General features: G+C 43.7%; 41 protein-coding genes, 3 tRNA genes and 2 pseudogenes (1 of these 46 running past the window's edge). 38 read left to right on the plus strand and 8 right to left on the minus strand.

Annotated elements, in window-relative coordinates:
- On the minus strand, nucleotides 1-2041 hold the 5' portion of the coding sequence (locus tag HPS57_RS02200; protein ID WP_172179743.1) for a glutamine synthetase III family protein. 149 nt of this gene lie to the left of the window's left edge; only the first 2041 of its 2190 coding nucleotides appear in the window; its start codon is at nucleotides 2039-2041; its stop codon lies off the left edge, out of view.
- Nucleotides 2042-2239: 198 nt separating this feature from the next.
- On the opposite strand from HPS57_RS02200, the gene HPS57_RS02205 reads away from it, so the two are divergent.
- The 3 genes from HPS57_RS02205 to HPS57_RS02215 all read left to right on the plus strand — a co-directional run bounded on the left by HPS57_RS02205 (nucleotide 2240) and on the right by HPS57_RS02215 (nucleotide 2517).
- A tRNA-Asp gene (locus tag HPS57_RS02205) sits at nucleotides 2240-2313 on the plus strand.
- 28 nt (nucleotides 2314-2341) lie between these two features.
- Nucleotides 2342-2415: transfer RNA gene (locus HPS57_RS02210), tRNA-Asp, on the plus strand.
- Between the two features lie 28 nt (nucleotides 2416-2443).
- Nucleotides 2444-2517 (plus strand) — tRNA-Asp (locus tag HPS57_RS02215).
- A 171-nt stretch (nucleotides 2518-2688) separates the two neighbouring features.
- On the opposite strand, the gene HPS57_RS02220 is transcribed toward HPS57_RS02215, so the two are convergent.
- Both HPS57_RS02220 and htpG read right to left on the minus strand, forming a co-directional pair.
- The gene (locus HPS57_RS02220) at nucleotides 2689-3753 is read right to left on the minus strand and encodes a glycoside hydrolase family 53 protein (protein WP_253946432.1); all 1065 of its coding nucleotides are present in this window, start codon (nucleotides 3751-3753) and stop codon (nucleotides 2689-2691) included.
- Between the two features lie 195 nt (nucleotides 3754-3948).
- Entirely contained in the window at nucleotides 3949-6009 is a 2061-nt protein-coding gene (htpG, locus tag HPS57_RS02225) for a molecular chaperone HtpG (protein WP_172179747.1), read from the minus strand.
- A gap of 509 nt (nucleotides 6010-6518) precedes the next feature.
- Between htpG and HPS57_RS02230 the strand changes: the two genes are divergently transcribed.
- The 13 genes from HPS57_RS02230 (at nucleotide 6519) to HPS57_RS02290 (ending at nucleotide 22807) form a co-directional block, all read left to right on the plus strand.
- On the plus strand, nucleotides 6519-6962 hold the full coding sequence (locus HPS57_RS02230) for a T9SS type A sorting domain-containing protein (protein WP_172179749.1): 444 nt from the start codon (nucleotides 6519-6521) through the stop codon (nucleotides 6960-6962).
- A 5-nt stretch (nucleotides 6963-6967) separates the two neighbouring features.
- The gene (locus HPS57_RS02235; protein ID WP_172179751.1) at nucleotides 6968-13309 is read left to right on the plus strand and encodes an RHS repeat-associated core domain-containing protein; all 6342 of its coding nucleotides are present in this window, start codon (nucleotides 6968-6970) and stop codon (nucleotides 13307-13309) included.
- A gap of 11 nt (nucleotides 13310-13320) precedes the next feature.
- A complete protein-coding gene (locus HPS57_RS02240; RefSeq protein ID WP_172179753.1) occupies nucleotides 13321-13809 on the plus strand; it encodes a hypothetical protein in 489 nt (162 codons plus the stop codon).
- A 2-nt stretch (nucleotides 13810-13811) separates the two neighbouring features.
- The gene (locus HPS57_RS02245) at nucleotides 13812-14300 is read left to right on the plus strand and encodes an Imm26 family immunity protein (protein WP_216653359.1); all 489 of its coding nucleotides are present in this window, start codon (nucleotides 13812-13814) and stop codon (nucleotides 14298-14300) included.
- 199 nt (nucleotides 14301-14499) lie between these two features.
- Nucleotides 14500-15663 (plus strand): RHS repeat-associated core domain-containing protein, encoded by a 1164-nt coding sequence (locus tag HPS57_RS02250; RefSeq protein ID WP_369811423.1) that lies wholly within the window; start codon nucleotides 14500-14502, stop codon nucleotides 15661-15663.
- A 568-nt stretch (nucleotides 15664-16231) separates the two neighbouring features.
- The gene (locus HPS57_RS02255; RefSeq protein ID WP_172179755.1) at nucleotides 16232-16471 is read left to right on the plus strand and encodes a hypothetical protein; all 240 of its coding nucleotides are present in this window, start codon (nucleotides 16232-16234) and stop codon (nucleotides 16469-16471) included.
- A 92-nt stretch (nucleotides 16472-16563) separates the two neighbouring features.
- Nucleotides 16564-16815, plus strand: a complete 252-nt coding sequence (locus tag HPS57_RS02260) for a hypothetical protein (protein ID WP_172179757.1) — start codon at nucleotides 16564-16566, stop codon at nucleotides 16813-16815.
- The gene (locus tag HPS57_RS02265; protein WP_172179759.1) at nucleotides 16808-17278 is read left to right on the plus strand and encodes a macro domain-containing protein; all 471 of its coding nucleotides are present in this window, start codon (nucleotides 16808-16810) and stop codon (nucleotides 17276-17278) included. The genes HPS57_RS02260 and HPS57_RS02265 overlap by 8 nt, the downstream gene beginning before the upstream one ends.
- Before the next feature lie 126 nt (nucleotides 17279-17404).
- Nucleotides 17405-18490: an RHS repeat-associated core domain-containing protein gene (locus HPS57_RS02270; RefSeq protein ID WP_369811424.1), complete on the plus strand. Its 1086-nt coding sequence runs from the start codon at nucleotides 17405-17407 to the stop codon at nucleotides 18488-18490.
- A gap of 73 nt (nucleotides 18491-18563) precedes the next feature.
- Complete coding sequence (locus HPS57_RS02275) at nucleotides 18564-19145, plus strand: hypothetical protein (protein WP_172179761.1); 582 nt, start codon at nucleotides 18564-18566, stop codon at nucleotides 19143-19145.
- A 281-nt stretch (nucleotides 19146-19426) separates the two neighbouring features.
- Nucleotides 19427-20068: a hypothetical protein gene (locus HPS57_RS02280; protein ID WP_172179763.1), complete on the plus strand. Its 642-nt coding sequence runs from the start codon at nucleotides 19427-19429 to the stop codon at nucleotides 20066-20068.
- A gap of 11 nt (nucleotides 20069-20079) precedes the next feature.
- Nucleotides 20080-20718: a hypothetical protein gene (locus HPS57_RS02285; RefSeq protein ID WP_172179765.1), complete on the plus strand. Its 639-nt coding sequence runs from the start codon at nucleotides 20080-20082 to the stop codon at nucleotides 20716-20718.
- A gap of 1720 nt (nucleotides 20719-22438) precedes the next feature.
- A complete protein-coding gene (locus tag HPS57_RS02290; RefSeq protein ID WP_172179767.1) occupies nucleotides 22439-22807 on the plus strand; it encodes a hypothetical protein in 369 nt (122 codons plus the stop codon).
- Nucleotides 22808-23039: 232 nt separating this feature from the next.
- Here HPS57_RS02290 and eno read toward each other — a convergent pair whose 3' ends face one another.
- The 4 genes and pseudogenes from eno to HPS57_RS02305 form a co-directional block, all read right to left on the minus strand.
- The gene (gene eno, locus HPS57_RS02295) at nucleotides 23040-24347 is read right to left on the minus strand and encodes a phosphopyruvate hydratase (RefSeq protein ID WP_172179769.1); all 1308 of its coding nucleotides are present in this window, start codon (nucleotides 24345-24347) and stop codon (nucleotides 23040-23042) included.
- A 104-nt stretch (nucleotides 24348-24451) separates the two neighbouring features.
- Nucleotides 24452-25264 (minus strand): TrmH family RNA methyltransferase, encoded by an 813-nt coding sequence (locus HPS57_RS02300; protein ID WP_172179771.1) that lies wholly within the window; start codon nucleotides 25262-25264, stop codon nucleotides 24452-24454.
- 32 nt (nucleotides 25265-25296) lie between these two features.
- A pseudogene (locus HPS57_RS14595) lies at nucleotides 25297-25388 on the minus strand (transporter); the annotation flags it as partial.
- Nucleotides 25389-25446: 58 nt separating this feature from the next.
- The gene (locus HPS57_RS02305; RefSeq protein WP_172179773.1) at nucleotides 25447-25833 is read right to left on the minus strand and encodes a DUF3127 domain-containing protein; all 387 of its coding nucleotides are present in this window, start codon (nucleotides 25831-25833) and stop codon (nucleotides 25447-25449) included.
- 193 nt (nucleotides 25834-26026) lie between these two features.
- On the opposite strand from HPS57_RS02305, the gene dnaN reads away from it, so the two are divergent.
- The 9 genes from dnaN (at nucleotide 26027) to HPS57_RS02350 (ending at nucleotide 38373) form a co-directional block, all read left to right on the plus strand.
- Nucleotides 26027-27151 (plus strand): DNA polymerase III subunit beta, encoded by a 1125-nt coding sequence (dnaN, locus tag HPS57_RS02310; RefSeq protein ID WP_172179775.1) that lies wholly within the window; start codon nucleotides 26027-26029, stop codon nucleotides 27149-27151.
- Between the two features lie 77 nt (nucleotides 27152-27228).
- Entirely contained in the window at nucleotides 27229-28065 is an 837-nt protein-coding gene (locus HPS57_RS02315; RefSeq protein ID WP_172179777.1) for a 3'-5' exonuclease, read from the plus strand.
- Nucleotides 28062-28976 (plus strand): type IX secretion system protein PorD, encoded by a 915-nt coding sequence (porD, locus tag HPS57_RS02320; RefSeq protein ID WP_172179779.1) that lies wholly within the window; start codon nucleotides 28062-28064, stop codon nucleotides 28974-28976. The genes HPS57_RS02315 and porD overlap by 4 nt, the downstream gene beginning before the upstream one ends.
- 31 nt (nucleotides 28977-29007) lie before the next feature.
- Entirely contained in the window at nucleotides 29008-30666 is a 1659-nt protein-coding gene (gene recN, locus HPS57_RS02325) for a DNA repair protein RecN (protein ID WP_172179781.1), read from the plus strand.
- Nucleotides 30667-30704: 38 nt separating this feature from the next.
- Nucleotides 30705-32405 carry a tetratricopeptide repeat protein gene (locus tag HPS57_RS02330; RefSeq protein ID WP_172179783.1) on the plus strand — a complete coding sequence of 567 codons (1701 nt, stop codon included), beginning with the start codon at nucleotides 30705-30707 and terminating at the stop codon, nucleotides 32403-32405.
- Between the two features lie 35 nt (nucleotides 32406-32440).
- Complete coding sequence (locus HPS57_RS02335; RefSeq protein WP_172179785.1) at nucleotides 32441-33010, plus strand: YdeI/OmpD-associated family protein; 570 nt, start codon at nucleotides 32441-32443, stop codon at nucleotides 33008-33010.
- 793 nt (nucleotides 33011-33803) lie between these two features.
- Nucleotides 33804-35663, plus strand: a complete 1860-nt coding sequence (locus tag HPS57_RS02340; RefSeq protein WP_172179787.1) for a DNA adenine methylase — start codon at nucleotides 33804-33806, stop codon at nucleotides 35661-35663.
- 1 nt (nucleotide 35664) lies between these two features.
- On the plus strand, nucleotides 35665-36843 hold the full coding sequence (locus HPS57_RS02345; protein WP_172179789.1) for an HNH endonuclease signature motif containing protein: 1179 nt from the start codon (nucleotides 35665-35667) through the stop codon (nucleotides 36841-36843).
- A gap of 33 nt (nucleotides 36844-36876) precedes the next feature.
- Nucleotides 36877-38373 (plus strand): hypothetical protein, encoded by a 1497-nt coding sequence (locus HPS57_RS02350; protein ID WP_172179791.1) that lies wholly within the window; start codon nucleotides 36877-36879, stop codon nucleotides 38371-38373.
- A 545-nt stretch (nucleotides 38374-38918) separates the two neighbouring features.
- Here HPS57_RS02350 and rlmD read toward each other — a convergent pair.
- Nucleotides 38919-40376: a 23S rRNA (uracil(1939)-C(5))-methyltransferase RlmD gene (gene rlmD / locus HPS57_RS02360; protein ID WP_172179793.1), complete on the minus strand. Its 1458-nt coding sequence runs from the start codon at nucleotides 40374-40376 to the stop codon at nucleotides 38919-38921.
- A gap of 261 nt (nucleotides 40377-40637) precedes the next feature.
- Between rlmD and ppdK the strand changes: the two genes are divergently transcribed.
- The 13 genes and pseudogenes from ppdK to HPS57_RS02425 form a co-directional block, all read left to right on the plus strand.
- Complete coding sequence (gene ppdK, locus HPS57_RS02365) at nucleotides 40638-43358, plus strand: pyruvate, phosphate dikinase (protein WP_172179795.1); 2721 nt, start codon at nucleotides 40638-40640, stop codon at nucleotides 43356-43358.
- Between the two features lie 212 nt (nucleotides 43359-43570).
- Nucleotides 43571-45067, plus strand: a complete 1497-nt coding sequence (locus HPS57_RS02370) for a tyrosine-type recombinase/integrase (protein ID WP_172179797.1) — start codon at nucleotides 43571-43573, stop codon at nucleotides 45065-45067.
- Between the two features lie 1111 nt (nucleotides 45068-46178).
- On the plus strand, nucleotides 46179-46565 hold the full coding sequence (locus tag HPS57_RS02375; RefSeq protein ID WP_172179799.1) for a plasmid mobilization protein: 387 nt from the start codon (nucleotides 46179-46181) through the stop codon (nucleotides 46563-46565).
- 33 nt (nucleotides 46566-46598) lie between these two features.
- Complete coding sequence (locus tag HPS57_RS02380; RefSeq protein WP_172179801.1) at nucleotides 46599-48158, plus strand: relaxase/mobilization nuclease domain-containing protein; 1560 nt, start codon at nucleotides 46599-46601, stop codon at nucleotides 48156-48158.
- Between the two features lie 223 nt (nucleotides 48159-48381).
- Complete coding sequence (locus HPS57_RS02385; RefSeq protein WP_172179803.1) at nucleotides 48382-49197, plus strand: ParA family protein; 816 nt, start codon at nucleotides 48382-48384, stop codon at nucleotides 49195-49197.
- Between the two features lie 9 nt (nucleotides 49198-49206).
- Complete coding sequence (locus HPS57_RS02390; RefSeq protein ID WP_172179805.1) at nucleotides 49207-49584, plus strand: hypothetical protein; 378 nt, start codon at nucleotides 49207-49209, stop codon at nucleotides 49582-49584.
- Nucleotides 49585-49687: 103 nt separating this feature from the next.
- A complete protein-coding gene (locus tag HPS57_RS02395) occupies nucleotides 49688-50176 on the plus strand; it encodes a MarR family transcriptional regulator (protein ID WP_253946433.1) in 489 nt (162 codons plus the stop codon).
- 8 nt (nucleotides 50177-50184) lie between these two features.
- Nucleotides 50185-50583, plus strand: a complete 399-nt coding sequence (locus HPS57_RS02400) for a hypothetical protein (protein ID WP_172179809.1) — start codon at nucleotides 50185-50187, stop codon at nucleotides 50581-50583.
- 107 nt (nucleotides 50584-50690) lie between these two features.
- Complete coding sequence (locus tag HPS57_RS02405) at nucleotides 50691-51047, plus strand: DUF4134 domain-containing protein (RefSeq protein WP_172179811.1); 357 nt, start codon at nucleotides 50691-50693, stop codon at nucleotides 51045-51047.
- A 34-nt stretch (nucleotides 51048-51081) separates the two neighbouring features.
- On the plus strand, nucleotides 51082-51372 hold the full coding sequence (locus tag HPS57_RS02410) for a DUF4133 domain-containing protein (protein ID WP_172179813.1): 291 nt from the start codon (nucleotides 51082-51084) through the stop codon (nucleotides 51370-51372).
- Between the two features lie 18 nt (nucleotides 51373-51390).
- Nucleotides 51391-52683 (plus strand): annotated as a pseudogene (locus HPS57_RS02415) (putative type IV secretion/conjugal transfer ATPase); the annotation flags it as partial.
- A gap of 227 nt (nucleotides 52684-52910) precedes the next feature.
- Nucleotides 52911-53747, plus strand: a complete 837-nt coding sequence (locus HPS57_RS02420) for a helix-turn-helix domain-containing protein (protein ID WP_172179815.1) — start codon at nucleotides 52911-52913, stop codon at nucleotides 53745-53747.
- 14 nt (nucleotides 53748-53761) lie between these two features.
- Nucleotides 53762-54617, plus strand: an 856-nt coding sequence (locus tag HPS57_RS02425; protein ID WP_172179817.1) for a site-specific integrase, incomplete at its 3' end; no start/stop codon positions are given.

A 54617-nucleotide genomic window follows, 5' to 3' on the forward strand; every position in this document is an offset into this window, starting at 1 on the left:
GAAGCCTGTTTGCAACTTTCCTGTTGCCTACAAGCGTTGTCACTCCGGCCTCTATGCGCTCTATGCGCTCTGCAATCTCACGTATAATCTCCTTGTTGCGGTGAGTGAGTTTCTTGCATTCGTCTGCATCGAAAATCTTGTACATGTTTTCCACAAGTTCCACGAGTTCAGACTGATACTTTGTCGCTGTCGGGATGATATGGTTGAGCGAGAGATCGCCAAGGACTCTCGCCTCAATCTGAATCTTCTTTGTGTAGGTTTCCCATTTAACCTCGTTTCTTGCCTCAAGCTCACACTTTCTCATGACGTTCATAGACTCGAACATCCGGACACTGTCATCATCAAGGTATCTGTCGAAGACCACAGGGCATGAGTTCTCTGTATCCAGACCTCTTCTTTCTGCCTCCTGACGCCATTCTTCCGAATAGCCATTGCCGTCAAAGTGTATTGGCTTGCACGCCACAATGTCTTCACGCAAGACTTTCACCACAGCCTCATACTTCTCCTCGCCTGCTTCAACAAGTGCATCCACTCTGCGACGGAAGTCTGTCAGAGCCTCAGCAACAGCAGTGTTGAGCACTATCATTGAACTTGCACAGTTGGCCTCCGAGCCCACTGCACGGAACTCAAACCTGTTGCCGGTGAAAGCGAACGGTGATGTCCTGTTCCTGTCAGTGTTATCCATAAGGAGTTCCGGAATCACAGGAATATCAAGTTTCACCGCTTTTTTGCCTGCAAGGTTGAAGACATCTTTACTGTCAGACTTCTCAAGTGCTCCAAGGAGTTCGGAAAGCTGACGACCAAGGAATGACGACACAATGGCTGGTGGAGCCTCATTTGCACCAAGTCTGTGAGAATTGGATGCAGACATTATCGAAGCCTTCAGCAGTCCGTTGTGTTTGTACACACCCATAAGTGTCTCCACAATGAACACCGTGAATCTCAGGTTATCCATTGGAGTTTTGCCAGGTGCATGGAGCAATATTCCCGTATCAGTTGTCAGCGACCAGTTGTTATGCTTTCCGGAGCCATTGATTCCTGCAAACGGCTTTTCATGGAGCAGACATCTGAATCCATGCTTCCTTGCTATCCTCTTCATGATAGACATGAGGAGCATGTTATGGTCTATGGCGAGGTTCATTTCCTCAAAGATAGGCGCAATCTCAAACTGGTTTGGGGCAACCTCATTATGTCTTGTCTTGCATGGGATGCCAAGTTCCAAAGCCTTTATCTGAAGCTCTTTCATGAACTGTGCCACTCTCTCCGGAATTGTACCGAAATAGTGGTCGTCCATCTGCTGGTTCTTCGCCGAATCATGCCCCATCAGCGTCCTGCCTGTCATCACAAGGTCAGGCCTTGCTGCATAGAGATCCTCATCCACAAGGAAATATTCCTGCTCCCAACCAAGGTTTGCGGAGACTTTCTTTACATCAGGATAGAAAATCTTGCAAACTTCAGTCGCAGACTTGTCCACGGCAGCCAGTGCTCTGAGCAAAGGTGCTTTATAGTCAAGAGCTTCGCCTGTATATGATATGAAGATAGTCGGGATACATAATGTGTCATCCATGATAAACACAGGCGATGTGGGATCCCATGCAGAATACCCTCGCGCCTCGAATGTAGCCCTGATACCTCCGGAAGGGAATGAGGAAGCGTCCGGCTCCTGCTGTACAAGGAGCTTGCCCTCAAACTCCTCTATCATTCCGCCATTGCTGTCCAGCTCTACAAAAGAGTCATGCTTCTCCGCCGTACCCTCAGTAAGAGGCTGAAACCAGTGTGTATAGTGAGTCACTCCATTTTCCACAGCCCACTGCCTCATGCCCCTTGCCACAGCATCCGCTATGGAACGGTCAAAAGGTGCGCCATTGTCCATGACATCAACCATCTGTTCATAGACTTTGCTCGGAAGGTAGCGGTACATCTTTGCACGAGTGAAGACATACTTGCCAAAATAATCAGAAGGGCGTTCCTTTGGCTCTTCAACTATTATAGGCTTCTTTTTTGATGCAGTAATGACTGCGTGGAATCGTAAATTTGCCATTTGCTGTAATGTGATTTTACTTTTTATATCCGAAAACGTTGCAAAGTTAGATAATATTATTTAAATTAAGGTGTAGTGCAAGTTCCTTTTATGTTTTTTTACGATAATCGAATATTTTTGAAAAAAAAACACCGAAAAGTTTTATCAATTCAGAAAAAAGCAGTACCTTTGCACTCGCTAAGAACAAATGACGGTTTTGGTGCGTTAGTTCAGTTGGTTAGAATGCCAGCCTGTCACGCTGGAGGTCACGGGTTCGAGTCCCGTACGCACCGCCTAATTTTTCAAAACAGCACACACATTGGTGCGTTAGTTCAGTTGGTTAGAATGCCAGCCTGTCACGCTGGAGGTCACGGGTTCGAGTCCCGTACGCACCGCCTAATTTTTCAAAGCAGCACACACATTGGTGCGTTAGTTCAGTTGGTTAGAATGCCAGCCTGTCACGCTGGAGGTCACGGGTTCGAGTCCCGTACGCACCGCAAAGGAGATAAACTTTTGTTTGTCTCCTTTTTTTATGCAACACGCTCCATGATACTATGCGTTACCTACCAAACACTGCCACAATAGGAACACAAATACGGAACAATATAATTGTGAAACATTTGTTCAGACATTGTCCTCAAATGTTTCACAATCTACAGCATAACGAACTATTTGCAGCCATCCACAAAAGGAGACAACGCAACTGTTGGCGCACCATTCTCAAAACACCCCATAGTATAACCGCCATTGTACCCTGCCGGTGCCTGTGGCTCCCAATAGAAAACGCCTTCCACATCAGCCTTCATCATTCGCGCAATAAGCCGCTTGCATGTCTCAGCCTCATTGTATGGCATTCCTATTTCACAAATCATGACAGGTTTTCTGAACTTTGATTTCAAATAAGCTATGTTGGCTTCAACATCAGCAGCAACTTTCTCCCAGCCGCCGGCCTCGCCACTCTGCGCTGCCCAATATGGATAGACTGACATACCAATCATGTCATATCTCCCTCCATGGGCTTCCAAAGCGTCAAACATACGGTCATAGCGTCCCTGATCGTTACCATTATCCAAATGGACAATGCACTTTACTTTTGGAAACACACTCTTCGCAGCATCATAACCGGCATTGTTAAGCGCAGCATACTGCGCCGGATTCTTCTCTATATCCCCTACCGGCAACATCATTCCGGGAGTTGTCTCATTGCCAATCTGCACCCACTCCGGCATAACACCGGCAGCCTTGAGCGCACCCAATGTCTCCTTCACATGAGCAGCCACCGCGGCTTTCAGCTCCTCAAAAGGGAGTTTCTCCCAAGCGGCAGGCATCCTCTGCTTGCCGGGATCTGCCCAAGAGTCCGAGAAATGGAAGTCTATCATCGTGCGAAGCCCCAAACGTTCTGCACGCCGAGCCTTTACAACAACATCTTCTATGCCGTTCCAACGCTCTGCAGGGTTAACCCACACACGAAGACGGATAGAGTTTACACCGCAACATTCCTTCAACAATTGCATGCACTCCATCTTCTTCCGACCTTCTCCCGGAGCGTAAAAAGCCATACCTTTGTTCTCCATTTCTGTCACCCAACTGACATCTGCTCCACGAGCAAACCCCTTTTCCTTCTTGTCCACAACTGCCTCATTTCGTTTTTGCTCATCCGCAAAACACTCGCTCTTGCATTCCGAGCAGACAGACACAGCTACCATTGCAACACAGATTGCCAAGTTTCTCATTCGCATAATATTCTTTTAGATTTTAGTAAATCAACTATTCCTCTGCAAAAATAATACATTTTTTTCATAAACAGCAACAATTCACAAGAAAAAAAGCACGCCTCACCCTTACACACAAGCAAAAGAAAGCGGGACATCAGGCAGCACCAATGTGCTGTCCGGTGTCCCGCTATACGTTATCGCTGAAAAAACCAATTACTTAATCATGCTTATGCTGCGAGAGAGGAAGCTGTCGAGAGCCGCTCCGCGAAGCATACCGTTCTGAAGGAGTGCGAGGTCGATGAGCTGATGCACGACATCGTTCTTCTGCGCATAGTCAGCAAGCACTTTCTTGCGCGCATCTTTCTGAGCCTCTATGTCCTTATTTGTCTTTGCAAGGTCGTCCTTCTCATCCTGCGGAATCTCCTCATCCTTCTTGCCTGCCTTGCTCTGCTCAAGCACTGCCTTGCGAGCTTCAAGCCCCTTGATCTCACTGTCGATAGGCTTCAATTGGTCGGCACAAGCGGCATCAGTGTCGCTGAGAACCTTCGCGATAAGCGGATGGTCGGAGTTAAGCACCATACCGAAAGAGTCTGGCATCTCGCCATAGAACGACATTCCTGCCTGCAGATGAGACATTTCCTTCATACGGCGCATCCATTCGTTCTGAGTTATCACGACAGGCTTCTGCTCCGCACCAAGTCCCTCAACCTCAATGTTGAACTGCGCCTTCTCAATCTTAGGCAGCTGGCTCTGGAATACGGCTGACAAGTTGTCAGTCTCCGCTGCTGACAGTTCGGTCTTCTTGCGGTCTTCCTTAACGATAAGACGCTCAACGATGTCAGAATCAACACGTGTGAAGCGTGATTTCTCGAAATGCTGCTCAAACACCTGCACAGCCGGAACATCAAGCTCACCGTCGAACATCAGCACGGAATAGCCCTTGTCCTGAGCCGCCTTGATGTAGGAATACTGAGACTCCTTGTCGGTGGCATAGAGATAAATGAGGTTGCCGTCCTTGTCTGTCTGCGCCTCCTTGATAAGTTCCTTGTACTCGTCGTAAGTGAAGAACTTGCCTTCAATGTCTTTCAGCAGAGCAAACTCCTTGGCTCTGTCGTAGAAATCCATCTGAGAAAGCATACCATAGTTGATGAACAGCTTCAGAGAATCCCACTTCTCCTCGTACTCCTTGCGGTTCTCGTTGAAGATAGACTTCAGGCGGTCAGCAACTTTCTTTGTGATGTAAGTGCTGATTTTCTTCACGTTAGCGTCACTCTGAAGGTAAGAGCGGGAGACATTCAGCGGAATGTCCGGGGAATCAATCACACCATGGAGCAAGGTGAGGAACTCAGGAACGATGCCCTCCACCTGGTCTGTCACAAACACCTGGTTGCAGTAAAGCTGAATCTTGTTGCGTGTCAGTTCAAGGTTGGACTTCACCTTAGGGAAATAAAGTATACCTGTCAGGTTGAACGGATAGTCGACATTGAGGTGAATCCAGAACAGAGGCTCGTCGGACATAGGATAGAGCGTGCGGTAGAAGTTCTTGTAGTCCTCATCGGTCAGTGACGACGGAGTCTTCACCCACATAGGCTCAACACTGTTGATGATGTTGTCCTCGGCGGTGTCCACCATCTTCTTCTCCTCGGAACTCCACTCCTGCTTCTTGCCGAAAGCCACAGGGACGGACATGAACTTGCAGTATTTGTTCAGCAAATCCTGAATCTTCTGCTGCTCAAGGAATTCCTTGCAGTCCTCAGAGATGTGGAGGATAATGTCTGTACCGTGCTCCGCCTTCTCAGCGTCGGTAATCTCGTACTCAGGAGAGCCGTCGCAAGTCCATTTCACTGCCTTTGCACCGTCCTTGTATGACAATGTGACAATGTCCACCTTGTCAGAGACCATGAACGAAGAGTAGAAGCCGAGACCGAAATGACCTATTATCTGATTAGCGTCATCCTTGAACTTCTCGAGGAAATCCGTGACACCCGAGAATGCAATCTGATTGATGTAGCGGTCGATTTCCTCCTCGGTCATACCGATACCGTTGTCGCTGATTGTCAGTGTCTTTGCCTCTTTGTCCAAAGAAACTGTCACTTTCAGATTGTCAACACTGCCGCCGAACTCGCCTTTCTGTGCGAGAGTCTTCAACTTCTGTGATGCATCGACAGCGTTGGAAACCATCTCGCGAAGAAAGATTTCCTGATCACTGTACAAGAATTTCTTGATGACAGGGAAGATGTTCTCTGTCGTAACTCCAATATTTCCTTTTGCCATAATTGTATGTTTTTGTTTGTTATTATCGTTCTGCCATAGTCTTTACAAAATCCATGCCAAAACGACAGCATGGCAGTCGCAGCACATTCAGTCCGACAAACATCCACAATGTCAGAGACGAAAAACAGGCATGGATTTTCCCATTGCCAATAGGTGGCATAATGGTAGGTAACCTTTTGCATTGTAAAAGGTTACGATTGGCAAGGTGAAAGATTACCTTTCGCAGAGTAAAGTGTTACCTTTCGCCACGACAACTATTATTTAACGTTTGTTTGATTTTTAGTTTATCAAAAACAAACAAACACTTTACATTTTGCTACATGTCGCACCATTTTGCTTGCATATTAACAAAGGAGAGGTGATTTCTTGCAATCCATTCCTCATTTTTTCCTCTTTTTTCAAAGCGAAGCGAAAAAAAGCACCGGTTTATGCTTTATTTACAAAAACAAATGTTATCTTTGTACCCGAAATACCTATGTGACCTGAAACCTTTATATCATCTGCCATTTATGAGGAACACCACACGCACAGCATTGGCATTCTGCCTTACTTTTCTTTCCACAAACATGCTCTATGCCAGAGACATAGGGCAGAATGAGGATGAAGCCATTAAAACCATAGTCTTCCGATACGATGCTGCAGGCAACAGGATTGCACGCAGCACCGGCAGCAATGCCAAGCAGGGCAGCCGTGCAAAAAGCAGAGCCTTTTCCGGTGCGGACATCACGAAGAATGCCGATAAGGAAGACAGCTACACAATCAGGATAGAGACATCGGCAGTTCTGCATGACTGCACTTTGAACATCTATGACCATTCCGGCAGACTGCTTGCCGACAAGGTGCTCAAAGAGCCGGCAAGCGAACTGTCAATGGAGGGATTCCGTCCGGGCGTGTATATCATAGAGGTCATAACCGATAAGGGTACGTATTCAACAAAAATCATCAAAAGATAGCAGCCATGAAGAGAAGAGATACAAAATACAACTTATTCATACTATTATTGTTGGTATGCACCACCGTTTTTGCCAATAATGCAATGGCATCTTCCGTACGAAACGTTGTGTCTTCAAGCGATGACAATGATTTCGGGTACACGAAACAGCCTGTAATCTCCACGTCCGAGGACTCCCCTGTCCTACCCTCAAACGGCGTGTTTGATGTATCACAGGCGGGTGCTGCAACATATTCCTATGCCATCAATTCCCCACAAGGCGTTGGCGGCATGAACCCGAACATTGCCATAACCTACAACAGCCAAAGCGGAAACGGCATCGTTGGGTGGGGATGCAGCATCAGTGGCATCTCCGCAATCACACGCGGGATGCAAACAATCTTTCATGATGGCGTAGCAGTTGGCATAAAACATACAAACGATGATATCTATTATGTTGACGGAGTAAGACTGAGATTTGTTCCTGGAACAAAAACCGGTCCTGGTGCTACATATATTCCGGAAAACGCACCTTACATCAAATATGCCTGCAACACAACAAACGGCAACTTGTCATTTAGTGTAACCGCAGAGAATGGGCTGACATATGAATATGGCGCAACCTCGGATTCAAGGCAGATTTACACAGCCCCCAACAGCTATAACACAGTATATACCTGGTATATTAGCAAAGCAACAGACCATAATGGAAACTATATCACTTACAAATATACAACAGACAACGGTACAGTCTATCCGAAAGAAATAATCTACGGAACAAACACCAAGCAAGATACACATACCTATAATTACATACGCTTCAACTACGAGCAACGCCCTGATGTGCAAGAGTATCTCTTATGGAAACATAAGATGGAGATGTCACAGCGTCTCAGCAGCATTGAGGTTGGGACAAACACTAATACATACAGGACTTATACATTCCAATACAACACAAAGGACTTGTCAGGCAAGACTTTCTCACGCCTGCACACCATTACGGAACAGAATGCAACAGGAGAGTCGCGCCCTCCAGTGACATTCCAATGGGACAATCTTCCGGCATTCTCACAGAAGGTGCTCACTCCGGAAATCCACCTTCCAAAAGGGTCGTACACAAACACTGGCACTTGTACTTATGAAATCAAGATAGAGAACGAGACCTTCTTCGCTTGCGACATGACCGGTGATGGACTTGCTGACATTGTAGAATTTGCATCTTATTCAGAGATAGATGAATGTGGAGGACACACTAGTACCATAGACAACACACATCTTTATGTATATCAAGCAATCAATTATAATGGTGTGTTAAGATATATCCTTGCCAACACATTCAAGCTGGGATTCAGTGGATCATTTGAAGGTTTTGAGAATAACAAACTTTCATCATATCAATTGGACTTTGACGGTGACGGACTTGCAGATATTTGCATACCACAATATATAACAGGAGGAGGCTACAATGGCAGAGACATTGTCTTTGCCATTGCCCGAGGTAAGGATGTTATATCCAGAAACTCCATACCCAAAGGTTTTTCTCATAAAATGAAAAGCAATGACAATAGTCCGCTTTTCACCGCTACAGACATTGACAATGATGGACGAACAGAGGTCATTGTACTCGAAAAAGAACTATATGAAGGAAGCTATATCTGTGAAATCATAGGATATAAAGACGAAAGCAGTACAAGACATCGTGAATACAAGCTGACATTGCCAGAAGCACCAAAGAATATCTATACAAGTGACTTCAACAATGATGGAATTCCAGACCTCATGATTATCTACGAACATGGATATAAGATTTATTTCAACAATGTTGGCTATTTTCAGGGAGGAGGTACGTTTAATGAATACAACTACATTTCAGGCAATTCTTTGACATACGCAGACAGGATTTTCCAAGGGGATTTCAATGGTGATGGGCTCACTGATTTCCTGACAAACTGCACAAACAATTCAAACTGGTATTTTTACTTTAATTGCGGCAACGGCACTTTCAATAAGGAACACGCATGCACATCCGGGCTTTACAAACATTCCAATGGAAAGGATGATGACAAGATGCAGTGCATGGTGTTTGACTTTGACAATGACGGCAAGTCGGATGTCGTGATGACAAATTATGTAGGCACTTATTTTCCGTCAAAGACTGTCTGGATGCGTTCAACAGGGTCGTCTCTCGTTCCTGTAAAGGAGTCTGTCTCCCAAAACGAGCAGACTTCACTCGCCTCACGGTTTGCAGTAGGATGCTTTACCGGCAGTGGACAAATGGAGCTTATGAACTATGGCTCTGATTGTTACAACTCAGATAATAGTGAGTCAAGAATACATATATACACAAATGAAAGCTTAACTCCGTCAAGCGGAAAAGTCACATCCATAACGGATGAGACAGGGCATTCTGTTAACATTTCATATTCTTCCCTGACCGACACAAATGTCTATTCCCAAGGTAACGCATGTACCTATCCCGTTGTAAGCACTACCGTTCCAATGCATGTCGTAAGTGCTGTGAATACAGACAATGGCGCTGCAGGGAATGCAGAGACAACATATAAGTACACCGGCATGCAAACCCATGTGGCGGGGCGCGGCTTCCTTGGATTCGCAACTATTGCTGCAAAAAACGAAACCACAGGTGACAAGGTTGAGACACGAATCACTAACCGGGATGAAATAAACTTTTTCCCGACAAAAACTATTGTCAGGAAAAGTACGGGTTGGGATTCAGAAACCACAACAATTACAAATACATACGAAAATTTTACAAACAGGACATTCACACTAAAAGAATCAGTCTCAAAGATTGTTGACCCTGATAATTTTTACAACACCTCGTATAAGGTTTATGATACTCAGTACGGTTATCTGCTATCGGAAAAAGAGGAAGGTGACATCACCTCCAACTACCATGAGACTGTTTACAGTGATTACAAAAAGTATGGCTCCAAATGGTTGCCATCGACAATCACATATATTGACAGCAATGAAGATGCTGATGACCCGGTGGAAAGGGAGACACACATCACCTATAACGAAAATGGGCAGAAAGTATCAGAGTGCGTAAACTATGGCACGAGTCTGCCAATAACCCATGAATACCAATACGACAGTTTCGGCAACGTAACTTCCTTATCAACAAGCGGAAACGGTGTCGAAAAGATAGATGACTTAACAGAGTACGACAGTTCAGGGCGGTTTGTTGTAAAGAAACAGACATCTCCTGCGTCAACTATACTCACCTACAATCATGACATGTGGGGAAATCTTTTGTCGGAGACAGATGCGACAAATCCGGCGAAACCTCTCACCACTACCTACACGTACAACTCGTGGGGACAGGCGGAGTCTGCCACATCCCCGACAGGAGCGCGGGCTAAGACAATAAGGGGCTGGAACAATGATACTGCCAAACGGTATTATGTGCTGGAACTTGCTGACGGACAGCCATGGACAAAGACATGGTTTGACAGCATGGGACGTGAAGTGCTGAAGGAAAGTGTAGGGTTGAAAGACATCGAACTGTCAACCAAGACGGAGTATAACAAGCGCGGACTACCGACACAAGTGACGTCACAGACCGGAGACATCTCTGTCACAAAGACATTGCAATATGACAGCCGTAGACGCGTCACAAGCGAGACAAGCAGCAATGCAGGAACAATAACCTACTCCTACAATGGCAGAGATGTCACCATTGACGACAACGGACGCAAGTCAACAAAGGTCTATGGTGACGGAGGACTTGTAAGATCTGCAACTGACACGTCGGGAGAAATATGTTACACATATAATGCTTTCGGCAAGCCTGCTGAAGTATCTGTGATTTCGTTCGCAAACCCTGTCACCATGGAGTATGATGATGTCGGCAACAGGATTGCATTGAACGACCCTGATGCCGGACGCACGACATACAACTATGATGCTCTCGGACGGTTGAGGACACGGACGGACGCAAGAGGACGCAAAACCTCCTACAACTTTGACGCATTAGGGCGAAAAACAGAAGTTCTTGGCAACGATGCTGTCTTCGCCACATTCAAATATGGCGAGAGTGGCAATGATGCCCAAAAACTAATCGAAGAAAGGAGCGGTAATTTATATACGACATATTCGTATGATGAATACGGACGTTTGTCATCCAAAACACGCCATATAGACGGCGAGGAACTTTCATATTCATATACATACAACTCGCTTGGGCAGGTCACACGCATTGTTTATCCAGGTGGAGTGACTGCTGATTATGGCTACGACTGCTATGGGAACAACACCTCTATTTCTGTAGAAAATAAGGTAGTTTGGAGTGTTGGCACGTATACAGGAAAGTCTCTGTCGACAGAATTATTCAGAGGAACTTTTGGTGAAGATGCATACTATGATGACAGCGGAAGAACAATGTCAAATATATTAGTTAAGTATGGTGATGCCAACAAACCCAACAGTATTTACGCCACCTCTTATTCGTACGACAAAACCACTGGCAACTTAAAAAGTCGGAGTATAGACAGAACCGGTATCAGAGCCTCGCAATATGAGACTTTGGACACACTTGTTTCCAAAAGGCTTGACACAGGCGGCATAAGCCTGATGTCCACAAATGATTTCATCGCGAATCTTGACCATGTGCAGCATGAGGCTTTTTGGCTTTTCAGAACAGAGAAATTCACATACGATGATGCTGACAGGCTAATACAAGTTGACAGGAACAACAGACCATTACAGACCATAGAATATGCCGACAACGGCAACATTCTGTCCAAGACAGACATCGGAACATACAACTACGACAGCCACAAGGAGCATGCTGTGTCAAGCATAGACGCCACAGGCACTAAGTACCGGCCAAACGACCAAGAAGTATCCTACAATTTCTTCGGCAAGGCAGAGACTGTTTCTGAATGGGATGATGAGAATCCTAAAGAACTGAACATCACCTATGGTCCTGACACGGAACGCTGGAAGAGTGCTCTTTACATCGATGATGAAGAAAAACGCACAATAATTTATGCTGATGACTATGAGCAGATAACTGAAAATGGCATTACACGGCAGTTCTACTACCTTGGCAATAATGTTATCCTCCTTAGAGAAACAGATAAAGCAGACCGTATCTGTTTTGCCACAACCGACAACCTTGGGAGCATCCTACGCATCACAGACGAAAACGGGGAGAAACTGTTCGAAGCAGTGTATGACGCTTGGGGAAAACAGGATGTGCTAAAGAATGATATAGGCTTTGTGCGCGGTTACACAGGTCATGAGATGCTGCCGGAGTTCGGACTCATCAACATGAACGGCAGAATCTACGATCCTGCCCTCGGACGCTTCCTCAGCCCGGACAACTATGTGCAGATGCCTGACAACACGCAGAGCTTCAACCGATACACGTACTGCATAAACAATCCGCTGAAATATACAGACCCGGATGGGCAATGGTTTGGCATTGACGACCTGTTTGCTTGCGTTATTGGCGGCACAATCAATTTAGCTGTCAATTTATTTGAGGGAAATGTCAAGAACATCTGGCATGGTGCGACTTTGTTTGCGGCTGGTGCAGCTGCAGGAGAATGTGCACTATATGGACAAGTGGGAGTCAGTGCCATAGCAATTGGTGCAGGCAATAGCATTATAAACCAAGGATTCACAAATGGTTGGAACAATATAGACTGGGGGCAAGTCGGCATTTCAGGAACCATGTCGCTGATGACATCTGTTATTGGAGGACAGATCGGAGGGTATTTGGCGAAACCATTAGGAACTCTTACATCGAACATCTCAAACACCGTCCTAAGGAATATTGCATATTATTCATTATGCAATTCTTCTGCCGGATTTATATTAGGAACAGGTTTCAGTCTTATTAATGGAAATGAAGGTGGAATTGGCGCAGCCTTGAAATCCGGTCTGGAAAGTGCAGGGATAGGACTTGTAACCGGTGCAATAAATGGGTTTGGTTCAGGAATACAAGAACAGAGATTACAAAAGACATTAAGCATTAGGTATGACATCCAACCAGAAGAAATAGTCAGACAAACATTAGCATCACCAGAAACACCAACAGGTACTGGTACGAATAGTGTGTATTTGGGAAGAGATGAGAATGGTGATGTTAGATATGTAGGAATAACAAATCGCGATCCACAACTAAGGTTTAACGAACATTTAAATTCTGGAACAGGAAAAGCCACTTTACATTATGACGTGTTAGAGGGAACAGGAACTTTGAGTCGTATCCAAGCACGAATAATTGAGCAACGTCTAATTAATGCTTATGGTATTGGAAAACATGGTTCCCCACTTTATAATAAAATTAATTCTATCCGTCCCAGTGATTGGAAAAAATATGGAATAATTCATTAATATATAATTATATGCAAAAACGAATAGTAACAAAGATTGGCAACATCTTTTGTGTTGAAATTGATGACAAGAGCAAGAGATTCTTTCAGTATATTGCAAATGATCTTACTCAACTTAACAGTTCTGTTATAAGGGTATTTAAGCGAAATTATCCGTTGGATTCAGCTCCAAGTATGGATGAAATCATAGACGATGAAGTGGATTTCTATGCACATACAGTGTTAAGTGTAGGAATACGTACAAGCACATGGTATAAAGTAGGGAACCATAAAGAACTTGGCAACATAGACAATATTATGTTTAAAAAATTCAGCGAGTTAAGCTACAGCCATATGACAAAGTCAAATAATTGGTATATATGGAACATTAGTAAAGAAACAGTATGGATTGGTGAGATGACCGATGAATATAGACATTTGGACTTGGGATTTGTCTTTCCATATAGTCAAATAGTTGCAAAAATAAAAACTGGTGAATATACTATAAAAATACTGGAATAAATGTGATAAAGCGAATAGTTACAAAAATCGGCAACATCTTCTGTGTGGAAGTGGATAGCAAGCACAAGAGATTCTTTCAGTATGTAGCAAATGACTTGTCACAATTGAATAGTTCTGTCATCAGAGTATTTAAAAGGAAATATACAATTGACTATACTCCTGACATGGATGATATTGTAAATGATGAAGTGGATTTCTATGCACATACAGTCTTGAATGTAGGAATAAGAACTAATACTTGGTATAAAATTGGAACAAATAAAAATATAGGTGATACAGAACATATCATGTTTAAGCTATACAGCGAAGGGAATATAAGTCATTTGACAAAATCTTATAATTGGTATATCTGGCATATTAACAAAGAACATATTAGAATCGGCGAAATGACCGAGGAATATAGGCATTTGGACTTAGGACTTGTTATTTCTTACGATCAAATAGCAGCAAAAATAAAAACAGGAGAATTTACCATGAAAATGCTGGAATAAACATGCAAAAACGAATAGTAACAAAAATGTATTGTTTTTAGCCAATCAAAATTGATTTGCGAAAAATATAGGATACATTACTCTTGATATTCTATCAATTACAAACAAACATTTTTGAAACATATTTTTATGATAGTTCTCTTACAACCACAAGGCAGGAAAGACGACAAAGAATGTTCTAAAGAACAACATAGGCTTTGTGCGTGGCTACACAGGTCATGAGATGCTTCTGGAGTTCGGACTCATCAACATGAACGGCAGAATCTACGATCCTGCCCTCGGACGCTTCCTCAGCCCGGACAACTATGTGCAGATGCCTGACAACACGCAGAGCTTCAACCGATATGCGTACTGCATAAACAATCCGCTGAAATATACAGATCCTGATGGGCAATGGTTTGGTGTTATCTTTGGCGCCGCCATAGGAGGGCTGTTCAATTGGGCGACACATGGGTTCCAATTCAATGCCAAGGGACTTGGATATTTTGCTATAGGTGCTGTAGCAGGCGCAGTTGGTGGTGGATTGGCTTCCGGCATGAATGTCGCTATGGCAGGCTCATCTTTTTGGACCGGTGTATCCGGAACAGCGACGGGAGTTTCTTCTACAGGCTTTTGGGCAGGGGCTGCTGTTGGTGCAAGTTCGGGATTTGCAGGCGGTTTTATTTCCGGCGCAGGCAATGCTTGGGTTGAGGGACGCAGCTTTGGAGGTGGCTTTATGGCCGGCTTGTCGTCAGGCTTCAGAGGTGGTCTGTCTGGTGGAATATCTGGAGGCATTTCCGGTGGCTTTGACGCTTTAGACAAAGGCACGAACTTTTGGACGGGAAAGGCTAATATCAGCACAGCCGGCGCATATTCTGTCTGTGGGAATCTGCCTAAAGACGTAGAAATCGGCAAAAGCACAATTACAGGAAAATATGTAGGAACATACCAAAATGTACATGTTTACGAAAGCAAGAGATTGGGAAATATCGAAAGTACTTTCAGTGGTGTTACTATTCCTGAACGTGGTATCATAGTAGCAGAAGGTGTATTCACAAGTGGAGCAGAAGCTGGCAAAACCATGATGCAGCACGAGTTCGGACATATTCTGCAATATCGTAAGATAGGTTCGTACGCATATTGGCATGTGATAGCACCGGAAAGTCTTGCCAGCGCATCTTTTTACCCTTCTGGGCATGATACCTTTTGGACAGAGACATGGGCTAACTATTTATCTCAAGGGTATTTTGGAGCAGCATGGCTTGGGGGAGATAAATATGGGTATCCTGCGCAAAATATTAGCATATTCAATGCAGCGAGAATAGCTGCAACAAAAATGTATGGGAAATATGTATCAAAGTCGTTACCATTTATATTGTTCTAAATAACAAATTAATTTTATGGAGAATAGAAAAAATATGTATTGTATTGTGGGTGTCATTGTTTATATATTTTCATCTTGTACATTTCCACCCTATAGCAGAACAAATGTGGAACTCAGCAATTGCACAGGCGATACACTTTTCATGGGTATATCCTTTTGTGATGACATTGACCGCATAGAATATATTGTAAATTCTGGAGAAAATAGAAATCCTATTAGTACATTTGATACTGCAACTATTTTTATTAATAGGGATAAAGTTATCAAGCGGTATACTTTTATATATCCAGATTCACCATGCTCTATGCATATTAACACTCATCTATACAAGAATAAGGATACCTTTTATTTTTCTTAGTAAAAAAGAGCGATATTATTAAATATTCATGGGATGAGATTCGGGCAAAAAAACTATACCGCAAATGTATTATCACAAAAGATGAAAACGGAAATTTTAATAGGAACATAAGATACCAGAATCAGGCAGAGGATTAATCAACAATGAAAACAAATAACATACGAGATAGCAGCAAAACTTATCTCTGCTTGGGATAATCTGCTTTATTATATGTCCTTGACCTACATTCCTGCTATGGAATGCTGGCAGAACGCCTTAAGAATTGACAATAAAGAGGAACTCCGTATTGTCTATTCCGATGACTATGAGCATGTGCAGAAAAACGGTGTCACGCGCGAGTTCCACTATGTCGGCAATAATATCATAATTGTAAGGCAGACAGGCAAGGAGGATATGGTATGCCATAACAGACTATCAGGGAAGCATCCTGTGCATAGTCGACAAGAGTAGAAAGAAGCACAATTGGCTTCATACGTAGCTATACAAGTCCATGAATTACAGGAGGTGGAATCTCTGTTTTTAGAATAAAATTTTAAGATTTAATGAAAGGCAACATCTACATTAAAAAAAAGTATGACGATGAAAATGTTGTAATATACATTCATTTTCAAGGAGAAAATGCAGTCAGACAGATAGAGGTGTATCCGGACAACATTATAAAGTTATCTGAAGAACTGCCTATTTGCGGTGACACTTTTTTATATGACCAAGACTTTTCGGATATAGTGTGGGATTCCGAGGATTTCATTACAGAGAAGGAGTTTAACAAAATATGGAATAAAAACAATGGTTAGATATATAAAAGAAGGTGATATATTTACATTAAGTAATATGTATAGTTTCGCCCATGGTTGCAACTGCGCAGGGGCAATGGGGAAAGGTATAGCTCTTCAATTTCGAGAAAAATATCAAGACATGTATGCCCAATATCGAAACATGTGCAAAGAGAATCTATTTAAACCTGGTGATGTGTTTGACTTCTATTATGGAGAAGGACATATTTATAATTTGGCTACCCAAAAAACATGGCGAAGCAAGGCACGCATAGAATATATAGAGCAAGCATTAACTAAAATGTTAGAATTGGCAGAACGAGATGGAGTAAAACGAATTGCAATGCCTGCAATCGGGGCTGGACTTGGCGGATTGTTATGGAAAGATGTCAAAATCACAATTGACAAAATAGCAGGAAGTCATCAACATATTGAATTAGTAGTTGTTGAATCATTTGCTCCACAATTATCACTGCACCAATAAATAATTCAAATGTTTTTTTGGGGAGTTGGGATTCTTGCTATTATTATGGCATCAACAAAATAAAGTGTTCGAGACGCAGTAAGATGTCTGGGACGATGCGGCGGTAGTAACGATACAATTGGCTTTGTGCGTGGCTACACTGGTCACGAGATGCTGCCGGAGTTCGACCTCATTAACATGAACGGCAGGATCTACGACCCTGCCCTCGGACGCTTCCTCAGCCCGGACAACTATGTGCAGATGCCTGACAACACGCAGAGCTTCAACCGATACGCGTACTGCATAAACAATCCGCTGAAATATACAGACCCAAGTGGGGAATATTTTGGTTTTGATGATTTGGCAGCAGCACTAATCGGAGGATTCATGAATTTAACCATTAATATCTTCCAAGGAAACATAAGCGGGAATCTTTGGTCCATGATCGGTAAAGGAGCAAGTGCTTTCGGTGCCGGGGCTGCTGCCGGTTGGGGTGCGCTTTACCCGGAATTGGGCGGTTGGGCATGGGGAGGTGCTACTCTTGGAGCCACAAATGCTTGGCTATCAGGAGGGACTGGTACGGACATATTTACCGGAGCCATATTCGGAAGCCTGACTTCTTATTTCGGTGGCGCAATAGGACAATGGGGTGCACAATATCTTGGCGGCATTGCAATAAACGGCTTGCAGATCACCAGCCCTTTCCTACAGGGTATGGTATCCGGCGCAATAGGAGGCATGACCAGCGGATGGGCTATAGGCTTTGCTGCAAGCCTGATGCTTACCGGGGATTTCGATGAAGCACTCAATGCCGGTAATAATGGACTTCTGTCAGGCATGGCAACCGGTGCAATTTCCGGAGGTGCAGGCGCAATAAAAATCTCAAGAGACAAGAAAGTAAGTCCATGGACTGGTGAGAGAACACAGAATCACCATTCTTTCCCAAAATTCGCCGGAGGAACTGATGAGCAGGTTCTAACACCGGTTCCAGAGTCGCTTCATAGAGAAATGCATAGAGAAATGAACCAATATTTATATGAAACGAGAACTCCTGATGGACTGTATCACATGAGGCCGCAAAGAGGAAATTCCGGTTCTTTAATTCAGTATAGATTTACTGGTGAACAACGAATTTCTACCATAAAAAACTTCTATGACTTACACCCATTTAAGTATCCTCATGCAAGGTATGACTTTTATATGAATAATGGTATGCAATGGAGACCATGGTAAATTTTAAAATAAGGAAATGATAAGGTACCTGTTAAATATATTTGGTCTGGTAAAGAAACCTGTACCCGCACCTATGAGAAAAGTATATAAATCTGTCTCTAAAGGGAAAGTTGTAGCTAAAATGCTATTTGGTTACGACATTGAATATATGTACAAAACAGTTGATGACGATCCTGGGCTGTGTCCTGTATGCCACACAGCATTGAAGAAAATCCCGAATCCTGAATATAAGATGCAAAAGAAAAAAGGAGATGTATTTTACACTTACGACTCATTCCTTGTTGTCACAGAAAAATTCAAAAAGTTCTGCGAAACAAATGAGTACCTGAACCTAAAATTCACTCCTTTACCCAAATCTCCAGGATACTATTTCTTTGAAGCAAGGAATATATTCAAGGTAGACCCGAAGATGAGCAGCTTCAAGTTCGGCAAAAAGCATGAATGCTGCGGAGAGTATGAAGAAATCACAGTAGAGACATCTTTGTGGAAGGACAAAAATTTTAATACACAGACACAAGATTTCATTTCTCAAACAGACTATTGGTTTAGATATAAAAATCATAAATCTCCAAATATCATCATTGGGGTTGAAACAGCAGGAAAGATGAAGAAATATGGAATTTCCGGAATATATTTCGTAAATGTTATGGGATAAACACTCCATGTCGCAACATAAACATTAAAGTTCGAGTTCATCAACATGAACCAATACTTATACGAAACGAAAACTCCTGATGGGCAGTATCACATGAGACCGCAAAGAGGTAATCCCAGACCAACAATTCAAAACAATTTTACTGTTACTCAAAGATTTTCCGCTATGAAGAATTTCTACGACTTACATCCATTCAAGTATGCCCATACACGATATGACTTTTACATGAATAACGGCATGCAATGGCAATGGAGACCATGGTAACAAAAAACTATACGACAATGATAAGAAAACTATTAGAATTATTTGGACTGAAGAAAAAATCTGAGCCTAAACCTGTGCAAAAAGTTTACAGACAGCCCACAAAAGGAAAAATCGTGGCTCATATTTTATATGGAAACGACATTAATGCTATGTATGGAAGAAAAGGCGATAGAAATCCAGGATTGTGCCCTGTATGTCATACGGTTTTAAAGAAACTTCCTAACATGGAATATAAAATACGCAAAAAGAAAGGAGATCTGTTTGAAACTGAAGATGGTTTTTATATTGTCACAGAAAAAATCAAAATATTCTGCGAAGCTAACAAATATGAGAATCTTAAATTTACTCCATTGCCAAAATCTCCAGGGTACTATTTTTTTGAAGCAGAAACAATATTCAAAACAGACCCTGTGAAAAGTTGGTTTGAGTATGGAAAAAAACAAGAATGTTGCAAACAATACGATTGGGTAGTAAAAGGAACACGCCTATGGAAAGATAAAAACATGCATATATCAACAAATGACTTCATCAGTCAGTCTGATTACTGGCTTGGTGACCCAAAAACAAAATCTCCTTTGATTGTTATTGGAACTGAGACAGCAAGAAAGATGAAGAAATTTGATTTTTTTTGTATATACTTTGATAACGTCATGGGATAATTTACAGTAATATGATAAGGAAACTATTAGAATTATTTGGACTGAAGAAAAAATCTGAGCCTAAACCTGTGCAAAAAGTTTACAGACAGGCACCCAAGGGAAAAGTGGTGGCTAAAGCCTTATATGGTTATGACATAGAATACATGTATAAAAGAGTCGTTGATGATCCCGGGGTGTGTCCTGTATGCCACACTGCATTGAAAAAAATCCCAAACCCTGAATATAAGATACAGAAGAAAAAAGGGGATGTGTTTTACACTTACGACTCGTTCCTTGTTGTCACAGAGAAATTCAAAAGATTCTGCGAAATTAACAAGTATGAGAATCTTAAATTCACTCCATTACCCAAATCTCCGGGGTATTATTTCTTTGAAGCAGGGAATATATTCAAAATAGACCCTAAAAAGAGTTGGTTCAATTTCGGAAAGAAGCAGGAATGTTGCGGACAGTATGAAGGAGTGACTGTAGAGACAAATCTGTGGAAAGACAGAGATTTCCATTTGTCTACACAAGATTTCATTTCTCAAGTCGACTATTGGTTAGGATATAAAAATCACAAATCTCCACTAATAATCATTGGGAGTGAAACTGCGGGGAAGATGAAAAAGTATGGAATTTCCGGAACATACTTTGACAACGTCATGGGATAAACATTCCATGATGTAAAAAGAAATATAAGACAAGCTGCACGTCAGCAATGCTGGGCAAGCTGTGTCTTTGTGGCATAAACATTTTAACCCCTCTATAGCTTATGAAAGATGTTAAGACAATAATACTGTTTGGCGCATTTCTTATCATTATTTGTACAATGTGGTCTTGTACTTCTTGTAGGCAAGATGTAAGATTCAGAAACTGTACAAATGATACACTGTTTATTGGTGTCTCCCATCATGATCATATTGATAGTATTGAAGGACTATTGTTTCCTCATTATAACTCTCTGTATAATGATATTGATACTGCCGAAATTTATCTTCGGACAGAAGCGAATGTTCGTAAATTATTTGTCTATCCTGATTCTTTATGCTCTGTTGACTCCAATTACCTGTATCGAGGTAGTGACACATATTACTTTTTTCTGATAAAATGGAGAGACGCAAAACGATATTCGTGGAATGATATACGAACTAAAAAGCTCTATCGTAAATTGGTAGTCAAAAAACAAAAAAATGGTGAATTTGACAGAAATATAAGATACCCCAATTAAATAAAGTATTAATCCGCAATAAATGCCAATAATACAAATAACATACGAGATAGCAACTAAGCCTATCTCTATCAACCTGTTCAATTGGTGGAGAGTAACAGCAGCAAGGGTGCGTGGGCATATGCCTTCGTTACCGGGTGTCTTTTTCTAATATAATATCCTTTAGCATTATGAATTACAGTAAAACAAATAGAAATTATATGTTGTGCAGGAATTAGCATCCTTTTCATGACATTGTCATGTATGGATCGAATTTCAAGAACTATAGAACACTTCAAAAATTGCACAAATGACACTCTTTTCATTGGCTTATCCATTAATGTTAATATTGATGATAATAGAATATATATTGTATCAATCATCTGCAAGAATCCCTGATAGCGAAGCTGGCACAACACTTATAAAGATTGTCTGATTACTGACCGATATAATTTTGTAGTTCCGGATTCTTTAGGTTCTATCTCTATAAACACGCACAAACTACACAACAGTGACAAATTCTATTTATTCTTAGTAAAACGAGAAGATACGAAGAGATACTCATGGGATAAAATACGTTCCAAAAAGCTATACCGCAAATGTGTTGTCACGAAAGATGAAAATGGAAATTTTAATAGAAATATAAGATACCAGAATTGTGAAAATCATAATATTACAAATGTTAATAATACTTTTAACAATTAGTTCGTGCGTTATAGATACGATACCATTACGGGATAGTGTCAAGAATTGTACAAATGATACGCTGTATATCGACATATCTCACTCTGATACACTTCCAACATGGGAAGAGTCGGATGTTATTAGAGAAGCGACTAATGAAATAAATACAAAAGACACATCTACCATTACAACAGACAGGAAGCAAATCATTTTGACAAAGTATTACCGAGCGTTGCCCAACTCGACCCTACCAGGGGGCGTCCGTTTCGACAGTGAAGGTACATGTTTCCTTTATGTCGTACAGTGGGAAATAGCAACCCAATATACAATAGAAAAAATACGTGACAAACATTTATACGAAAAGAGGGTATTAACTCGGAAAGATTTTCACAATCATATCTATGAGTACAGAATTGACGAATAGCAAAAATGCGAATCAAAAAAAAACATGAAAGTAAACGTGAGTTAGACAACTTTATAGTAAAAAAAAACGCTACAATATGGAAGAAAAAATATGCAAATGGATTCAGCGCATTGCTGAACAGGAACAAGTGCCAACAGACATCATCGCATTCAATTTTGGTATATTTGAATCAGAAAACGGATATACAGTTTATCTGATTGGTTCGAAGGAATATGATGCCAATGATGATGATTGGGCATGTAATGATGATTTTGAACCGAAAGAAAAATATTTGGAACTGTCATGCCAACGTGTTAGAGATATGGCATGGGAAGAATTCCAAAATAGTGTTATACTAACAATAGCAGACTGCATTGGTAATGCAGATGAACATATTGCTAATTTATTTGATAACAGAATAATCACGGCAGGCTTTGACGATGGAAATCAGACAAGAATCAAATAATCATTTGCCAGATTTCAGACTCAAATTATGTGGTTCACTTGCCTTTTGCACAAGACAGAAAGAATTTATACAAACACTGTCACTCTATAAAACAATATTCCTTGTAAATCAGTCATAAATGAGCGACTGACCTACAAGGAATATTGTTTTATAGAGTTATGTTACCATAATATGGAATTTATACATATCCGGCTTTCTGTATCACCACAGAATGGCAAGTAACAGCTGAATATCATTTCAGTTTTGTGTAGCCATATCCGGAAACTCCGGCAAGCTCCTCCTCTATGCGTATCAGCTGGTTGTACTTAGCGATACGGTCTGTGCGGCTCATTGAACCGGTCTTAATCTGACCGGAATTGGTTGCCACGGCAATATCCGCAATGGTTGTGTCCTCAGTCTCACCTGAACGGTGGGAAGTGACGGTAGTGTAGCCATGACGGTGAGCCATTTCTATGGCATCAAGTGTCTCTGTCAGCGATCCTATCTGATTGACTTTTATAAGGATAGAATTAGCAGCTCCCATGCTGATGCCTTTCTGCAGGAACTTCACGTTTGTCACAAACAAGTCGTCGCCAACCAACTGGCAACGATCGCCTATGGCAGCCGTCAGCTTCATCCAGTTCTCCCAATCATTCTCATCAAGACCGTCCTCAATAGAATCAATAGGATATTTTGTAATCAGTTCCTCAAGATACTTAATCTGCTCAGCCGCAGAGAGTTTCCTGCCGTTAGGGTCTTTCTTCTTGCCATTCTTCAGCTGGCGGTAGTCATAGAACCATTCGCCATTCTCCTGCACGGCAAACTCCGATGCAGCGCAGTCCATGGCAATCTTTACATCCTTGCCCGGCTCATAGCCTGCGTCCTTGATAGCCTGAATGATGCTGTCAAGAGCGTCCTCAATCCCATTGAAAGCCGGAGCGAAACCACCTTCATCACCTACGGCAGTAGACAAGCCACGACTCTTGAGCAACTTTGCCAACGCATGGAACACCTCAGCACCCATACGTACAGCCTCCTTTATCGTAGGAGCACTTACCGGACGTATCATGAACTCCTGGAATGCGATAGGAGCATCAGAATGCGCACCGCCATTGATAATGTTCATCATCGGAACAGGCATTGTGTACGCGTTGCATCCTCCGATATAGCGGTAGAGAGGCAAATTCAACGCCTTTGCCGCAGCCTTTGCTGTTGCCAGAGAGACACCAAGGATGGCATTGGCACCAAGATTGCTTTTTGTCGGAGTTCCGTCCATGTCAAGCATCTTGTGGTCTACAGCACGCTGGCACAGGGCGTTACAGCCTTTTAGTGCAGGAGCAATAATGTTGTTGACATTGTCAACTGCCTTCTGCACGCCCTTGCCCAAATAACGGTTTTTGTCACCGTCACGAAGCTCGAGAGCCTCATTCTCTCCTGTTGAAGCACCGGACGGCACTGAAGCACGTCCCATCACACCATTTTCGAGGGTCACTTCCACCTCGACAGTAGGATTGCCTCGTGAATCGAGGATTTCCCTTGCATGAATTTTCTCAATCTTCATAGTCAATTGGTTTTAATAATGAACAATATTAAGCAACTATTGCAAATTAATTTTCAACAGTCACTTCTAAAAGAACATTTAAGCTATATTCACGTCAAAGATTTTTACAACGCTCTTTGGCGTACAGCCTCAAACATAAGTATCGCTGCCGATACTGAAACATTGAGCGAATCAAGCTTGCCAAGCATAGGAATGCGTATGTGCGCATCCGCCGCTTCGCGCCATTGGGATGTGAGCCCTGTTGACTCTGTTCCCATAACAATAGCTGTTCCACCGGTCATCGGCGTGTCGTAGTACAAGCGTGAATCCTGCAATTGGGCGGTAAGAATCTGTATGTTGTGCTGTTTCAGAAAGGAAATGCACTCCTCAGACGTACATGCCACTGTCGGCACGGTGAACACCGCACCTATGGAGGAGCGTATGAGATTAGGATTGAAAAGGTCTGTCAGAGGGTCGCAGACTATCACCGCATCAGCCTTTGCTGCATCAGCACTGCGCAGAACAGCACCAAGGTTGCCAGGCTTCTCTACACTTTCAAGGACAATCACCAGTGGATTCTTCGGCAAAGAAAGGTTTTCAAGAGTATTACGGCGTGCTCTTATCTCTGCTATAACACCCTCTGTCGTACCACGACAGGCGACCTTTTCGTAAAGTGTCTTGCTTATATTTATGCAAGGAATATCACGGCAACTGTTCGGAAAAGACGCAAAGAAACCATCAAGTTCACTTTCCCCAACAATATCCGGACAGCAATACAAAGTGGCTATCTCGTACCCGGCATTTACGCAATGCAACAATTCCCGTTGACCCTCTACAACAAAAAGTCCACATTTCCTGCGTTCAGAACTCTTCTGCTGTAACAAGAGGAGATGCTTTATCCTTGGATTTTGTGCTGATGTTATTATTTCTTTTTGCATATCATATAATATTAAGCAGGGAAACAAAAAGCAATAAGCATACCGGACAGATTAGCAAGGACACAAATCCTGCAAACTGTGGTATGCTTATATGGTGACGAAGTAATCTCCAGACCACATCCATCTGCCTATCAATAATTTACTTCCTGTCTTTATCTCTCTTAACGAGACACTTCCAATACTTAGAATGGAAGGTCATCGGTGCTGTCACTTGACGCTGCCTGTGAGAATGGGTCAGCAGCAGGAGCAGCGGCAGGCTCTGCAAACGGAGGCATGTCACCGGTCACAGGAGCAGTATTGGCAACAATCTGGCGCACATCAAAAGCTCGTATATTATTGAACCAGCGACCCTGATATTCGTGTGCATCTATATCAAAAGAGACATTAATCTCTTGACCAACCTGAATATTAAAACGTTGAATTCTGTCTTCACCGAAGACATTAAACACCATTTTGCGTGGATAATTATCGTGTGTCTCAATAACATAATCCTGTGAAGCCCATGTGCCACGAGCACTCTCGCCGGTACGCTTTTCCGCTGCATAAATTACCTTACCTTGTAATTCCATAATCGATTCTTATATTTCTATTTTTACTTTATTAAATTAATTCGGTTAGATTTCCTGAATTCGTTTGCGAAATTACTAAAATATTTTTAAAAGGGAGGGAAATTAATATCGTTTTTTTGTTTTATTATAAATAAATGCGTAAATTTGTACCTTGAAGAACAAAAAACAACAACTAAAAAACAAATATACAATCATGAGATTCACAGTTTCAAGCACAACCCTTAGCAGTCGGCTGAACACACTTTCAAAAGTAATAAACAGCAAGAACTCCATGCCTATTCTTGACTGCTTCCTTTTCGAGGTTCAGGATGGCGTGCTGACAATCACAGCATCAGACAGCGAGAACACGATGAAGAGCAAAATCACCCTTGACGATTATGATACAAACGGTGCTTTCTGCATAACAAACCGCACCATCCTTGATGCCATGAAGGAACTTGCAGAGCAGCCTGTCACAATCGATGTCAACCTTGAGACGCTGCAGACCAAGATTGTCTACCTTAACGGTATGTACAACATTGTATCGCTCTCCGCTGACGAATATCCACGCACCATTGCCATGCAGGATAACGCCACTGTGATTACCATGCAGTCAAGCATCATTGCTGAAAACATAGCACGCTCTCTGTTCGCCACAGCGCAAGACGAACTCCGTCCTGTGATGAACGCTATTTATTTCGACCTTAAGCAGGACAGCCTTGCCATTGTTGCCAGCGACGGACACAAACTCGTGCGCAACCTCAACTTCACTGTGAAGAGCGAGCAACCGGCATCATTCATCCTGCCAAAGAAACCGGCAACGCTGCTCAGAAATGTGCTTGCAAAGGATGATTCTGAGGTCACAATAAAGTTTGACAACCGCAATGCGGCAATCTCTTACACAGACGGCACACTCATCTGCCGCCTCACAGAAGGACGCTACCCTAACTATGCCAGTGTGATTCCGCAGAACAACTCCAACAAGATGACCATCGACCGCAAGGTATTGCTTGGTGCACTTAAGCGTGTACTCCCTTTTGCAAGCGATGCAAGCCAGCTTGTACGCCTCCACATTGAAAGCGGAAGAATCGAAATCAGTTCTGAAGACATTGATTTCTCAACAAGTGCAAAGGAAGAGTCCATCTGCGAATATGACGGCATCCCTATGAACATCGGATTCAAAGGCACCACACTGACAGAGGTGCTTAATAACCTTGACAGCGAGGAAATCATCATGGAGCTTGCCGACCCTGCACGCGCAGGACTCATCATCCCTGCACAACAGCCTGAGAATGAGGACATCCTCATGCTGCTCATGCCAATGCTCCTCAACGATTAACACAAACAAAAAAACACAGAACAATTTGAGGCATGGCGTTATCCAGGCCTCATTACAATAACCATTTGACAAAGGAAATGCGACTGAACCTTACACGTCCGCTTATAATCTTTGACCTTGAGACAACAGGTCTTGATTTGGCTAAAGACAGAATAATTCAGATATCATATATAAAAGTTGAGATTGACGGGACAGAAAAGCCCGTCAATCTCTTTGTAAATCCACAGCAGCCTATACCGGCTCTGGTACAGCAACTGACAAGCATCACCGACGACATGGTCAAGGATGCCCCAACATTCAAGCAAATAGCTTCCCAACTGGAGGCAGAGTTCAAAGGATGTGACATCGCCGGATTCAACTCCAACAAGTTTGATGTCCCTCTGCTTGCCGAGGAATTCCTGCGCGCAGGTATAGATTTCGACTTTTCAAAGTCACGCCTCATCGATGCAAGCATCATCTTCCGAAAAATGGAGCGACGCAGTCTTGCCGCCGCTTACAAGTTCTATTGCGGAAGGAAAATGGAAGAAGACTTCCAGGCTCACCTTGCCGATCAGGATACTGCTGCCACATGGGCAGTCCTCCAAGGGCAGCTTGACATGTATGCTCCAGGCAAACAGGAAGAGGAAGAGCGCCAGCTTGAGAACGACATGGACAAGATTGCGGAGTTCTGCAATGACCTGCAGAACGTGGACTTTGCAGGACGCATCGTTTGGGCGGAGGCTGCTGACGCTGACGGAATAATAAAAAGGACTGAAGTATGGAATTTCGGAAAATACAAAGGACAGTCCGTTGCCGCAACAATCAAGCGTGACCCGGGATATTTCTCTTGGGTTCTTGGCGGAGATTTCACCCTCAACACCAAGCAAGTGCTCACACGCATCAGACTTCGAGAATTCCAAAACAGACAAAAATGATACAACGACTTGCCATTCTTTTCCTTCTCATTGCCAACTCCGTGCTGCTTCCCCACAGGCTCTTTGCACAGGAGTTGCAAGTGAAAGTGAACATCAACCATGCCCAGATTCAAGGCACGGACGCTTCTGTTTTCGATGACTTGAAACAAGCAATGGAAGATTTCATGAACGGAAAACAATGGACAAGTCTTCAGTTTCAGAAGAATGAGCGCATACAATGCACGTTCAACATTACCTGCACTAAGTACGAAAAAGACGCAGGAACATTTACATGCAGTGCGCTAATCCAAGCAAACCGCCCTGTCTACAATTCATCCTACAACTCCACATTCTACAACAACAGCGACAAGAACTTCATATTCAAGTATATGCAGTTCGACCAACTGGACTTCAACGAAGAGAATGTTGACAACCAATTGACAGCACTTATGGCTTACTATGCCTACCTCATCATCGGCATGGACCTTGACACATTCTCACCGAAAGGAGGCGAGGAAGTCCTGCAAAAGTGCATGTATCTTGTCAACAACGCACAAACACTGGAGTATCCCGGCTGGAAATCCTTTGAGGACGACAGAAACCGTTTTGCAATAATCAACGACTACCTTGACGGAGGAATGGAACCTCTGCGGATGTTCCAATACAACTACTACCGTAAAGGCTTTGACGAAATGGCTAACAATGCCGAGCGCGGCAGGACGGAAATATCCTCTGCCATACAACTCCTGCAGGAGGCGCACCAAAACAAGCCGCTCTCCATGCTGCCACAGATATGGACAGACTTCAAGAAGGATGAGTTCACAAGCATCTATAAGGGCAAAGGCACACAGAAAGAAAAGGAAGCTGTCTACAACATACTGTTCGGCATTAACGCCTCCCTAAACAGCACTTGGGAAAAAATAAAGCAATAATAGTGCTTCATGCAATAACAGAAAGCTTTATATGATCACAAACTTATCCATAAACAACTTCACACTCATTGACTCGCTGGACATCGATTTCCAACGAGGTTTCTCGGTCATCACGGGAGAAACGGGCGCAGGAAAGAGTATTATCCTCGGAGCATTGTCTATGCTGCTGGGGCACAGGGCAGACTCCAAATCGGTAAAGGCCGGCACACAGCGTTGTGTCATAGAGGCTCATTTCAACATAACAGGCTACGGTCTTGAACCGTTTTTCGAGCGAAACGACCTTGACTATGACAGCACAGACTGCATCCTTCGCCGCGAACTGACCGCAGCGGGCAAGTCGCGGGCATTCATCAACGACACTCCGGTGTCATTGGCGGTGCTACGCGAACTAAGTGAAGGACTTGTGGACATTCACTCACAGCACCAGAACTTGTTGCTCCGTGATGCCGATTTCCAGCTTTCCGTGGTGGACATCATAGCAAAAAACGACAAGGAACAGGCTGCATACAGCAAGGCATTCAAGGCATATACCGAGGCAAAGAAAAAACTTGCCGAGATGCAAAAGCAGATGGACGAAGGGCGCGAGCAGGAAGATTTCATGCGATTCCAATTGCAAGAGCTTGACGAGGCTGACCTCTCCGATGCCAACGAGCAGGAAGAACTGGAAAAACTCTCTGACAGCATGGAGCATTCGGAAGAGATAAAATCGGCACTCTACTCTGCCACCGATGCCCTTAACGGTGATGTTGCCGGAGCTATACAGCAACTGAGGGTGGCAAGCAACGCCATAAACACAATATCATCCATATTCCCTTCCGTGCAGGAAGTGGCAGAACGTTTGGACTCAGGATATATAGAACTCAAAGACATCTCCGGCGAACTGTCTGCCCTGCTTGACCATGTAGACTTTGACCCACGGGAACAGGAACGCATCAACGACAGACTTGACTTGCTGTACACTCTCGAAAAGAAGCACCACTGCAACGACATCCAATCACTTACAGCCCTGCGTGACAACCTACGTGAGCGTCTTTCGCTGATTGACAATAGTGATGAGGCTGTCATGGAGCAGGAAAAGATTGTGCAGGAAACCAAGGAAAAGGCAGAAAAATGCGCCGCAGCACTGACATCGACAAGACAGAAAGCCGCAAAAACGGTGGAGGCGGAAATGCACAAACGCCTTGTTCCTCTCGGCATACCAAAGGTGCAGTTCATCATAGACATCAAAGAAACCGAACTCACCCACTCCGGCAGCAATAGCGTGACATTCCTTTTCAGCGCAAACACAAGCACTGCGGTGCAGCCGGTCAGCCAGGTTGCCTCCGGTGGTGAGATAGCGCGTGTCATGCTGTCACTCAAAGCAATGATTTCCTACGCCGTCTCCTTGCCGACAATCATCTTTGACGAGATAGACACAGGAGTATCAGGCAAGATAGCGGAGGCCATGGCTCACATCATGAAAGAGATGGGAGACTGTGGCAGACAAGTCATCTCTATTACCCACCTTCCACAGATTGCTGCCCTCGGAAGCGAACATTACCGTGTGCAAAAGGCTGAGACAGAGGAAGGCACACGTACACGAATGACACATCTCACACACGACGAGCGCATTCAGGAAATAGCACAGATGCTGTCAGGCTCATCCGTTTCCGAAGCTGCCATACTGCAAGCACGTGAACTTTTAGGATAAAATAAATAATCATCTCATAACAAACAGAATACAAAAAAATGAAAAAATCATCATACGTATTACTCCTGCTTGCCGTTTTGTTCCATACAAGTACAGTCTTGGCACAAAGCTCACAAGTGAAAAAGGCAGCACAGGCCGTATTCTCCATCAACACTTTCAAGGCCGACGGCACACCGCTGGCAACTTCTCACGGAGTCTTCACAAACGGGCAAGGTGAAGCCATAACCCAGTGGACACCGTTTGTCGGAGCAAGCAAGGCGGTTGTCATAGATGCCAACGGCAAAAAATACGACATAGAAGGATTGATCGGAGCCAACGAACTTTATGATGTCTGCAAATTCCGCGTAAAAGGTGCGACACCGAAAGCTGAGATAGCAACAGCCACGTCTCCTGAGAAATCCAATCTGTGGCTCGCATGCTATGGCGTCAAGAAGCAACGCCTTTTGCACGCTTCCGTCACAAAAATAGAGACATTCTCCAAACCTGCAGAAGGCAACAGTGCTGCCAAAGAATATCCGTTCTACATTCTCAGCCTGCAAGCACCTGACGACATAGACTTCTGCCCTGTCATCAGCGACAAAGGCGAAATAGTGGCACTCATACAAAAAGGTGTGAAGGGCGGAACGGTCAATGCCATCAGTGCATTGTTCCCTACGGATTTCAAATATCAGGCAGTCGGCGCACAAGCCTCACTGCTGGCACAGTCCGACATTCCTTCCATACTCCCCGACAACTACAAGGACGCGCAACTTGCACTGTTCCTTGCCGCACAACAGAAGAAAGGCGAGGCATACAAAGCTGTTGTCGAGCAATTTATCACCGCTTTCCCTGACAAGAACGACGGCTATGAGGCACGTGCACGGATATACCTTGCAGAAAAAGAAATTGCACTTGCTGACGCTGACATCCAAAAAGCAATAGCAACTGCTGAGAACAAGGCAGAGGCACACTACGCTTACAGCAACCTTATCCTTGCCAAAGAGACACTTTTGCAGGACACTCCCTACCCTGCCTGGTCGCTTGACAAAGCCTTGCAGGAGGCAAAAACATCTTATCAGATAGAGAATGCTCCGGTATACCTGCAACAGCAGGCTAAAGTCCTCTTCACACAAAAGAAGTACGAAGAGGCATACAATATATATATGCAGTTGCAGGAGACTGTCATCGGAGGAGCGGACAACATGTTCAATGCAATGTTATGCAAACAGGCTTCCGGCGCTCCGGCAGAGGAAGTCATGGCAGCGATGGACAGTGTCATAGCCGCTTGCCCACAACCATTGACATTCCAGTCAGCACCTTATGTATTCCGGCGTGGCGCAATGTATCAGGAACAGGGACAGTACCGTAAAGCCATGATTGACTATAACCTGTACGAGAAACTCATGGTGGGCACACGACTGACACCGGAGTTCTACTACAACCGCTTCCTGTGCGAGCGTGAGGCACGAGTGTTCCAACAGGCTTTGGACGATATTACAAAGGCAATCGATATGCAGCCAGGAAGCCCACTCTACTATTGTGAGCGTGCTTCACTGAAACTCCGCCTGCGCATGTACGATGATGCCATTGCCGATGCTAACCGTGCCATAATCATCAATGACAAGACTGCCGAGGCCTATGCCGTCCTCGGTGTAGCGCAATGCAACCAAAAAAAGAAGCATGAGGGCTTGCTCAACCTTGAACAAGCGCGTTCTCTCGGCTACGCACAAGCGGATGAACTGATTAAGAAATACAAGTAACACGTCCATTGGGCAAGGCACATACTGACAGTTACATGACTATTTCAAATCTGCTGGACATCAACGAGCGCAGTGAGTTCCGCAAATGGCTTGCCGACAACCATGCGACCGAACGCGAATGCTGGATTGCCGTGAAGCGAGGCAAGATTCCTCCAAAGGATATGCTATGGTATCTTGATGCTGTTGAAGAAGCTCTTTGTTTTGGTTGGATAGACTCTACCACAAAGAAAGTGGACGGCATGGCGTTGCAACGCTTCAGCCCACGGTCAAAATCAAGCAGTTGGACAGAATTGAACAAGGAACGCTGCCGCAGGCTGGAGAAACTCGGACTTATGACTGACCGTGGCAGGAGTGTTTGTCCCGACCTGAATGCGGAATACAAAATCATGTCGGAAATCAAAGAAGCCTTCAAGTCCGTGCCGTCAGCATGGGAGAAATTCATGGCAATGCCTCCGCTTTACCAACGCGTAAGAACCGACAACATCCAACGCGCAAAGGCAAACCCCACCCTTTTTCGTAGCCGACTGAACAAGCTCATTGAGGCTTCCGCCAAAGGCGAAATGATTGGTGATTGGCACGACTGTGGACGTTTGCTTGACTACTGACATCAGATACCACATCTAAACAGCGGCTCATATTCTATCATCTGTATGCATTTCTTACTGCATTTGATAGAATATGAGCCGCTGCTATTTTATATTCAATCTGTCAAAACCAAGGCAAAATTTTTACAAACAAAATCACTTGAGTTTTCTTATTATTATCCTTATACAACACGTAAAACAGACTTTTCAATGTAAAAAGACATACCTGTCTCATCCATTTTCACAAAATCCGACTGCAAATATATACATTTTCAACTGTAAAAGGTAACGATTCACCTAACAATTCATTACCTTTTGTACTGTAAAAAGACACCATTTGCCATATAAAGCGTTACCGTTTGTAATTCGCACAAATATCATCGACAAGGTACTTTTCATATTCCACTGATTACAAACGAGTTACAAAAGCATAGAGATTCAGGCAATCTTTCCAACTTTTGCTAACAAATTTATTTCTACGCAAAATATAATGTTAAAAAAAATGCGAGTTTTCTTATTTTGGAAAGTTCTTCAATAGTGAACGTTCCTCTAAATTGCAGAGATTGCACTTTTCCTTTTTATCACTCTTTAAATTTTACCAAATTTCTACACAATATAAAAAATAAAAAGAAAATGTTGGTTTTCTCAAATTTTATTATTAACTTTGCCATGTTATGGAAACTATATGTCCATGTTATTTTAACAATGGAAAAAATATATGATTTCCATTACAAAATATACTTAAAATAGCATCTTGCAATTCATAAATATTAGTATTCTATTCGACAACAAAATTACAGTATAAAGGCATAACATGAGATATCTAGGTTCAAAAGAAAGTCTTGTCCCCCATATAATAAAATTATTGAAAGAAAAGGAATTGTTAAACACTAAAAACAATCTCATTTTTTGTGATGGTTTTTGTGGAATGGGAAGTGTGGCTTTTGGCTTAATTCCATATTTTGATGTTATAATAAATGACATTTTAAATTGTAGCGTCATCTATACTCAAAGTCGTATTTTCCATAAAAATGTTACATTTGAAACATTAGGATTTAACCCTTTTGACTATCTCAACAACCATCAAGATATTATAAAAGGTTTTTTCTATAAAAACTATACTCCTGGCGGCTCTAACAGAATGTATTTTACAGAGACCAATGGCGGAAGAATAGACTACTTTCGTCAAACAGTAGAATTGTGGAAAGAGCAAAACCAAATTAATCAATCTGAATACACATACCTCTTGGGATGCTTGTTGGAATGTGTATCTTCTGTTTCAAATACTGCAGGCGTTTATGGTGCATTTCTCAAACATTGGGATAAAAGAGCACTGAAACCAATTGTCATGCAGCCCCTAAAACAGGACAACAATTTATTCTCGCATATTTTTGCAAATAAAACATTGCAACACATATACATTAATCGAATAGAGGATATTATCCACAATATTCATTGTGACATTTTATACTTAGACCCGCCATATACACAAAACCAGTATGGAACACAGTACCATTTATTAGAGACGCTTGTCTTAAATGACAATCCTTCAATAAGCCCAATTACAGGTTCTAGACCAACTGGACCTTTGCGTTCTGATTGGTCTAAAGAGATACCTTCTCACATCTTACTTGACACAATTATAGCCAAAACTCAAGCAAAATATATTATACTAAGTTATAATAACGATGGATTTATGTCCAAGGACTATATTGAATCCACATTAAAAAGGTACGGCATTCCGGAAACATATGACTGTAAAATTATTAATTACAAAAAATACAACAATTTCAAATGTCAAGGAAAAGAAGGTCATGTTGAATACCTTTTTTTCATTAAGAAAAGAGCATTGAAAGATATTGTATACGAGTCACCATTAAACTACCAAGGCAATAAATCTAAAATGATTGATGCTATAAAATCACACATCCCCAATGATATTGATCTATTTATTGATGGATTTGGTGGAGGTTTCAATGTTGGTATAAATGTAAATGCACCAAAAATCATATATAATGACATTAATCATTTCGTAAAAGAAATCATAAATTTCTTTGGGCAAAATGATACACTATCTAATCTGTCCTATATATATAAGCTAATACAAAAATACAACCTTTCGCCTGATAATAAAGAAGGGTATTTGGAATTGCGAAAAAAATACAATGAGACTCCGATATGCAATAGAGATGCACGAATGTTATACACTTTGTTATTATTTGGATTTCAACAGCAATTGAGGTTTAATTCTATTCACGATTTCAACAATCCATTTGGCACAAGGCATTTCAATGACAAATTGCTTTCAAAGTTCATATCGTTTTCCAGAATATCTATAGAAAAAAATATAGAGTATCTATCATTAAGTTACGAAGAACTCGACAAATATATGAGTACGAAATCACTGATATATTTGGATCCACCATACTTAAACTCGAGTGGCTCATATAATGATGGGAAACGTGGGTTCATGGGATGGACAAAAACTCATGAGCAATTACTTTGCCAATATTGTGATACATTGACTGAAAAAAAACTACGTTTCTTATTGTCATATGACACAAATGATGATGTATTAAAATGGAGTAAAAAACGTGGTTATGCAATTATCAAAATAACCCAACCTCAAGGGCGTTATAATAGAAGAAAAGAAATTATGATTAAAAATTACTAATATGATTCCTGTATTCAAATACTATATACATGCTCAAAAACAACGAGACTATTTTGCAAGAATACTGACACAAGATATTCTTGAGGACATCTGTATGCGCATTACTGGGCATAAAACATTCCTTGTTCATGAAATGTCAGAAGGATATAATAAGGGAAGATTGCTAATCCTCGAATACTGTGGTGTAAAGAACTATATAACATTATCGGAACAAACCATAAAGGGAAGAAACTCTAGCATGCAAAGTGTTCCTACAGCTATGAATATATTTTACAGTGACACAAATTCACAGAAACAACTGTACTATTATTTCCTCCCCAATTTACAAGGGAATCCATTCACCGAATACCACCTATCATATTATAGGCTGTTATTGACTTCTGGTCTCTTATTTCTTAACTTACCAAAAAGATATAGGTTGCTACCATACTCCTCTATTGATGAATTTATTATTGATAGAGATGACAATCGCAATTCAAATAGAAGTAACAACTCATCATATATTACAAAAGAAAGGGGCAGGATTCAAATCTTTGCAAAGGTATTTGGAGCTAACAAATATGAGTCCACACTATTTGGAATAGTATCATCCAAACTTGCCATGATGTCTGGTAAGAGAGTTGAATTATATAACATAAATGAACAAGACCTTAAACGACTTCCAGAAAGTTCCATTAAAACATTGCTGAACCTAGGTAATGTGGATATAATTGATACAAGTTACACAATGGAACGTAATCGTTTTAATGAAGATTCATCCATAACTTTACGTTCACCATTATACAATTATAACCTTCTTCAAAGACTTGGACATAAAAAATGTGTTATGTGTGGTTGTGAAATACCAGAAATAATACAAGGCTCTCATATTTGGGGTGTTTCTATGATTAAAAATTCTTCACTCTCCGATGATGACAAATTCAAGCACTCCATAAATGCTCATAATGGAGTATGGCTATGCTCCAACCACCACAAGCTATTTGACAGTCATATAATAGCTCTGAATCAAGACGGTCGTGTCAGAGTTAGAGAAGATTTACCACATTCTGATAGATCTTTTATTGAATCAATAACTCCAAATACGATTTTGCCAAATAGGGTATTGAGCAATGAGATGCAGAAATATATAAATATGCGTAATTCTCAGATACCTAATTGGAGGTATAATCTGTTAAGATAACCATTCACCAAGAAATACATAATAAACAACCAAATGAATGATGACTTTTATAAATATCAATTGTATTATCTTCAAGATCTCAAGACAAAACTCCAAGAAAACAAAATTACAGAAAATGAATATACTGATAAAGCCGCAGTATCCTACATACTTGAATTTGGACTAAAATATTTTGTTCAACGATTTGAATCTTGGTGTCAAACCTATATCGTAAATGTGACAGATATTTTTAATTGCATATATGCCTATTCTAAATACGAAAATGACATAAACAATGGTTATCTAATTCCTGATGAAGACACTATCATTGGATTACATACTCTTAGATATGTATTAGCAATTTCTCCAAGCCTCTCTCTCTCAAAACAAGGAGATGCAATCATAAAAAACAATCTGATTTATTCTCCCAACTTATTTGTATTAACCAAATTATTAATATTACTAACCCAATTCAGATGTATAGCATCCCTTTGTAATAGTCCTGCTATTTCTATAGACTTATCAAAATCGTGGGTGGATATAAGATATTTGGATTGCTCTCTTGAAAAAAAGATACACTTGTCTAAAACAAAAGGAATTCAATTATTATGTCCCAAATTAATAGATTACAGTATTCCTCGACATTTTTCAAAACTACTTTTAAAAGTTTTCGGAGAACCAGCCAGTTTGTTTAATGACTTCATTAGTGAACCACAAGGGCATTTAAGCTATAACAATCAAGTTCGTCCAATTAATTTAACAAAATTCATCAATAGAAATATAAAATCCGTTTTCATAAAAGAACTAATTTTAACAAGTGAGTCTGTAAATTTACTTAATGTTATTTCGAAGCCACATATCATTGATCATCGCACCCGTTTCAAGCCAATTCTAAAATTGAACGTTGATCAAGAATTCTTGTATGTAACTTCGCAATGGCTCGTTTTTGAGACCTTTTCTGAGCTGTCTCTAAATAGATTGCCATTCCAAGGTCTGCCCGAGAGTTGGAGAAAGTATTCTGAAATCAAAGATTATGCTAATAAAATTCACTTAGAGGTTGGTCAAAAGTTTGAACAATTTATAGCAAATCAGATTGATCCGAGTTTTGAATTTTATTCAAACATAAAACAGGTAAACAACACTTCTGTTGAAACAGCTCCTGTAATAATAGACAGTAAAGATACTGGGAGAACGGTTGGAGAAATTGATTTCTTAATTATAAACCCCAACAAACACATATTATATGTTGCGGACGCAAAGCACCTAAAATCAAAATATTTGATTTCTTCTTTCTATGGAGATAAATCCAAATTTGACAACTATGTTATTAAACTTTTGGACAAATACAACTGGGTTAAAGGTAATATCCATTTGGTCAATGAACTATTTACTGAAGACATTACAACTTATTCTGTTCAGATGTGTTTTATCACACAAGCCTATGTCTTTTACGCTTTATTCGTTGAATACCCAATAATTCCAGCCTCTTGTATAAACCAATATATATCTACAAATAATAAATTTTGCTATCTTCATAATGAAGCAAATTAATTCAATTTAGGTGTCCACTTGCAATAAGTGAACGCCTAAATTCCTTTCTCCAGTTCACAACCTTCTCAACGTGAGGTGTATAGGGAAACATATCCACAGGCTACACAAGCATGCCATTGTAGTACTCTCGTCAAATTTGATGTCATGCACCGGAGTTGCAGAATTGCAGGTTACATAGACAATGTGGCTTTTTATTGCAGATACCATGTTCGGGCTTTTTCATCACTTACCTGCATCAAGCGCTTGTAATGCGACCATGTCAATATTCTCCACAGTGTGGAGAATATTTCAGGGAAAGTGATATAAATTGCCTATAATATACAGTCCCCCTTTACCAAATTCATTGGTCAGTGCTGCTGACAACAGTTTCATTAGTTGCTTGCCGTATTCAGCATAAGAATTTATCACTGTCCATTTGGGAAGTATCTGCATTAGACGAGACAACTTTAGCATTATTGTACACTTTACCCCACACTAAAATTTTGCAGAACAAAAAAAACATAGGGTGCTACTCACTTACAGAGTAGTCTCCCTATGTTCGGATTTTATCTCTTCTCCAACAACACTACGTTCTCAACGTGAGGAGTGTGCGGGAACATATCAACCGGCTGTACAGCCATAACCTTATATTGTGCGTCAAGCAACTGGAGGTCACGCGCCTGAGTGGCTGGGTTGCAGCTCACATAGACAATGCGCTTGGGGGCTGCTCCGATAATGACATTGACAACATCAGGATGCATGCCTGCACGCGGAGGGTCGGTGATTACAACATCCGGCTGTCCATGCTCTGCGACAAAGTCCGCTGTAAGAATGTCCTTCATGTCACCGGCAAAGAACTCCGTGTTCCCTATGTTGTTTATAGAAGAGTTGACCTTCGCATCCTCTATCGCCTCCGGCACATACTCTATTCCGACAACCTTTCCGGCTTTCTTTGCCACGAAATTGGCTATTGTACCGGTACCGGTGTAAAGGTCATAGACAACCTCATTGCCTGTCAACTGCGCGAAATTGCGCGCAACGGTATAAAGGTGGTACGCCTGGTCGGTGTTTGTCTGATAGAAAGATTTAGGACCTACCTTGAAGCGAAGGTCTTCCATAACCTCGAAAATATGGTCATTTCCCTTGAAGACATTAACGGTCATGTCACCGAAAGTGTCATTGCACTTCGGATTATACACCCAAAGAAGGGAGGTAATCTGAGAGAACTTCTCTGCCACGCTGCCAAGTAGCGCCATCGCTTTCTCCTTATCAAAGAGAGTCTGTGCCTCAGCCTCTGCGTATGCCTCGGCAGGAGCAACGTGCTCAGAAGGGCCGAACTGCATGAGGAACATCCACTCCCCTGTGTTGGAGTTGCGTATCATCATGTCACGAAGGAGCCCGTGCTGCTCGCGTGGATTGAAGAAAGTGAGATTGTTCTCGCACGCATAGCTATATATGTGGTTGCGTATCTCATTGTTAAGATTCTCCATCAGGTGGCATGTTTCGATAGGGAGAATCTTGTCAAACGCCCCTGTGATATGGAAACCTATCGCAGGCTCGAACGGCATGCCGGTGGACATCTGCTCGCGAGTGAGCCAACGCTTGCATGAGCATCCGAACTCCAGTTTGTTCCTGTATTCAAATGTCTTGACACTGCCAAGAATAGGACTGCACTCAGGAAGCTCAACATGGCCAATGCGGCGCAACTGCTGCATCACTTGGTTCTGCTTCGCCTTCAGCTGCTCCTCGTATGGCAACTGCTGCCATTTGCATCCGCCACACAGACCGAAATGCTTGCACTTCGGCTCTATACGGATGTCACTGTACTTATGGAATCGTATGACCTCCGCCTCGGCATAAGAATGTTTCTTACGCTTAATCTGCAAATCAACAACATCCCCCGGAACACAAAATGGCACGAAAACTACCATGTCGTTCCAACGGACAATACTCTTGCCTTCCGCTGCAATGTCCTCTATTGTTATATTCTCAAGTACAGGTAATGCTTTTTTCTTTCTTGACATAATGATGTACTATTATTGTATTGCGTTGTAAAACTGCGATTCTCTGACTTTTCGACACAATATGCCGCAAACTTGAAAATCGAATTTGGTACAAAATTACGAATTTTTCAGGAAATGAGCAAAAATATATGGCAAATAAATATTAAGGTTGCAAATATAACAAATAAATTTATTGAAAATTTGGCTATTACATCAAATATTAGTACATTTGCATTTCAGATAAACTTAACATTTTAATTCTAACAAAAACCTACAAGCACAATGAGCGAAAAAAGAGTTTATACCTTCGGCAATGGTAAGGCTGAAGGCAATGCGCAGATGCGTGAGAGGCTGGGTGGCAAAGGTGCCAACCTTGCTGAAATGAACCTCATCGGCGTACCAGTTCCTCCGGGATTCACTATTACGACAGATACCTGTAATGAATATTATGAGGTCGGACAAGACAAGATTGTTGAACTTCTTAAGGATGAAGTCAATGCAGCTGTCAATCACGTAGAGGAACTGATGAAGTCAAAGTTCGGTGATGTTGAGAATCCTCTCCTCGTGTCTGTACGTTCCGGTGCCCGTGCTTCCATGCCTGGTATGATGGATACGATCCTCAACCTTGGTCTTAATGACGAAGTGGCTGAGGGTATGTGCAGAAAGACAGGCAACCCACATTTCGTGTATGACTCCTACCGCCGTTTCGTACAGATGTACGGTGACGTGGTTCTCGGCATGAAGCCTGAGAATAAGGAGGATATCGACCCATTCGAGAAGATTATCGAGCAGGTAAAGAAGGAGCAGGGCGTAGAACTTGACAAGGATCTCTCTGTTGACTCTTTGAAGAGACTGGTAACACTCTTCAAGGCTGCCATTAAAGAACAGACAGGTGCAGACTTCCCTAACGACCCTATCGAGCAGCTTTGGGGTGCTATCTGCGCTGTGTTCCGCTCATGGATGAACGAGCGCGCTATCCTCTACCGCAAGATGGAGGGTATTCCTGACGAATGGGGAACAGCCGTTTCTGTCATGGCAATGGTATTCGGAAACATGGGCGACACATCTGCAACAGGCGTTTGCTTCTCACGTGACGCAGGCAATGGCGAGAACCTCTTCAACGGTGAGTATCTCATCAATGCACAGGGCGAGGATGTTGTGGCAGGTATCCGCACACCACAACAAATCACAAAGATTGGTTCTCAGCGTTGGGCTGAGCGTGCAGGAATCTCTGAGGAAGAGCGCGTTGCCAAATATCCTTCTATGGAAGAGGCTATGCCTGAGCTTTATGCAGAGCTTGACGCTCTTCAGGACAAGCTGGAGCACCACTACCACGACATGCAGGACATGGAGTTCACTGTACAGGAAGGCAAGCTCTGGTTCCTCCAGACACGTAATGGCAAGCGTACAGGTACTGCCATGGTGAAGATTGCAATGGACCTTCTCCATGAGGGTATGATTGACGAGAAGACTGCTATCCTCCGCTGTGAGCCACAGAAGCTGGACGAGCTTCTCCACCCAGTATTCGACAAGCTCGCGCTTTCTAAGGCTAAAGTCATCACACAGGGTCTCCCTGCATCTCCGGGTGCTGCTTGTGGTCAGATTGTGTTCCACGCTGACGACGCTGAGGCATGGCATGCTGATGGGCACAAGGTCATCATGGTTCGTATCGAGACTTCACCTGAAGACCTCGCCGGAATGTCTGCTGCAGAAGGCATCCTTACTGCACGTGGCGGTATGACATCTCACGCTGCCGTTGTCGCACGTGGTATGGGCAAGTGCTGTGTATCAGGCGCAGGCGCAATCAACGTTGACTACAAGGCTAAGACTGTTGAGATTGACGGCACTATATATAAAGAAGGTGACTACATCTCACTCAACGGTACAACAGGTCAGGTTTACGCTGGCGAAGTGAAGACAAAGGCTGCTGAGCTTTCAGGAGATTTCAAAGAACTCATGGAACTTTGCGACAAATACACAAAACTTCAGGTTCGTACAAACGCTGACACACCACACGATGCACGCATGGGACGCGAGTTCGGTGCAAAGGGTATCGGTCTGACACGTACAGAGCACATGTTCTTCGAAGGACAGAAGATTATCGCAATGCGTGAGATGATTCTCGCAAGCGATGTTGCCGGACGCGAGAAGGCGCTTGCAAAGCTCCTCCCTTACCAGAAGGCTGACTTCAAGGGCATCCTCGAGGCTATGGACGGACTCCATGTTAACATCCGTCTCCTCGACCCACCTCTCCACGAGTTCGTTCCACATGACCGTGAAGGACAGGAGATTATGGCGAAAGAAATGGGCGTAAGCGTTGCTGAAATCCAGAAGCGTGTCAACTCTCTTGCAGAGAACAACCCAATGCTCGGCCACCGTGGCTGCCGTCTTGGCATCACATTCCCTGAAATCACAGCCATGCAGACTCGCGCCATACTCACAGCTGCTTGCGAACTGAAGAAGGAAGGCAAGAACCCATGTCCGGAAATCATGGTTCCTCTGATTGGTACTGTACTTGAGCTCAAGCAGCAGAAAGCCATCATCACAAAGACAGCCAAGGAAGTGTTTGAGGAGCAGGGCATTGAGGTTGAGTTTGAAATCGGTACAATGATTGAGATTCCACGTGCTGCCCTCACAGCAAGCCAGATTGCAGAAGAGGCACAGTACTTCTCATTCGGTACTAACGACCTCACACAGATGACCTACGGTTACTCTCGTGACGACATCGCATCCTTCCTCCCTGCTTACATGGAGAAGAAGATTCTTAAGGTTGACCCATTCCAAGTACTTGACCAGGAGGGTGTAGGCCAGCTCATCGAGATGGCTGTAAAGAACGGCCGTGCCGTACGTCCGGAGCTTCGCACAGGTATCTGTGGCGAGCATGGCGGTGAGCCTTCTTCTGTCAAGTTCTGCGCAAAGGTCGGCATGAACTACGCTTCTTGCTCACCATTCCGTGTGCCTATTGCACGCCTTGCTGCCGCGCAGGCTGCAATAGAGGAATAACACTCTAGACATATTATTTTTATATCAGGCTGTAATCTACCGTTTTACGGTGATTACAGCCTGATTTGCGCTTAGGCGGTTCGTACACTTGACCGCAAAAAACGAGCCAAATGAACGGATTTGTTTTACTCTATGTTTACCCCAAAATTGGCCATGTTTACCCCTGTTTACCCCGGCTATTCGGGAATCATGAATCCTATAAATTAAAATATATGGCAACATTTAAAGCAACAATTAAAAAACAACGAGCAGATGGCCTTTACACGGTTTACATCAGAGTTACCCACCAGCGTAAGACAAGTTACATCAAGACCGATAAAATCGTTGATGCAGCTCATATCACAAAAAACGGGGATTTGACCGATCCTATAGTCAACGAATACTGTTCAATGCTCATTCGGCGGTACACAGACCGATTGAACCGTGTCAATACTGTATCTTGGGAAATCAAAGATGTGATAGAGTATCTACTCAATACGGAGGAAGAGGCTTGCTTTAGCGATTACGCCAGAACTTTCATTGAAAAGTTGGTTAATGGTGGCCAAGAACGTACTGCCAAGAATTACAAGTTGGCATTGAACCATATGGAGCGTTTCTTTGGAACAAACCGAATAATGTTCAGCTTTGTGACTTCCTCTTCGCTAACGATGTGGATAGAAAGTTTGGCTCTCACCAACCGAGCCAAAGAGATGTACCCTACCTGCATTCGTCAGATTTTCAATAAGGCTCTCGTTGAGATGAATGACGAGGAACGTGGTATCATGCGGATAAAGTTCAACCCTTGGCCGAAAGTCCAGATTCCCAAGTCTGACACAACATTAAAGCGGGCCATCAGTGCAGAGGCTTGCCGTGAGTTCTTCAACCGTCCTCTGCCTGTAAGCAAAATGATTTCATCCCTGCCGGAATTAGGAAGAGACGTAGCACTCCTTTCCATTTGTCTGGGCGGAATGAACTCCGTTGACCTGTATGAGCTTAAAAAGACTGATTACCGCAATGGTATCGTCAGTTATAAGAGGGCTAAGGTTCGGAACAGCCGCAGGGATGAGGGATATATGGAAATGAGGGTTGAACCTTTTATCCGATCCACCTTTGAAAAGTATCTCTCTACTGACCCTAACGAAGAATATCTGTTCAATTTCCATAGCCGATACAGCAACTCGGACAGCTTCAATGCCAACGTGAATATAGGCATTCGGAAGATATGTAAGGATATGGGTATGGCAAAAGATGAGTGCTACCGCTTCTACACATTCCGCCATACTTGGGCTACCATCGCACAGAACGATTGCCATGCCAATCTCTACGAGATAGCCTTTGGAATGAACCACAGTCATGGATTTAAGGTCACACGAGGCTATGTTAAAATGGATTTCACTCCGGCATGGGAACTCAATGCAAAGATTATAGAGTTCATTTTCTTCAGTGATGAGAAGAGCAAGCAAGGTAAGGCTCTTGACCTTGAAGAAGGCAAGGACGCTTTGTTCCGCATAACGCCCAAGAGAATGATTTACGGTCGAGCTTATTTCAAAGGAAAGGTTCTGGCGGAATTGACAGACATCGGTTTCAGTAATGTTGATCAAGTCATTGATATACTTGCCAAGCAGCTACCCAAAGACATCCCAACAGGTTGTAATGTTCAGTTCCGTTTGTTGAACTGTGACACTCAGAAAGAGGCTGTCTATGAAAGAAGCAAGGGAAAGGGTTTCTAACTGAAAGGGAAAAACAACCAATATCCTGCCAAAGCCGTATTCGTCATTTTTGATGGGTACGGCTTTTTGTTTCACTCTCTCCTATGGTTTGATGATGCCATATTCGCAAAGGCAAGCGCGAATACCAGCACCAAGCCTTTCCACAAAAGGACAAAGCAAGTCTTTACCATCCACCAAGCCAATGCAAAGAGCTTCTTGATGAGCCATACAACAAACTTGCATAGATACACAGCAATCAGGACAACCGGCAGCAGGTATATTATCAGTAGCAACTCAAATAACATGGTACTCAAATTTAGTGTGTTCAACCTTCCCTTGTATAAAGATACTAAAAATCAGCGACATATCAAAGTAATTCAACCATTATCTGCAGAGCATTATGTAATTTTTATTATGTAATTTTTATTCTGTTATTCAGCATCTTTCTCTCTCGGATTTTAGGTGACATTACCTCATAAATTCCGACACCATCCCCATCTGTTATGTGCAATCTGTTATTTGGTTATTCCATATCTCAATGTGAATGACATCGGATATGCAGATACTTTTTTCCCTTGTTGTCTGGATAAATCAAGCTCAAAATGCCATAGCATCGGAATATTACGAAGCCACATTCTGATTATCCTATATATTGCAAGACAAAAGTTTCTCGGTTACTCATATCTACGGTGTTAGATTATGCAGAACAAAACTACCTGTGATAATGAAGCAATGTTTGCTTGGTACATTTATCCTACTAAACCGACAAACAAGTAATTCCATATCTCCGAAAAACATTATCAATAGCACCAATGCTTCGTAAATCAAGATGCAAGCGTCCTCAAACATCTGCTTCTTTGAACCTCGGTTACGATGACGATTTCACTCAAAGTTTTCTGTTGCCCATTTCACAGCGAAGCGTCCAGCAGTGGTAATTTGGGTTCATAAACGACCCCGGAAGGCATCGAACTGCGTTGCAGGATTTGTCAAGCAAGTTGTACCCTTGTGGCCGCAACACGGAGTTTCGCATCCAAAGGGTGACTTGCCGACTGCTGCGCATCGGGGCGATTTCATCGCTGTTTCGCCTTGCGAAAAATGTTATCGGAATATCAACCAACTAAAGTTTTATGACATGAAGAAGTTAAAGACAAAGTATGTCAAGGTAAGAGTGACTGCGGAAGAAGCGGCACTAATCAAGGAAAAATCAGCGGGCTACACCTCTGTAACCCACTATATCCGCTCGGCATTGGAAGAATACTCAAATGTCAATGCCAAACAAAGGCTCGAACTCATCAATGAACTCGGTCAATTCTACCGGAAGTACCAGAACGAACTTTCTTGGGCAGGAGGAAACCTGAACCAGTCAGTCAAGCGAGCCAACGAATTGGCGGTAGCCGGATTGCTTGCACCAAGCTATATCCAAGAGATCTTGCTACCTGTCATTCGGGAAACTCAGGAAACACTCAACGAGATAAAACGTGAACTATATAATGTTACAAAAAAGGGCACAAAGATCTGAATATCCCTATACCATAATATACAAGAACCAAAGATGATAGCGACCATATTACCCGGAAGTACAAACTTCCACGCAGTCGGTTACAATGAGCGGAAGGTATCGAAAGGTGTAGCCCGACTGGTTGAGATGCAAAACTTCGGGACACTCGGAGCATTTGATAAACCTACCCCCGAAGAACTGGTGGGGTATCTCCAAGAATATACCTCCCGGAACAACAGAATCCAAAAAGCGCAGTTCCACGTTGCCATATCGTGCAAGGGTCACGAAATGTCGGAAAAAGAGTTACAGGAGTTCGCGCACCGTTACCTCTCGGAAATGGGATATGCGGAAGCCGGACAACCGTTGCTCATCTATTCCCATTACGACACTGACAACACCCACCTGCACATCGTCACCTCACGGATTGCGCCCGATGGCAGGAAGATAGCCCACGACCATGAGCGGCGGCGTTCCCAAGAAGCCATCGACCGCATACTTGGCAATGACCGAAAGGCAAAAGTCCAAAATGACTTTGAATCAGCCAAAGCGTACACCTTTTCCTCTTTCGCCCAGTTCAAGGCAGTCCTTACCTCTATGGGCTACGAGGCCTATCAGAAGAACGACAAGGTCTTTATCAAGCATGGCGGTAAGGTCCAAAAGGAAGTTCCCCTTTCTGACCTCGAAGCCTTGTACAAGAACGGTTATCGTGATAGGGCACGTTGCCGCCAGTTGATAGGCATCCTCAAAAAGTACCGGGATGTAAGTGCCAACAAGGAAGAGTTGCAGAAGGAACTAAAGAGCAAGTTCGGCATCGACCTCGTTTTCTTCGGCAGGAAGGATGCTGCATACGGCTATATGCTGGTAGACCACGCCAACAAGACCGTCATCAACGGGGCAAGAGTATTGTCAATGGAGGCATTGCTGGATTTCGCCACACCCGAAGAACGCTTCAACCGTATAGAAGATTACATTGACCGCCTCTTGACACTCAATCCCAAGATAACGCAGGGCGAGATTTACAACAAGCTCCGAAAACAACAGGCTTACATCAAGAAAGGCGTAATCTACTTTGGCGGGCAATCCCGCCCCTTAAAACCTTTCATGGCGGAAGCCATTGACCGGAACAACCGCATTGAGCGAGTGGAACAGTTCAAGCCGATGACCGGGGCGGAGCGGGATATGCTCTGCAAAATCTTCAAGGTCAACCGTCCCGACCTTGTTTCCCTCTCGGCGGAAAGACCGCAATCCCATACGGAAGCCGTCAATAAACTGCATGAAATCTTCGATGACCAAGAAGCGACCTCCTCAATCAGAAGCCGCCTCTTTGAAGAAGGGTTCATCATCCGTCAGGAACGGGATGCAACCTATGCCATCAACTTCAAGCAACATATCGTGATAAATTTGAACATGGAGGGCTTCAATGTAGCATTGACAACACATAGACCAAAGTTGAACAAGCAGCAGAATACGACAGTTCCAAGACACAAGAAGCCTTTACACAATACCGGATTGCGTGATGTCGGAGGCGGTAGCCAAAGCGAGAAACGGGAATGGGAAGTAGGACATAACAACAACTACGATGACATTGATGACGGTCGTACATTGAAGCGATAAAACAACAGCGGCACACCTTGTTGTATATAATGTAAGCAGCGTGGAAAAATCCAACAGCAGACTTTCTCACGTTACTTTTTTGGTCACTTGTAACCCGAAAATCCCAATACTTTACCTCGATAGTCACCGGAAAGCAGCAACCGAAAGCCCAAAAATGTCGTGCATTTCGTTTTCACGGTCATTCGGGTTCTAATTTTGTCGTGTAATTAAACTCGCATACGAAATGATACAGACACCGGTAATCGTGACATTCGCCAATCAGAAAGGAGGGATCGGCAAGACCACCCTCTGCGTGACCTTCGCCAACTATCTGGTGACGAAGGGTGTCCGTGTCGTTGTCATCGACTGCGATTTCCAGCACTCCATCATGAAGTGCCGCAAGGCGGACATCAAGAAATACGGTGAGCAACGGATGCCCTACGAAGTGTGGGACTGCGAAGCCAACGACAAGGAGATGATGGTTTCCCTGATGGAGAAGCTGCACAACGACCCGGAGATAGACATCGTGCTGATGGATTCGCCCGGCAGCCTGAAAGCGGAAGGGCTTGTGCCGATGTTCGTCAACTCGGACATCATCGTCGTGCCGTTCCATTACGACCTGATGACCGTACCCTCCACCGCCAGCTTCCTGCTGTTCATCGACCGCCTGAAGAAAGCCGTGGGCGAACGGATGAAGTCAAGGCTCTTCATCATTCCCAACCTGCATGACGGCAGGGTCGGCAAACGGGCGGAACTGGTGCTGTGGGACAACGCCAGAGACACCTTTTCCAACTACGGTCATGTGACAGCGAAGATACCCAAACGTGCGGACATGGAACGGTTCAGCACGATGGCGGCTCTGGATATGCAGGCAGGCATTGTCACTCCGGTCTTTGAAAAAATCTATGCAGAGATTTTCGATACGGTAAAGCCCATCCGGGATATTGAACTCACTGGCATCCAACTGGCAGAGAACCTGAATCCGAAGACCAAGAAGAATGACAATCCTAACAATGCGACAACAAACGAGAAAACAGCAAATAACAGTAATCACCAATAACAGAACGCTATGGCAGACAACATTCCTGAAATAGATGACCTCACGAAAGGCATCAACGACCCCGACCTGACACTGACGGGTACGCAAGAGAAAGAAAAAACTCAATCGCAGAGTGTGATTAAGACTTTTTCCCGGCAAGACGGTTGCTGGAAGGATTTTCTCAGATTCCTGAAATCTTCCGACAGAAAAGCAGACAAGTCCGACCGGATGGTGTGCAAGTTAGACCGCGACCTCGCAGATTCGCTGGACGACTGTGACATCAACAACCATTGCCGTTCCGACTTGGTGAACGCCATCGTCAGGGCTTTCTTTGAAACGTACCTGCCGCAACTGGCGCAATACAAAAGAGAGAACAAATCACTGTTTATGAACCTGAAAGAGACTTGATACCATGAAACAGCATAAATGGACGGAAGAAAAATTAGCGGTTCTCACGCAACTCTTTCCCATAGAATCAACGAAGCATACAGCCGCCATTTTGCAAATGAGCATGACGGCGGTGAAAAGAAAAGCCAAGGAGATGGGACTTCAAAAAGAGACCAAGTCCTGTTTGGCGGAACGTGCGGAGTACGTGCGCTGCCATTTCCAACACAGCTCGCTATCCGAAATGGCAAAGAAGCTGAACATCAGCCGGACAACCGTAATGCGCATCATCGAGAAGCTGGGATTCAAACGCACGAAGGAACAGACCTTCCAAGTGAGATCCCGAATCCGTGCTGAAATCATACGCAGGGAAAGGCGGCACGTCCTTTTCGGACTGGCTCCCGTAACCAGAATCAAGGTGGTAACGAACAGGACACGCATTCAGATCCGGGCGCAATTGAAGTCCATCGGCTATATCGTAGACCGGGCTTCCAACACGCTGTACTACACCAAGCAATTGGAACGGAGAAGCAGTCTGGAGAACCGGGGCATCCAACAAGGGCTTCGCTTCCTGCCTTTCCCGAATGAAGACACATTTGTACTAACCGCCATATAGAGATAGCCATGCAATACGGACAAATAGTATTTCTTCTTTTCGTGGCACTGCTGTTCTACTATGCAGCCCTAATCGTGATGGATATACAACGGGCAAAGGCAGCGCAGGCGGCGGAACAAGACAACCACTCCGAAGAAGACATAGACATATCGGATGAAGCACAGACCTTCAAGCCGTTCAAGATTAGCCGTGATGAGCCTGAAAAACAGGCAGACAGTTCGGATGATAAATTTGAACAAAATCAAACTTCCAACACTGAAAAGGTTTCACAACATTCCGGTTATCGTGAAGCCATCATGACAGACGGCATCTTGGTGGAAAAGCTCATTGACGAAATCGAGCGGTTGGTAGAAACTGGTACTTGTGATTTGGGCACTGTCATCTTCAACTGTGAAAACGCACGATAAGAAAAGACATCGTTCTTTTCAATTATAGGGCTTTGAAAACAAAAGTCCACCGTTCCTTTAGCGACATCTGTTCCTTTGGCGATGTAATCCAATAATCATTTTATAAGATGAAAACAATAAAGAAAAAAGTACAAGGCGCATGGGAACGCATGATGTGTTCTCATGCCGCGCAGAAAGGCGTGTTGGCTCTCACAGCACTTACCATTTCAGTCGGTGAAGCGATGGCGGCAAGCAAAGGGGCGGCAGGCTTTACCAAAGCCACGCAAGAGGTAAGCTCGTATCAGACCCCTGTTTCCAACCTGATGAAAGCCATCGCAGCGGTCATTGTTCTGGTGGGTGCGTTCAATGTTTATTTCAAGATGCAAAACGGTGATCAGGACGTTAAAAAGACCATTATGATGACCATTGGAGGATGTATTGCATTCATTGCATTGTCGGAAGCATTACCTCTGATCTTTAAGTAGTTATGTGATACAAGTAATAAAAAACAGATACAAAATGGCGATGAGTCAGGAGGGTTATCCCGTCTTCAAGGGACTTCAAAAACCGCTGGAATTTATGGGTATTCGCGGACGTTTCCTTTCACTTGCAGCTGGCGCTGTCGGGGTGTCGTTCGTTGGATTTATCGTGTTCTCCATCGCGTTGGGAAAGCTCGCCGGATTCATCGCCATGCTGGTCATAGCGGTCGCAGGACTGGTGACGATTTACATCAAACAGCGGGGCGGATTGCATAACAAGAAACGGCACAAGGGCATCTTTATCTATAAAGGTCTGAGACATAAAACGTAAAATAAAATCAATATCCATATGGCACGAATGAAGAAGAAAGCATTTGACGGACTCTATGCGCAGCTGGAAGAAGCGGACGGCAATGTCGTCCTGTTTTCAGCCAAGGGCGAAGCGTCCGTCATTTTTGAAATGACCAACCCCGTACAGCAACTATGTACCGATTCGGAACAATACCTGCTCTTCCAAGACGTGCTTTCCAACATCGTGCAGACTCTTGGGGAGGGCTACGCCTTGCAAAAACAGGACATCTTCTGCAAGCAGTCCTATCACCACGATGTACCGAAGGATGCGCCGTTCCTGACACGGTGCTATTTCAAACACTTCGAGGGAAGGGAGTTCACGGAGATACAGACCTACCTGATTGTCACGCAGGAGGCGCAGCGCAACCGGTTCGTGCAGTATGACCCTAAAAAATGGCTGGACTTCCACGCCAAGGTTTCCAAGGTGGATGACATACTCACGGAGAAGCATATCAGGCACCGCAAGCTCACCAAAGAGGAAGTGGGCGAGTATTGCCACCGTTTCATGGCTTTCAACTTTAGGCACGGCTCATTCTCCATGACCAATTTCAAGGCTTCGGACGAATACCTGAAAATCGGGGAACGGGTCATCCGTTCCTTCCCTTTGGTGGATATAGATGAAATCAACCTGCCGTCCGTCATCAAGCCTTACACGCAGATGAACATCAACGGTTACGGCATCGCCACCGACCTGTTCTCTTTTTTGACAAACGTGCCTCACTCGGATTGTGTGATATTCAACCAAGTGATACAGATCCCCGAACAGCGCAAGCTGCTCCGAAAGCTGGAAGCCAAGGCGAAGCGTCACGGTTCCATGCCCGACCCAAGCAACAAGATTGCGAAGGCGGACATCGAGGAAGTGCTGGAAAGGTTAGCCATAGACAGCACGATGCTGGTCTATTCCAATTTTAATATACTGGTGAGCTGCCCGGCTGACAAGGTGACACCCGTGACCTCTTTCTTGGAAACCAAGCTGTACGAGTGCGGCATCATGCCATCCCGTACCGCCTACAACCAACTGGAACTGTTCACGGACAGCTTTCCCGGCAACGCATACTGCTTCAACCCGGACTATGACCTGTTCCTTACACTCTCCGATGCGGCACTTTGCTTCTTCTTCAAGGAGCGTATGAAAGCCTCCGAGACAACACCGCTTACCACTTATTACACCGACCGCCAAGGGCTTCCGGTGTGCATTGACTTTACAGGCAAGGAAGGCAAGGTCAAGATGACCGACAACGCCAATTTCTTCTGTATCGGACCTTCGGGAAGCGGCAAGTCGTTCCACATGGAGTTTCGGAGGGCAAAACGGCGACAAACGGCTGCAAAAATCGGCGTTATAATACCTTGATTTTCAGCTAATAGATTTTAACAAACGAGATTTTCGCCTGTTGGCGATTCGTCCTTTTCGGAGTATTTTTGTACCGCGATTGTACCACGCGAGAGGGGTCACACGGCACGACTTTCTTTCAGCAGCGTGCAACAGCTTTCAAGAGCGTGCAACAAATTTCTTCGATAATGGACCGTCAAATTAAACACAATTTAACAGGTCAGCCCGACTACGGCTGGGGCATGACCGACAAGCCTTTCCTCACCATCGGGGAAGTGGCGGACATCCTGCAAGTGAGCAGCCGGACTGTGTATAACCTCATTTACAAAGGTACTCTCCGGGCTTGCAGACTGACATACCACATCACAATCATCACCAGGGAGGATTTCTTCCTGATGATTCGGGAGACAACCTACTGCAAGCGGAGCGTGTCTATCTTCGCAAGGCAGGGCAAAAAGACTAAAAAGAAGATGAACGAAGATACAACGAACACTGAAATAGACCTTTCCCAAAAGGAGGGAAAGAAGAAAGCGAAGGGCAGCCCGAAACGGCAGCTCATTCCGGCGGCTAACTACAAGCAGTCCGTGCGCGACACGTTCACGGACAATGAGAGTGCCGGAGGCGACCTTTATACGATGGCTGAGATATGCCAGAAATACAATTATACCTACGGGCGATTTTACAATCTCCGTATGCGCTACTCGATACCCTGTGTCAAAGCCAACGCCACCAAGTGCTTCCCGAAAGCCGAGGTTGACAAGGCTATGGCGCAGGAAGCGGAACGGCTGGGAAGCAACCTGTCGGAGCACTGGTATTCCTGTTTCGACATCATGCGCCTGTTCGGGCTGGGCAAGACCCAAGTCCGCAGGTTTGCGCTCACCCACGGGGTAAGGACGAAGCGCATCCACGGCAACCGCTTGTACTATCTCAAGGCTGACTGGGACGAGGCACGGAAGGTGTCGGAACGCAAGAGTGCAAGCACGAAAGCCAAGCGAGAGCCGGACAATGAATCAGACAACAATTAAAAATCACAACCGATATGACAAACATCTGCACGAAAGTAACTGTAAGGAAGCGACCCATCAAGAACGGTCAGGTGTCACTTTACCTTGACTTCTACCCGGCTATACGGCATCCCAAGACAGGCAAGCCGACAAGACGGGAGTATCTGGGAATATACATCTATGCCGACCCGAAAGACAAATTCGAGGCTGAGTTCAACAAGACCATGCTCCGCAATGCCGAGCTTGTCAAATGCCGCAGAACCGAAGCCATCATCAACGAGGAATACGGATTTCTCGACCGCAACCGCGGCAAGGAGAGTTTTCTTGAGTATTTCCGTTCCAAGATGGCGGACGATGACAATTACCGTAACTGGAACACCGCTTACAAGCACTTCGAGAAGTATTGCGGCGGAAGCTGCACCTTCGACAATCTGACGCTTGACTTCTGCCAGGGATTTCTCACCTATCTGCTGTCGCTCACAACTCCAACCAAGGGCAAGATGATGGCTTCCACCGCCAACAACAACCTCAACAAGCTGAAATGCGTCCTCCGCATCGCATACGAGGAGAAACGCATCAAGGAGAACATCGCCCCACGGCTCAAGCACGCCAAGGAGTCAAGCACGAAACGCGAGTTTCTGACACTTGAAGAGGTCAGGATGCTTGCCGCCACTCCCTGCGAAAAACCTGTTATACGGAGTGCCGCACTGTTCTCATGCCTTACGGGACTTCGCATCAGCGACATCATCCGTCTGCAATGGGAGAACATCATAAGAGGAGCTGACGGCGGCTGGTGCATGCACATCGTCACCAAGAAAACCAAGACGGAAGCCGTGCTGCCGCTGTCGGATGAAGCACTCGCGCTGTGCGGCGAGCGCGACGAGGGGCAGG

Origin of the sequence: Palleniella intestinalis (genome assembly GCF_013166595.1) — a bacterium.
GTDB lineage: Bacteria > Bacteroidota > Bacteroidia > Bacteroidales > Bacteroidaceae > Prevotella > Prevotella intestinalis.

Bases quoted from the DNA above. Each gene is read 5' to 3' on its own strand.
- HPS57_RS02255 (WP_172179755.1), top strand. From the start codon at position 16,232: ATGTCCTTGACCTACATTCCTGCTATGGAATGCTGGCAGAACGCCTTA.
- HPS57_RS02220 (WP_253946432.1), bottom strand. From the start codon at position 3,753: ATGAGAAACTTGGCAATCTGTGTTGCAATGGTAGCTGTGTCTGTCTGC.
- HPS57_RS02330 (WP_172179783.1), top strand. From the start codon at position 30,705: ATGAAAAAATCATCATACGTATTACTCCTGCTTGCCGTTTTGTTCCAT.
- ppdK (WP_172179795.1), top strand. From the start codon at position 40,638: ATGAGCGAAAAAAGAGTTTATACCTTCGGCAATGGTAAGGCTGAAGGC.
- HPS57_RS02395 (WP_253946433.1), top strand. From the start codon at position 49,688: ATGACGGCGGTGAAAAGAAAAGCCAAGGAGATGGGACTTCAAAAAGAG.
- HPS57_RS02350 (WP_172179791.1), top strand. From the start codon at position 36,877: ATGAATGATGACTTTTATAAATATCAATTGTATTATCTTCAAGATCTC.
- porD (WP_172179779.1), top strand. From the start codon at position 28,062: ATGATACAACGACTTGCCATTCTTTTCCTTCTCATTGCCAACTCCGTG.
- HPS57_RS02405 (WP_172179811.1), top strand. From the start codon at position 50,691: ATGAAAACAATAAAGAAAAAAGTACAAGGCGCATGGGAACGCATGATG.
- HPS57_RS02235 (WP_172179751.1), top strand. From the start codon at position 6,968: ATGAAGAGAAGAGATACAAAATACAACTTATTCATACTATTATTGTTG.
- HPS57_RS02265 (WP_172179759.1), top strand. From the start codon at position 16,808: ATGGTTAGATATATAAAAGAAGGTGATATATTTACATTAAGTAATATG.
- HPS57_RS02285 (WP_172179765.1), top strand. From the start codon at position 20,080: ATGATAAGGAAACTATTAGAATTATTTGGACTGAAGAAAAAATCTGAG.
- HPS57_RS02260 (WP_172179757.1), top strand. From the start codon at position 16,564: ATGAAAGGCAACATCTACATTAAAAAAAAGTATGACGATGAAAATGTT.
- HPS57_RS02380 (WP_172179801.1), top strand. From the start codon at position 46,599: ATGATAGCGACCATATTACCCGGAAGTACAAACTTCCACGCAGTCGGT.
- HPS57_RS02345 (WP_172179789.1), top strand. From the start codon at position 35,665: ATGATTCCTGTATTCAAATACTATATACATGCTCAAAAACAACGAGAC.
- HPS57_RS02335 (WP_172179785.1), top strand. From the start codon at position 32,441: ATGACTATTTCAAATCTGCTGGACATCAACGAGCGCAGTGAGTTCCGC.
- HPS57_RS02300 (WP_172179771.1), bottom strand. From the start codon at position 25,264: ATGCAAAAAGAAATAATAACATCAGCACAAAATCCAAGGATAAAGCAT.
- HPS57_RS02390 (WP_172179805.1), top strand. From the start codon at position 49,207: ATGGCAGACAACATTCCTGAAATAGATGACCTCACGAAAGGCATCAAC.
- HPS57_RS02280 (WP_172179763.1), top strand. From the start codon at position 19,427: ATGATAAGAAAACTATTAGAATTATTTGGACTGAAGAAAAAATCTGAG.
- recN (WP_172179781.1), top strand. From the start codon at position 29,008: ATGATCACAAACTTATCCATAAACAACTTCACACTCATTGACTCGCTG.
- HPS57_RS02230 (WP_172179749.1), top strand. From the start codon at position 6,519: ATGAGGAACACCACACGCACAGCATTGGCATTCTGCCTTACTTTTCTT.
- HPS57_RS02375 (WP_172179799.1), top strand. From the start codon at position 46,179: ATGAAGAAGTTAAAGACAAAGTATGTCAAGGTAAGAGTGACTGCGGAA.
- dnaN (WP_172179775.1), top strand. From the start codon at position 26,027: ATGAGATTCACAGTTTCAAGCACAACCCTTAGCAGTCGGCTGAACACA.
- HPS57_RS02420 (WP_172179815.1), top strand. From the start codon at position 52,911: ATGGACCGTCAAATTAAACACAATTTAACAGGTCAGCCCGACTACGGC.
- HPS57_RS02305 (WP_172179773.1), bottom strand. From the start codon at position 25,833: ATGGAATTACAAGGTAAGGTAATTTATGCAGCGGAAAAGCGTACCGGC.
- HPS57_RS02410 (WP_172179813.1), top strand. From the start codon at position 51,082: ATGGCGATGAGTCAGGAGGGTTATCCCGTCTTCAAGGGACTTCAAAAA.
- HPS57_RS02340 (WP_172179787.1), top strand. From the start codon at position 33,804: ATGAGATATCTAGGTTCAAAAGAAAGTCTTGTCCCCCATATAATAAAA.
- HPS57_RS02275 (WP_172179761.1), top strand. From the start codon at position 18,564: ATGAGAAAAGTATATAAATCTGTCTCTAAAGGGAAAGTTGTAGCTAAA.
- HPS57_RS02400 (WP_172179809.1), top strand. From the start codon at position 50,185: ATGCAATACGGACAAATAGTATTTCTTCTTTTCGTGGCACTGCTGTTC.
- HPS57_RS02240 (WP_172179753.1), top strand. From the start codon at position 13,321: ATGCAAAAACGAATAGTAACAAAGATTGGCAACATCTTTTGTGTTGAA.
- rlmD (WP_172179793.1), bottom strand. From the start codon at position 40,376: ATGTCAAGAAAGAAAAAAGCATTACCTGTACTTGAGAATATAACAATA.
- htpG (WP_172179747.1), bottom strand. From the start codon at position 6,009: ATGGCAAAAGGAAATATTGGAGTTACGACAGAGAACATCTTCCCTGTC.
- HPS57_RS02370 (WP_172179797.1), top strand. From the start codon at position 43,571: ATGGCAACATTTAAAGCAACAATTAAAAAACAACGAGCAGATGGCCTT.
- HPS57_RS02315 (WP_172179777.1), top strand. From the start codon at position 27,229: ATGCGACTGAACCTTACACGTCCGCTTATAATCTTTGACCTTGAGACA.
- HPS57_RS02385 (WP_172179803.1), top strand. From the start codon at position 48,382: ATGATACAGACACCGGTAATCGTGACATTCGCCAATCAGAAAGGAGGG.
- HPS57_RS02290 (WP_172179767.1), top strand. From the start codon at position 22,439: ATGGAAGAAAAAATATGCAAATGGATTCAGCGCATTGCTGAACAGGAA.
- eno (WP_172179769.1), bottom strand. From the start codon at position 24,347: ATGAAGATTGAGAAAATTCATGCAAGGGAAATCCTCGATTCACGAGGC.